At 53.4% G+C, this 57,671-nt stretch carries 49 protein-coding genes (1 of these 49 running past the window's edge); 21 read left to right on the top strand and 28 right to left on the bottom strand.

Features of this window, described 5'->3' with window-relative positions:
* Positions 1–1,502: the 5' portion of a prolyl oligopeptidase family serine peptidase gene (locus H7U12_RS06970; protein ID WP_186635065.1), read on the bottom strand. It extends 691 nt beyond the left edge of the window; only the first 1,502 of its 2,193 coding nucleotides appear in the window; its start codon is at positions 1,500–1,502; the stop codon falls past the left edge of the window.
* Between the two features lie 393 nt (positions 1,503–1,895).
* On the opposite strand from H7U12_RS06970, the gene H7U12_RS06965 reads away from it, so the two are divergent.
* The 3 genes from H7U12_RS06965 (at position 1,896) to H7U12_RS06955 (ending at position 6,691) form a co-directional block, all read left to right on the top strand.
* Positions 1,896–2,363 carry a YciI family protein gene (locus H7U12_RS06965; protein ID WP_317170752.1) on the top strand — a complete coding sequence of 156 codons (468 nt, stop codon included), beginning with the start codon at positions 1,896–1,898 and terminating at the stop codon, positions 2,361–2,363.
* Between the two features lie 616 nt (positions 2,364–2,979).
* A complete protein-coding gene (locus H7U12_RS06960) occupies positions 2,980–5,166 on the top strand; it encodes an IPT/TIG domain-containing protein (RefSeq protein WP_186635059.1) in 2,187 nt (728 codons plus the stop codon).
* A 157-nt stretch (positions 5,167–5,323) separates the two neighbouring features.
* Positions 5,324–6,691 carry a deoxyguanosinetriphosphate triphosphohydrolase gene (locus H7U12_RS06955; RefSeq protein ID WP_186635056.1) on the top strand — a complete coding sequence of 456 codons (1,368 nt, stop codon included), beginning with the start codon at positions 5,324–5,326 and terminating at the stop codon, positions 6,689–6,691.
* Between the two features lie 224 nt (positions 6,692–6,915).
* Here the strand turns inward: H7U12_RS06955 and H7U12_RS06950 are convergent, their stop codons facing one another.
* The 11 genes from H7U12_RS06950 to H7U12_RS06900 form a co-directional block, all read right to left on the bottom strand.
* Positions 6,916–7,188 (bottom strand): Txe/YoeB family addiction module toxin, encoded by a 273-nt coding sequence (locus H7U12_RS06950; protein WP_186635054.1) that lies wholly within the window; start codon positions 7,186–7,188, stop codon positions 6,916–6,918.
* A gap of 4 nt (positions 7,189–7,192) precedes the next feature.
* Positions 7,193–7,465 (bottom strand): type II toxin-antitoxin system Phd/YefM family antitoxin, encoded by a 273-nt coding sequence (locus H7U12_RS06945; protein WP_186635051.1) that lies wholly within the window; start codon positions 7,463–7,465, stop codon positions 7,193–7,195.
* A gap of 134 nt (positions 7,466–7,599) precedes the next feature.
* Entirely contained in the window at positions 7,600–8,430 is an 831-nt protein-coding gene (purU, locus tag H7U12_RS06940; RefSeq protein WP_186635048.1) for a formyltetrahydrofolate deformylase, read from the bottom strand.
* A gap of 95 nt (positions 8,431–8,525) precedes the next feature.
* Entirely contained in the window at positions 8,526–9,200 is a 675-nt protein-coding gene (locus tag H7U12_RS06935; protein WP_186635045.1) for a DUF2939 domain-containing protein, read from the bottom strand.
* 228 nt (positions 9,201–9,428) lie between these two features.
* On the bottom strand, positions 9,429–10,214 hold the full coding sequence (locus tag H7U12_RS06930; RefSeq protein WP_186635042.1) for a ZIP family metal transporter: 786 nt from the start codon (positions 10,212–10,214) through the stop codon (positions 9,429–9,431).
* Between the two features lie 5 nt (positions 10,215–10,219).
* The gene (locus tag H7U12_RS06925) at positions 10,220–10,954 is read right to left on the bottom strand and encodes an SAM-dependent methyltransferase (protein WP_186635039.1); all 735 of its coding nucleotides are present in this window, start codon (positions 10,952–10,954) and stop codon (positions 10,220–10,222) included.
* Positions 10,955–11,020: 66 nt separating this feature from the next.
* Positions 11,021–11,284 carry a heavy metal-binding domain-containing protein gene (locus tag H7U12_RS06920; RefSeq protein ID WP_186635036.1) on the bottom strand — a complete coding sequence of 88 codons (264 nt, stop codon included), beginning with the start codon at positions 11,282–11,284 and terminating at the stop codon, positions 11,021–11,023.
* 82 nt (positions 11,285–11,366) lie between these two features.
* A complete protein-coding gene (locus tag H7U12_RS06915; RefSeq protein WP_186635034.1) occupies positions 11,367–11,681 on the bottom strand; it encodes a YajG family lipoprotein in 315 nt (104 codons plus the stop codon).
* Positions 11,682–11,726: 45 nt separating this feature from the next.
* Positions 11,727–12,326: a hypothetical protein gene (locus H7U12_RS06910; RefSeq protein WP_186635031.1), complete on the bottom strand. Its 600-nt coding sequence runs from the start codon at positions 12,324–12,326 to the stop codon at positions 11,727–11,729.
* Between the two features lie 125 nt (positions 12,327–12,451).
* Positions 12,452–13,312: a carboxylating nicotinate-nucleotide diphosphorylase gene (gene nadC / locus H7U12_RS06905; RefSeq protein ID WP_186635028.1), complete on the bottom strand. Its 861-nt coding sequence runs from the start codon at positions 13,310–13,312 to the stop codon at positions 12,452–12,454.
* Positions 13,313–13,413: 101 nt separating this feature from the next.
* Positions 13,414–13,815, bottom strand: coding sequence for a DUF4783 domain-containing protein (locus H7U12_RS06900; protein WP_186635026.1), 402 nt, complete (start codon positions 13,813–13,815; stop codon positions 13,414–13,416).
* 141 nt (positions 13,816–13,956) lie between these two features.
* Between H7U12_RS06900 and gpmI the strand changes: the two genes are divergently transcribed.
* Together gpmI and H7U12_RS06890 are read left to right on the top strand one after the other, a co-directional pair.
* Positions 13,957–15,492: a 2,3-bisphosphoglycerate-independent phosphoglycerate mutase gene (gene gpmI, locus H7U12_RS06895; protein WP_186635023.1), complete on the top strand. Its 1,536-nt coding sequence runs from the start codon at positions 13,957–13,959 to the stop codon at positions 15,490–15,492.
* Between the two features lie 131 nt (positions 15,493–15,623).
* On the top strand, positions 15,624–16,232 hold the full coding sequence (locus H7U12_RS06890) for a hypothetical protein (protein ID WP_186635020.1): 609 nt from the start codon (positions 15,624–15,626) through the stop codon (positions 16,230–16,232).
* 35 nt (positions 16,233–16,267) lie between these two features.
* On the opposite strand, the gene H7U12_RS06885 is transcribed toward H7U12_RS06890, so the two are convergent.
* Positions 16,268–16,567 (bottom strand): antibiotic biosynthesis monooxygenase family protein, encoded by a 300-nt coding sequence (locus H7U12_RS06885; protein ID WP_186635017.1) that lies wholly within the window; start codon positions 16,565–16,567, stop codon positions 16,268–16,270.
* Positions 16,568–16,729: 162 nt separating this feature from the next.
* Here H7U12_RS06885 and H7U12_RS06880 point away from each other — a divergent pair, with 162 nt between their 5' ends.
* Positions 16,730–18,964, top strand: coding sequence for an ATP-binding protein (locus H7U12_RS06880; protein ID WP_186635014.1), 2,235 nt, complete (start codon positions 16,730–16,732; stop codon positions 18,962–18,964).
* Between the two features lie 167 nt (positions 18,965–19,131).
* On the opposite strand, the gene H7U12_RS06875 is transcribed toward H7U12_RS06880, so the two are convergent.
* The 4 genes from H7U12_RS06875 to H7U12_RS06860 form a co-directional block, all read right to left on the bottom strand.
* Positions 19,132–19,554 carry a secondary thiamine-phosphate synthase enzyme YjbQ gene (locus H7U12_RS06875; RefSeq protein ID WP_186635012.1) on the bottom strand — a complete coding sequence of 141 codons (423 nt, stop codon included), beginning with the start codon at positions 19,552–19,554 and terminating at the stop codon, positions 19,132–19,134.
* 14 nt (positions 19,555–19,568) lie between these two features.
* A complete protein-coding gene (locus H7U12_RS06870; protein ID WP_186635009.1) occupies positions 19,569–20,963 on the bottom strand; it encodes a hypothetical protein in 1,395 nt (464 codons plus the stop codon).
* A 158-nt stretch (positions 20,964–21,121) separates the two neighbouring features.
* On the bottom strand, positions 21,122–22,195 hold the full coding sequence (prfA, locus tag H7U12_RS06865) for a peptide chain release factor 1 (protein WP_186635006.1): 1,074 nt from the start codon (positions 22,193–22,195) through the stop codon (positions 21,122–21,124).
* 307 nt (positions 22,196–22,502) lie between these two features.
* Positions 22,503–23,498 (bottom strand): dipeptidase, encoded by a 996-nt coding sequence (locus tag H7U12_RS06860; RefSeq protein WP_186635003.1) that lies wholly within the window; start codon positions 23,496–23,498, stop codon positions 22,503–22,505.
* Between the two features lie 127 nt (positions 23,499–23,625).
* Between H7U12_RS06860 and H7U12_RS06855 the strand changes: the two genes are divergently transcribed.
* The gene (locus H7U12_RS06855) at positions 23,626–24,813 is read left to right on the top strand and encodes a class I SAM-dependent rRNA methyltransferase (protein ID WP_186634999.1); all 1,188 of its coding nucleotides are present in this window, start codon (positions 23,626–23,628) and stop codon (positions 24,811–24,813) included.
* A gap of 452 nt (positions 24,814–25,265) precedes the next feature.
* Here the strand turns inward: H7U12_RS06855 and H7U12_RS06850 are convergent, their stop codons facing one another.
* The 4 genes from H7U12_RS06850 to H7U12_RS06835 form a co-directional block, all read right to left on the bottom strand.
* Positions 25,266–25,922 (bottom strand): hypothetical protein, encoded by a 657-nt coding sequence (locus H7U12_RS06850; RefSeq protein ID WP_186634996.1) that lies wholly within the window; start codon positions 25,920–25,922, stop codon positions 25,266–25,268.
* 148 nt (positions 25,923–26,070) lie between these two features.
* Positions 26,071–27,492, bottom strand: a complete 1,422-nt coding sequence (locus tag H7U12_RS06845; RefSeq protein WP_186634993.1) for a methyltransferase RsmF C-terminal domain-like protein — start codon at positions 27,490–27,492, stop codon at positions 26,071–26,073.
* 91 nt (positions 27,493–27,583) lie between these two features.
* Positions 27,584–28,657: a hypothetical protein gene (locus H7U12_RS06840; RefSeq protein ID WP_186634990.1), complete on the bottom strand. Its 1,074-nt coding sequence runs from the start codon at positions 28,655–28,657 to the stop codon at positions 27,584–27,586.
* 161 nt (positions 28,658–28,818) lie between these two features.
* Complete coding sequence (locus tag H7U12_RS06835; RefSeq protein ID WP_186634987.1) at positions 28,819–29,274, bottom strand: hypothetical protein; 456 nt, start codon at positions 29,272–29,274, stop codon at positions 28,819–28,821.
* 208 nt (positions 29,275–29,482) lie between these two features.
* Here H7U12_RS06835 and radA point away from each other — a divergent pair, with 208 nt between their 5' ends.
* The 4 genes from radA (at position 29,483) to H7U12_RS06815 (ending at position 34,787) form a co-directional block, all read left to right on the top strand.
* Positions 29,483–30,862: a DNA repair protein RadA gene (gene radA, locus H7U12_RS06830; protein ID WP_186634984.1), complete on the top strand. Its 1,380-nt coding sequence runs from the start codon at positions 29,483–29,485 to the stop codon at positions 30,860–30,862.
* A gap of 88 nt (positions 30,863–30,950) precedes the next feature.
* A complete protein-coding gene (locus H7U12_RS06825; RefSeq protein WP_186634981.1) occupies positions 30,951–32,393 on the top strand; it encodes a peroxiredoxin family protein in 1,443 nt (480 codons plus the stop codon).
* A gap of 257 nt (positions 32,394–32,650) precedes the next feature.
* The gene (locus H7U12_RS06820) at positions 32,651–33,676 is read left to right on the top strand and encodes a radical SAM/SPASM domain-containing protein (RefSeq protein WP_186634978.1); all 1,026 of its coding nucleotides are present in this window, start codon (positions 32,651–32,653) and stop codon (positions 33,674–33,676) included.
* Positions 33,677–33,785: 109 nt separating this feature from the next.
* The gene (locus H7U12_RS06815; protein ID WP_186634974.1) at positions 33,786–34,787 is read left to right on the top strand and encodes a mechanosensitive ion channel family protein; all 1,002 of its coding nucleotides are present in this window, start codon (positions 33,786–33,788) and stop codon (positions 34,785–34,787) included.
* 32 nt (positions 34,788–34,819) lie between these two features.
* Here the strand turns inward: H7U12_RS06815 and H7U12_RS06810 are convergent, their stop codons facing one another.
* The 6 genes from H7U12_RS06810 to H7U12_RS06785 form a co-directional block, all read right to left on the bottom strand.
* The gene (locus H7U12_RS06810) at positions 34,820–35,158 is read right to left on the bottom strand and encodes a hypothetical protein (RefSeq protein WP_186634971.1); all 339 of its coding nucleotides are present in this window, start codon (positions 35,156–35,158) and stop codon (positions 34,820–34,822) included.
* A gap of 262 nt (positions 35,159–35,420) precedes the next feature.
* Positions 35,421–35,603: a FeoB-associated Cys-rich membrane protein gene (locus H7U12_RS06805; RefSeq protein WP_186634968.1), complete on the bottom strand. Its 183-nt coding sequence runs from the start codon at positions 35,601–35,603 to the stop codon at positions 35,421–35,423.
* Positions 35,604–35,740: 137 nt separating this feature from the next.
* Complete coding sequence (locus H7U12_RS06800; protein ID WP_186634965.1) at positions 35,741–36,541, bottom strand: inositol monophosphatase family protein; 801 nt, start codon at positions 36,539–36,541, stop codon at positions 35,741–35,743.
* 108 nt (positions 36,542–36,649) lie between these two features.
* The gene (gene lnt, locus H7U12_RS06795; protein WP_241749206.1) at positions 36,650–38,299 is read right to left on the bottom strand and encodes an apolipoprotein N-acyltransferase; all 1,650 of its coding nucleotides are present in this window, start codon (positions 38,297–38,299) and stop codon (positions 36,650–36,652) included.
* Positions 38,271–38,960 (bottom strand): 16S rRNA (cytidine(1402)-2'-O)-methyltransferase, encoded by a 690-nt coding sequence (rsmI, locus tag H7U12_RS06790; RefSeq protein ID WP_123128574.1) that lies wholly within the window; start codon positions 38,958–38,960, stop codon positions 38,271–38,273. Before rsmI ends, lnt begins: the two co-directional genes overlap by 29 nt.
* 105 nt (positions 38,961–39,065) lie before the next feature.
* Positions 39,066–39,311, bottom strand: coding sequence for a 4a-hydroxytetrahydrobiopterin dehydratase (locus H7U12_RS06785; protein WP_186634962.1), 246 nt, complete (start codon positions 39,309–39,311; stop codon positions 39,066–39,068).
* Between the two features lie 213 nt (positions 39,312–39,524).
* On the opposite strand from H7U12_RS06785, the gene H7U12_RS06780 reads away from it, so the two are divergent.
* The 9 genes from H7U12_RS06780 (at position 39,525) to rpiB (ending at position 51,736) form a co-directional block, all read left to right on the top strand.
* The gene (locus H7U12_RS06780; protein WP_186634959.1) at positions 39,525–40,382 is read left to right on the top strand and encodes an SDR family oxidoreductase; all 858 of its coding nucleotides are present in this window, start codon (positions 39,525–39,527) and stop codon (positions 40,380–40,382) included.
* A gap of 65 nt (positions 40,383–40,447) precedes the next feature.
* On the top strand, positions 40,448–40,735 hold the full coding sequence (locus H7U12_RS06775) for a hypothetical protein (protein WP_186634956.1): 288 nt from the start codon (positions 40,448–40,450) through the stop codon (positions 40,733–40,735).
* Between the two features lie 51 nt (positions 40,736–40,786).
* Positions 40,787–41,029, top strand: a complete 243-nt coding sequence (locus H7U12_RS06770; RefSeq protein ID WP_186634953.1) for a hypothetical protein — start codon at positions 40,787–40,789, stop codon at positions 41,027–41,029.
* A gap of 211 nt (positions 41,030–41,240) precedes the next feature.
* Positions 41,241–41,936 (top strand): metallophosphoesterase, encoded by a 696-nt coding sequence (locus H7U12_RS06765; protein ID WP_186634950.1) that lies wholly within the window; start codon positions 41,241–41,243, stop codon positions 41,934–41,936.
* 395 nt (positions 41,937–42,331) lie between these two features.
* A complete protein-coding gene (locus H7U12_RS06760; RefSeq protein ID WP_186634948.1) occupies positions 42,332–45,916 on the top strand; it encodes an IPT/TIG domain-containing protein in 3,585 nt (1,194 codons plus the stop codon).
* Between the two features lie 536 nt (positions 45,917–46,452).
* On the top strand, positions 46,453–48,852 hold the full coding sequence (locus H7U12_RS06755) for a hypothetical protein (protein WP_186634945.1): 2,400 nt from the start codon (positions 46,453–46,455) through the stop codon (positions 48,850–48,852).
* A gap of 180 nt (positions 48,853–49,032) precedes the next feature.
* On the top strand, positions 49,033–50,307 hold the full coding sequence (locus tag H7U12_RS06750) for a serine hydroxymethyltransferase (protein ID WP_186634942.1): 1,275 nt from the start codon (positions 49,033–49,035) through the stop codon (positions 50,305–50,307).
* A 131-nt stretch (positions 50,308–50,438) separates the two neighbouring features.
* Positions 50,439–51,293 (top strand): twin-arginine translocase subunit TatC, encoded by an 855-nt coding sequence (gene tatC, locus H7U12_RS06745; protein WP_241749204.1) that lies wholly within the window; start codon positions 50,439–50,441, stop codon positions 51,291–51,293.
* Between the two features lie 11 nt (positions 51,294–51,304).
* Complete coding sequence (gene rpiB / locus H7U12_RS06740; RefSeq protein WP_186634939.1) at positions 51,305–51,736, top strand: ribose 5-phosphate isomerase B; 432 nt, start codon at positions 51,305–51,307, stop codon at positions 51,734–51,736.
* Positions 51,737–52,133: 397 nt separating this feature from the next.
* On the opposite strand, the gene fbaA is transcribed toward rpiB, so the two are convergent.
* A complete protein-coding gene (gene fbaA / locus H7U12_RS06735) occupies positions 52,134–53,201 on the bottom strand; it encodes a class II fructose-bisphosphate aldolase (protein WP_186634936.1) in 1,068 nt (355 codons plus the stop codon).
* Between the two features lie 398 nt (positions 53,202–53,599).
* On the opposite strand from fbaA, the gene polA reads away from it, so the two are divergent.
* Complete coding sequence (gene polA, locus H7U12_RS06730) at positions 53,600–56,470, top strand: DNA polymerase I (RefSeq protein ID WP_186634932.1); 2,871 nt, start codon at positions 53,600–53,602, stop codon at positions 56,468–56,470.
* The last annotated feature ends 1,201 nt before the right edge of the window (positions 56,471–57,671 follow it).

The raw sequence follows: 57,671 nt of genomic DNA, 5'->3' as shown, positions 1-57,671 counted from the left end.
CCGTAGGCGTACAGGTACGTGGGGTTGTTGCCGTCCAGTTTCAGGCCTTTCTTGTGGGTGATGAACATGGGCACCTTGGTGCCGTCTTTGCTGGGGTAGAACACCTGTTTGGTCTCGTAGCCCTCCATGTTCACGTCTACCTCTGATTTCCGGAATAAGGTAGATGTATTGGAGGCGATGTCATACTGGTAAATGGTGGTGGGGTACGTGTAGGAGGTGAAGGTGTAGAAAACGGTCTTGTCTTCCTTCTTCCCCGAGAAGCCGTCGGCGGTGCCAATGGTGGGCAGGTTCACGTCATGCAGCCACTTGCCGCTGGTGTCATGCACCCGCACCAGGGTGGCGGCGTCTTTCATGTAGTTCAGGAGGAGGCGGCCGTTCACCAGCGAGGCATAGTTCAGCACATTGTCGGTCTCGGGCACCAGCGTTTTCCAGTTGGAGGCCTGTGGTTTCTTGAGATCGATCTCCACGAGCTTGTACTTGGGCGCATTCTGGTTCGTGAGCACAATGAGTTTGTCCCCGATGTTCTCCACCACGCCGTACTCTTTGTCAAAGGTCTCTACCAGCGGCACGAAGGGGCTGTTGAGTTTGGTGAGGTCTTTCACGTAGAGCGAGTTGTTGCTGGTGCCTTCGGAGGCCGTCAGGATAAGGTACTTCTCGTCCTGGGTGGTGCCCGCGAACAGAAGGCGCAAAGGGTGCGCTTTGTCTTCCCAGATGAGTTGGTCCTGGCTTTGCGGCGTGCCTACCTTGTGGTAGTAGACCTTGTGGTACTCATTCTTGTTGGCCATCTTGGAACCTTGCGTGGGCTCGGCGTAACGGCTGTAGAAAAACCCGTCTTTGTGCCAGCTGGTGCCGGAGAATTTGATCCAGTGCAGCTCATCGGACAGCTTTTTGCCGGTGGCCACGTCCAGCACATAGGCATCGCGCCAGTCAGAGCCGCCCGTAGAAGTGGTGTAGACCGCGTATTTGGCGTCTTTGCTGAAGTTGAGGCTGCCCAAGGAAGTGGTGCCGTCTTCTGAGAGCTTGTTGGGGTCCAGGAACAGTTCTGGGGTGCCGTTCAGGCCTTTCTGGCGGTAAAGCACGCTCTGGTTCTGCAACCCGTCGTTTTTATAGAAGTAGTAATAGTCTCCCTCGCGGAACGGAGATCCATATTTGGGGTAGTTCCAGAGCTGCGTGAGGCGTTGTTTGATCTGCTCCCGGAACGGAATCTTGGCCAGATAATCAAAAGTGACATCGTTCTGCGCTTTTACCCAGTCGGCTACGTTCTGGGCGGTATCGGCTTCAAGCCAGCGGTACGGATCTGGGACCTGGGTGCCGTGGTAAGTGTCGGTGTGGTTTATTTTCTCGGTTTTCGGGTACATAGAGGTGGAAGGTTTGGCGGACCCGGCGGGCGTTTGAGTGGCCGCACTGGTTGCCGCCGACGGTGAAGCGGTTGGTGTGCTGGTTGTACAGCCGGTTACCGCCGCCAGGGCAGCAACCCAGATAAACGTAAAGGGTCTATTCATGTTTACGGGCGTTAGTTTCACCAAGTATAGTTAAAAGTAATAGCTGCCCCCGCCCCGCATCTGCACGGAGGCGTAAGGGGTATTCCAACGTTACAAAACTAGGGCTTCCTTCTGGTGGTTTCCGCAAGCCAATCTCTCGGAAAGGCCCGTTTGGGGCTGAGTTGCAGCGTGGCTATCCATCGCCAGAAAAAGCATCCGCAGGAACGGAGGTTTACTCCTCTATATTAGAGAAAACATTGGTATATTCCCAATAGAGAACCGCCGCGCTGCGGGACGTTATCCCGCAGAGAGAATGATTGGGCGAGAGACCGGGAACGAGGTCCTTAGCGGATAAAGCTGCCCCTCGTAGGAACCGGTACGAATACAGACACAACAAGCCTTTCAATTATGCACGTGAAACACTTCTTATTGGTGGCCGCGCTCGGCTGGGGAGCCGCTACTGCCCATGCTCAGACAAAACCCGCCGCCAGGAAACCGGCCAAAACCGTGGAGAAAGCCCCGGGTAAGCCCGAGGCCCAGGAATCTCCTGCCCCTCAGGTGAAAGAACCCGCCGAAGGCGAGATGAAGCTCTACTACCTGGCGTTCCTGAAGAAAGGCCCCAACCGCAGCCATGACTCTTTGACCTCGGTGAAAATCCAGGAGGCCCACATGGCGCACATCAACAAAATGGCCGCCGATGGCAAGCTGACCCTGGCCGGGCCTTTCATGGACGACGGCGAATTCAGGGGGATTTTCATTTTCAACGTCGCGACGATGGAAGAGGCGAAAGCCCTCACCGAGGCCGATCCGGCGGTGAAAGCAGGCCGGTTGGTGGTGGAACTGCACCCGTGGTTCGCCCAGAAAGGCGCTAAATTGAAGTAGCCGCAGCTTTGGGGCCGTTTTCAGGAAAACACCCCTAAAACCCGAAAATAAATTTTTGCGAGAGCACAATAAACCTTGTATGTTTCCGTTTTGGAGGGGAAATAGTTGTTGTGTATTGTACAGAAGGATCTGGCTGCTCTAGCCGGATCTTTCTGTTTTTAGAGGGCTTGTTCTCCTTATGTGGGGTTCCCTTCCCCGTAAATCAAACCTCGGCACAAATAATCTACTAGCTGACCCGCGTTCGCGAACGAGGATAGCGCTGCTGTTTCCACTTGCTCCCTCCCTCTTCAATGCCGCGCCAGACCCGCCGTACGCCAACTTTCTTTTTGAGCCTGTTTTCCTGAAAAGAGCTTAAAATCACCGATATATCTTCATGTAGGCACAATATGTCCGGCGGCTTTCCCGTTTTCAACCCGAAGTAGTTTCTGTTTAGCTTTTTGAGGCATTTATCTTTCAGAGGTAAGTGCCTCAATTTTTTTAGCGCAAAGGAGAGTACAGCCAACCGTTGGGGCTATATAATTCGTAGTTGTGTTGCACCTGTGCCGCGGCACCAGTAACTTACAGACACTGGCGGAGTTCGTGCGTTTACCCACAGCACTTTCTATTCACTGTTTTTATGAAACAAAGCTTTACTCGTCCTTTTTCTTTCATCGCTAAGAACCTCTCTTCGCTGCTGTTGGTGGTGTTGGGTTTCTTGATGGCTCCTGGGGTACAGGCGCAGGATGTCTGCCAACTTATTCCGCTGTCTCTGGAAGAACGCGTGCAAGCCGCCCAGGTGGTGGTGGAAGGAAAAGTGATCAGCCAGCGCTCTTTCTGGGACGAGAAGCACGAGAATATTTACACCGCCAGCCAGGTAGAAGTGTACAAAGTCTTCAAGGGGGAGCCCACCGCTACTACCGTGGAGATCATCACCGAGGGCGGTAGGGTAGATATGGACCTGCACGTGTACTCCGCCACGCTTTCCCTGAAGAAGGAACAACAGGGCGTTTTCTTTCTACAGTCTCCTAAACCATCTCCCAAAGCCAAATTGGCCAAGACGGGGTACACCGTGTTCGGCAGTACGCAGGGCTTCATCAAATACCAGTTAACCGAGGGCACCGCCAAAGACCCATTCACCAGATACGCCTCCATTCCGCTGGAAGTGTACGGCTCCCTGGCCAGACTGTCGGGCCGGACACTGAAGGCAGTGAAGGCGAACACCGACCTGGACATCGCCCTGAAACCCAAACCCGCTACCCAGAACCAGCGGCGCTCCATCCCTACTATTGATAATTTCAGCCCGAAAAGCCTCCGGGCTGGCACCGGCGATGTGCTCACCATTACCGGCACCAACTTCGGGAGCACCCGGGGCAACGGATATGTAGAATTCCGGAACTCTGATGATGGCGGCAAGACCTTCGTGAAGCCTCTGGCTACCGATTATCTGGGTTGGTCAGATACTCAGATCCGGGTAAAAGTACCTTCCTACGGAATAGACGGCGGTACGGCCGGCACTGGAGATTTCAGGGTGGTGAACAATGACCCTAACACCGCCACCTCCGCCAGTCCTCTGAACATCATTTTTGCCCATTCCAATGTCAGTTATGAAAGCGAGGAGCGTAAAATAGAGGAGCAAAGCGTACAGACCCGGCTGATCTCACAAAACGGGCAGGGCGGTTATACGTTCCGGTTTGGGGCCAGCTTTGAGGCCAATACCGCCGCGCTGTATGCCTTCAAGCGCTCCATGAACGAGTGGTCCTGCACTACGTTCGTCAACTGGAATACCGTCTCCAACAACCCCGTGGCGAACACCGCCGATGATAACATCAATGCCGTGCGGTTTGCCACCGCCAGCGATGATTTGCCCGCCAACGTGCTGGGCCGCACCATTAGCCGGTACCGGGGCTGTATCTCGGGCACGGTGCTCAACTTCTGGGTAGACGAGATAGACATGGAATTTGCGCAACGCAGTGACTGGCAGTACGGCCCTGATGCCTCCACCAACCGGCAGTTCGATTTCCAGTCGGTGGTGGTGCATGAGTTAGGGCACGGGCATCAGCTTAGTCACCTCATTCTGCCCAAGGCCGTGATGCACTATGCCGTGGCCCGGGGTCAATCGTCCAGAACCCTGAATCCCGAGAATGATATTGCCGGTGGAAATTATGTGATGGAACGCAGCCGGACGGCCTCCCCCTGTGGTGAGAAACCCATGGAGCCCAAACCCGCCAATGCCTGCGCCATTCCGGTGGAGTTGATTGAACTGGAAGCGGAACTGACCGTCAACAACCAGGTATTGCTCCAGTGGACCACGCAGCAGGAAAACGGAATCACGGCCTTTGCGGTAGAAAGAAGCCCCGATGGGGAGACGTACACCACCATTGGCACCGTGCCCGCCAGCGGCACCTCTACCACGCCCACCTCGTATGAATTTCTGGATACCTCCCCGCTCACCGTACTCAATTATTACCGCCTGCGCCTGATCAGGGCCAATACGGTAGTAGAGGAGTACTCAGAAGTGGTGCAGGTGGCCGGTCCCAACTTTGTGCGGCAGATAGCCCCTAACCCCGGTGGCAACGAGACAACCCTGTTTTTCAATACCACCGAGAAAGAAGTGCTGCATCTGGCTATCTTCAATACGGCCGGCCAGCTCTACCGCGAATGGTCCTTAGAAGTGACGCCGGAATCTAACAAGTATGACATTACGCTGTTCCCGGCCCAGAAGGAAGGCAAAACAGACATGTATCCTACTAGACGGGGCTTGTTCCTGATCAAGTGGAGCACCAAGCAGGAAAACGGCGTCATCCGGTACCTGAAACTAGAATAGGGTCAGTGCAGCGGCAAAGCAGAAAGGCCCGGAAAGAATCCATCTTTTCCGGGCCTTTCTGTTTTTGTGCTCTTTTCCAGAAAACGGCCCTGAAACAGCGTTTCATTTTTTGCTTTGGACCTAGAGGAGGCGTAGTTTCGGGGCTTAGAGTTTTGCCATGCCACAGATGAATTGGGAGCGCCTGATCTCCAAGAAACGCTTTGATGCCCAGACCCTGGAACACGCCACCGATGAGTCGGTGCGCGGCGAGTTTCAGCGCGATTATGACCGGTTGGTGTTCTCCATGCCTTTCCGGAGGTTGCAGAACAAGACCCAGGTCATGCCCATGCCCGAGAGCGATTTCGTGCACAACCGGCTTACCCATAGTCTAGAGACGTCCTGCGTGGGCCGTTCTTTGGGCCGTATGGTGGGCAAGGCTTTGCTGGAGCGGCATCCGGCTATTCTGGAGGCGCACCCCGGCATGCTGGAGTCTGATTTCGGGGACATGGTGGCGGCCGCCTGCCTCACGCACGACATCGGGAACCCGCCCTTCGGGCACTCCGGCGAAGACGCCATTTCCTCTTTCTTCCGGAGCCTTGAGGCCGCCGCATACTTACAGGACCTGACTCCGGCCCAGATTTCTGATCTCCAGAATTTTGAAGGCAACGCCGCCGGTTTTAGGATCATCACGCACACGCATCCGGGGCAGAGCACCGGCACCTGCGGCATGCGCCTCACCTACAGCACGCTAGCCACCTTCACCAAATACCCGCGCCCCTCAGATGCCGTGGTGAAAGGCACCAAAAAAGCCAGCGAGAAAAAGTATGGCTTCTTTCAGGCCGAGCAGGCGCATTTCAGGAAGATTGCCGAGGCGCTGGGCATGCTGCCTGCCGGAGAGCACGCCTTTCACCGGCACCCCATGGCGTTTCTGGTGGAAGCCGCCGATGACATCTGCTACCGCATCATTGACTTTGAGGATGGTTGCCGCCTGGGGTTGATTCCGTTTGAACAGGCCCGCGACCTGCTGCACCCGCTGCTGAATGAGCGCCCCGGCAAAGTCCACAGCACCACCTTCCACGATTGGCGCGAACAGCTGGGCGTTTGGCGGGCCGTCATCATCAACAACCTGATGTATGAGTGTGCGGGCATTTTCCTGGACCATGAGGAAGCCATCCTGAGCGGCACGTTTGACCAATCGCTGATTAACCTGGTGCAGCAGAAAGCCGCCCTGGACGAGATCAAGAAAATCTCTATTGAGCGGATTTACCGCCACCGGCCGGTGCTGGAGATTGAGGCCGCAGGTTTCGAGGTGCTGGGCGGCTTGCTGGAAGCGTTTCTGAAAGCCGTTTTTGAGCCGTTTTCCGGAAAACACCGCAAATACCTGGACCTGGTGCCCGATCAGTTCCTGGGGCCGCAGCGCCAACTCTCCCCAGACAGCTACGAGAAGATCCTCAACATCACTGATTTCATCTCCGGCCTCACCGACAGCAGCGCCATCAGCCTCTTCCGGAAGATCAAAGGCATTGAATTGCCCCGCATGTATTAAAGGTTGCTGGTGGTGTATTGCTGATGGTCAGTAGCAGAAAGCTGTCTGTTTCTGAGCGGCTTTTACGAAAGCCATCTTCTCCTCGCCCTGTCATCTTGAAAAGATCTTGTGGGCAAACTAGAAAGGCTCTGAGGAACTGCTAATTTATAAGATACAAGAATCAATCTCCTGAAGTGAGGGAACTTGCAGTAAAGAAAAGGCAACAGAGTAGGGTTACTTGATCTTTAATAGTGTAACCGGCACTGGATGATGGTACATACCTGATCTATCCCTTTTGTGCCTGTTACCTTGTAAACTAAACGGTGCTCGTGGGTGATGCGCCGTGACCAATAGCTCTTTAAGTCATGCTTTAGGGGCTCCGGTTTCCCAAGCCCGTTAAAGGGATCTTTTCTTATGGCTTCAAGCAATTCATAAATGCGCTTTACAATAGCAAAGTCACCGGTCTTAACAAAATAGAAGAGATCTTCATGGCCGTTCTTGGTGAACCTGAATTCCATGCACCTATTTTTCTATTTCCTTCTGGAGATCTTCTAGGGAGAAAGCAATCGTTTGACCGCTTTCCGCCTGGGCAAGCGACTCTTCCAACCTGTGGCGGTTAGCGGGAGTGGAGAGCAGGTGAGCGGTTTCCATGATGGAGTTGTATTCCTGCAAAGGCATGATCACCACAGCCTCTTCATTCTCCCTGGGAATTACCAACGTCTCCAATGATTTGGTCACCAGATCAAGGTAGTTCTTGATGTTGTTTCTGAAGGCACTTACAGTTAATGATATCATGGCTGTTCTCTTTTACTCTATTCAAATGTACATAATTCTGTACAATGTTGTTCCATGAAATGAGCACAAAAGAAAGGGTACTCAGCTATGGTTCCTTATGAATTGCACCTTAGAAGCGCTAAGGCCAAGCACCTCTAAAAGATGATGGTTTTGTTGTTGCTCACAAACACCTTCTCCGCAAAGACCAGCTTCAGGGCCTGCGCCAAGACAATCTTCTCCACATCGCGGCCCGACTGCGCCATGTCGCGGGCATCCTGCGTGTGGTTCACTTGGATGACGTTCTGCGCGATGATAGGGCCTTCGTCCAGGTCACTGTTCACAAAGTGAGCGGTGGCACCGATGATCTTCACGCCCCGCTCATAGGCCTGCCGGTACGGGTTCGCGCCAATGAAGGCGGGCAGGAACGAGTGATGGATGTTGATGATGCGGTTGGGGAACTGCGCCACAAACGCCGGGCTGAGCACCCGCATGTACTTGGCCAGCACCACATACTCCGGCGAATAATCGGCCAGAATTCGGCTCATTTCCTGGTCGTGCTCCTCGCGGGTTTTGTGCTCATGGGACACGTGGTGAAACGGAATCCCGAAGCGCGACACCAGCGACTCCAGCTCCGCGTAGTTTCCCAGTACGGCCAGAATGTTGGCGTTCAGATCGCCGTACTCGTGGCGCAACAGCAGATCGCCCAGGCAATGGTGTTCCTTGGTGACCAGTAGCACGATGTTCTTCTTTCGCTCCGGCACCAGGCGGATGTTGGCTTCGGGCGGCAACTCGGCGCTCAGTTCCTGCACCAGGGCGGCAGGATGTACTTCGCCGGCCAACTCGGCCCGCATGAAGAACTGATTCTGCTGGCGGTCTACAAATTCATCGTTGCTGGTGATGTTGAGGTTGTTGCGGAAGACGATCTGGGTGATGGTGAAGATGAGGCCCTTGCGGTCTGGGCAGTCAATAAGCAGGAAATTAACCATGAGTCAGGAGGCAAGCAGCTTTAGCCCCGATTTACGCAAAAGTGCCCTAAAACGGAAGAAGGATGGATGGAAAGAAAAGCAAAACGTTTCTGAGTTTACATGCGCAGCTTCAGCTGGGGCAGGTTCTTCAGGTTTTTGAACGTCTCCAGCAAGCCCAACTGCTTCATGACCGGACCCGCGTTGGGTAAGCCCACCACTTGCCAATAGTTGCCCCGGTCACGCATCTGCACTTCCACAATCACCGGGTTCGGTTGCGAGGGTACGCGCAAATCCAGGCCCACCACGGCCAGTGAATCATTGCGGTTTACGTAGGAGATTCCTTCCAGGCGGCTGTTGGTCAAGGGGTTTTCCTGCAGGAGCTTTTGCAGGGGCAGCACGGCCTGCAGTTGCTCCCACTCCTCTTCGCTCACCGCGGCAGGCCGACCGTTCATGGATTTGCGGTGGGCTACGTAGTCTTCAATGCCTCCCCTAATGGACTGCAGCACTTCCTGCTTCTTGGAAGCCATGGCCATGCCCAACGCCATGGCCGCCAACGCCTGCTCTTTCTGGGGCAGCTCGGCCATGCCGGCCTGCATGGCCTGGTCCAGGAAACTGGCCGTGGTGCGGTCCACATCCACGTACTTCTCCAGCGCCACCAGATCGCGGTTGTCTACGGCCTGTTTTATTTGGTATAAAGAGAACTCGGGGCCTTGCGCGTACCGCTTGTAGAGCCAATATCCCACGGCTCCCACTAGTACCAGCACCGAGAGCAGCACCATGATTCTTTTCATAGGAATGTCATCTTGCAGAGTAGAAAATCATTGTACGGAAAACCGGCCCGCGCGCTCACGCCTTGGCGGGACTCCCGTTAAACTTTCTTTTCCGGGCGTGCGCCTTGTGAAAATTGGGCTTCCGCCGAGAGCCTTAAACAGAACCGCCGGTCCGTTTTAAGCCTGCTTTTGGGAAAACAAGCTCAAAACGGACCGGCGGTCTGGATACTTGATGTGTCTGCCCAGTTTCTACAGCATGCCTGCGCCAATGGCGATCAACGCCCCGGCGATGGTGGCCAGCAATTTGCCTCGGTTAAACCGATGCTCGGGGCTGGTCTCAAACAAGATGGTGGTGGAGATGTGTAGGAAGTTCCCGACCACTAAGCCCGACAGCACCGTATAAGCCTCCCCGGAAAGCAGTTTCTCCAGCGCCACGTAATTGCTGAACAGCAGACCCAGCGGCGAAGCCACCGCAAACAGCAACAAATACCCGAAGGCCTTCTTAAAGCTATGCAGCTGCGTCACCAGCACCGACATCAGCGCGATGGCCGCCGGAATATGGTGCAGCGCGATGCCCGCCAGAATGTGGTAGAAATTGTCGCCTACGTGGGCGTGGTGGTGCAGGTGTTCATGCGCCTGTTGGGCGGCCATGCGGCTCTGGACCATGACGCTGCCCTCCAGAAACGAATGGATGATCAGCGAGGTCAGCAGCAGCACCGGCACCGTTCCGTGGTTATGATGGTGCCCCTCGCCTTGCGGATGCGCGTGGATGTGCCCGTGCTCTACCCCGTGCGAGAAGCCCTCCAGCACCAGTTGCAGGAAGAAGCCCGCCAGAATGTAGAAGCCCACCCGGTGCGGGTCCTGGGTGCTGAGCAAGACATCGGGCAAGATGTGCAGGATGGTGAGCGCAAACAAATAGGCCCCACTGAAAGCCAGCAGCAGCTTCAGCCAGCGTTGGTTGTCCTGGGGGAGAAAGCGCACAAGCCAGCCCGCGCCCAAGACGGTAAAGAATAGAACGGAGACCGCTACTATCATGGAAGTTATTTCTTCAGGATGAAAATCATACGTTCGCTCTTCTCCGGATCATACGGCCCCAGGTGATAATCCCCGAACACGTGAGCCAACCGAAGCTGGGCCATCTGGAAGTACTCCAGAAACTCCTGGTACTGGAGCGCCCGTACTCTTTCTAAAAACTCATACGGCTGCCCCTGGTCCTCAAAAGTGATGGTCTTGAGAATGAAGCCCGCCTCTACTTTGCGCGTGATGTGAAAGGTGATGCCGCCCACCTCCTTCGTTTCCCGGGATACCAGCCGGTTGATGACCCGCGGCGTGTTCATGAAGTCAATGATGAACTTGCCGCCCGGTTTAAGGGAGGCGGTGCTGGCCCGCAACGCGATCACGTTCTCGTAATCAGCACTGAAATACCCAAAGCTGGTGAACAGGTTGAAGACAAAGTCAAAGGCTTCTGGCTGGAACACCTCGCGCATGTCATGCACAAAGAACCGGAGCCTTTCGTTCTCAAATTGCCGCGCGTAGGCAATGCTCCGCTCAGACAGATCCAGGCCGGTGACATCATAGCCTTTCTGGTTCAGGTACACCGAGTGCCTTCCTTTTCCGCAGGCCAGGTCCATGAGGCGGCAGGTGGGTTTCGGCCGGAGATGATTCAGGAGGTTGTCCAAGAACCGCTGGGCCTCCTGGGCATCGCGGTTCCGGTACAGGAGGTGGTAATACGGTGAATCAAACCAGGTATGAAACCAATCTTCCGGGTGTATCATGCGGGTACGGAAATAGGTAAGCAGGCAACACGTCTATCCCGGTGCTTAACACCGCGGGTACAGGGCTTACTGAACGGCAGCAGAGTCTGTAACTGCCGCATAGGCAGGGTTCTTCTCTAAGTCCATTTTGCATACCGGGCATGTGCCTGGCTCCATGCTGGCGCTGCCTTCACATTCCATGGGGCAGATGTAGGCCATCTGCTCTTTGGAGGCGGCAGTGTCTGCGGTGGCGGAAGTGCCCGGCTGCTCAGTGGTAGAGGAGTTGTTGCAGGAAGAAACGGTGCCCAGGGTGCTCAACAGGATGGCCCCGGCAAGGAAAGTCTTTCTCATAGAAATTGAAAGGTACGCCGAAGCCCGTTTTTGGTCTGTTTTAAAGAAAACAAGCCAAAAACGGGCTTCAGATAAGGTGTGATTATTCGTGGTTCTCTGCCCCTTCGTGGTTTTCTACCGCGTTTTTGTCTACGCTTTTCTGGCTAGGGAGCGTGCCTTTCTCAGCACCTGGCTTGGTCCGGTTCTCGTGCTCGTCATGGTTCACGTTCACGTCTGGGCGGGTTACTTCCGCCTCATTGTTTCCATTGTCAATGTTGGAGGTGTTGTTGCGCATTCCCGGAGGCACAGAGTCATCAGAAACTTTAACCTCAGGACGCAGGTCAGAAGGCTGGCTGCTGCAGGAGGCCAGTAAAAGCGCACCGGCCACGGCGAAAACGGAAAGGGTGTTTTTTATCATCTTTGGGAAAATTAAGTCGAAAACAGGTTCTGTTGTTTTAGACGCTTACGCGGGAATAAGGTTTTTACGGCGCAACAGTGATTCCATGAGTTTGAGGTCATTGGGGCTGTTAAAAATCTTGAACGGCAGGTGCAGGAACACGGGCACGTTGAACGTCTTGGCCACCCAGCCTTTCCAGCCTTTGGGCAGTTGGTCAGCGGCGGGGCCTTTCAGGTACATCTGGTAGGCGTCTTTGGTGGTGGCCACGCGGTCAATCATTTCCCACTGCAGGGCCATTCCCTCGCGGTCGTTGCGCTTCATAAGGATCTGGCGCTGGTCAATCTCAAACATCACGCGCTCAAACAGCACGTTGCTCTGCTCCATCTGGGTTACGCCCATCACCTGCGCCGAGCGCACCAGCACGTACAGCACGGTCACGATCACGGCCCCGGCTACCCACCACCACGAGAAGGCGAAAGCGGCCGGCAAAGAGAACAAGACCAGCGGAATAAGCGCCCGCCACCATTCTTTCTTCCAGACCTGCACCAGCGCCATCTTGGCGTAATCGTTCTTGTCTAACTGGTTCTTCTTCGTGCGGATGGCCAGGGGGTTGAAAGGCTGCTGTTGCTGTACCCGTTGCCCGCCGCGTTGATTTGGTTGTTGCATAACTCTGTGGTATCACGTAGCAAGTATCATGTATCATGATGTTCCACCTGCCAACTTTCTGCTTTCTACGCTTCTACCTTTATTGGTTTTAATTTATTCTCTTTTACTCTTTTATAATCGTGCTACTACTTGAACGCTTTCAAACTCAGGTCCAGGCTGCGGTTGGAGTGCGTCAAGGCGCCTACGGAGATGTAGTTCACCCCGGTCTCGGCCACGGCCCTGATGGTTTCCTCGGTGATACCGCCGGAGGCCTCAGTTTCAAAACGGCCGCCAATCAGTTCCACCGCTTCGCGCAGCAAAGGTACTGCAAAGTTGTCTAGCATGATGCGGTCAATGCCGCCGGTCTCCAGCGCCTGCCGCACCTCGTCCAGGTTGCGGGTTTCCACTTCAATCTTGAGCGGCTTGCCCAGTTTCTCCAGGTAGCGGTGGGTGGCCTCAATGGCTTGCCTGATGCCCCCAGCGTAGTCTACGTGGTTGTCTTTGAGCATGATCATGTCATACAGCCCGAACCGGTGGTTGGTGCCGCCGCCAATCAAAACCGCCCATTTCTCCATCATCCGGAAGTTAGGGGTGGTCTTGCGGGTGTCCAGCAGTTTAGCGCCGGTGCCCTCAATGAGCTTCATGAGGCTCTGCGTGTAGGTGGCAATGCCGCTCATGCGCTGCATGCAGTTCAACACCAGCCGCTCAGCGGTCAAAATGGACTGGGCTTTGCCGTGCACGGTGAAGGCAATATCGCCGTGGTTGATTTGGGCCCCGTCTTGTAAAAACACCTCTAACCGAAGCGTGGGGTCTACCTCATGGAAGATTTTCCAGGCCAGTTCCACCCCGGCCAGCACGCCGCGGTCTTTCACCAGGAGCTTGGCCTGGTTCTGGGCACTCTCAGGGATAGAAGCCAGAGACGAGTGGTCGCCGTCGGCTACGTCTTCCTGCAGGGCCTGCCGGATAAATGCCCTAATGCCTTCTTGGGTAAGGTAGGATGCTTTCACGATGCAAAAATAAAAAAAGGCACCGAACTATCGGTGCCTTTTCTAACTATCGGCGCGAAGCGGCCAATTATATTTCCTTTCAAGCAAAAGTCTTAGGGCTTTTACTTAAACTCAATGGTGTCAATCTTATAGGAATCGCCGTATTTCTTCACCTTCACCACCACGTTGTAGCGGCCGCCTTTGTGGTTGTATTTGCCAATGGCGTAGCGCTGTCCGTCTTCAGAACCGCCCTGGTGATCGAAACTGAACCCTGCCGGGGCGTTCTTGCTGAAGAAGTTCCGTACCACCATCTCGGCCTGGCTTTGGCTGTAGCTTCCGGTCTCTCCGTCAATGTTCACGTCTACCTTTGAATTGAAGTAGCGGGCCAGGTCACGGGAAGAACCCGCTTTGATCGCTGACTGGATACCGCCCATCACGTCAGATTGAGCAGCTACCTGTCCAGCGCCTACCAGCATCCCCAACAGCACCAAGGTCATCGCCATCAATCTCTTTAAGTTTTTCATGTCTGTTTTACGCAAGTTTTCCTTATCCAATGCCAAAACTATGCCAAAGGCAGATAAGTTCACACCCCTAAAGATACAGGAAATCTCTATATTCAAAGCCGGAGCGCTACTTTTTCCGGCCGGGCTTGTATCTTTACGCGCATGAGCAAGAAGGTACTTTTGATGATTCTAGACGGATGGGGCCTGGGAACAGACCCTTCCGTGTCGGCGATTGAGCACGCCAATACTCCTTTTATGGATTCTTTATTCCACCGGTTTCCGCATGCCCGGCTAGAAGCCTCCGGTGAGGCCGTGGGGCTGCCCGAGGGCCAGATGGGTAACTCTGAGGTGGGCCACATGAACTTGGGTGCCGGGCGCGTGGTGTACCAGGACCTGGTGAAAGTGAACGTGGCCATCCGGGAGAAAACCCTGGGCCAGAACCCTGTTTTGCAGGATGCTTTCCAATTTGCCCGCGAAAACGGCAAACCCGTGCACTTCATCGGGCTGGTGTCAGACGGCGGGGTGCACTCGCACATTGAACACCTGAAAGCGCTTTGCTCGCTGGCGCAGGAGCAGGGCGCGCTCAACGTGTTTGTCCACGCCTTCACCGATGGCCGTGACACCGATCCCAAAGGCGGACTGGCCTACTTAACCGATCTGCAGAACCACCTGGACACCACTGGCGGAAAGATCGCCTCCATCATTGGCCGCTATTACGCCATGGACCGCGACAACCGCTGGGAGCGCGTGAAACTGGCCTATGATCTGCTGGTGAACGGGCAAGGCAGAGCCTCTGTGAACTGGCGCGAAGCCATTCAGGAGTCTTATGACAACGGCGTCACCGATGAGTTCATCCAGCCCATTGTGTGTCTTGGGGAGAACGGCGAGCCGATGGCGCATATCCAGGAAGGCGACGTAGTGATCTGCTTCAACTTCCGAACCGACCGTGGCCGCGAGATTACTCAGGCCTTGACGCAGCGCGAGTTCCCTGAGCAGGACATGCGCCCGCTGAGCCTCCGCTACTACACCCTCACCAACTACGACGACACGTTTGTGGGCGTGCAACCTATTTTCGATAAGGACAACCTGGCTAACACCCTGGGCGAAGTGCTGGAGCAAGCCGGCAAAACCCAGATCAGGATTGCCGAGACCGAGAAATACCCGCACGTGACGTTCTTCTTCTCCGGTGGCCGCGAGCAACCGTTTGACGGCGAGAAGCGCCTGTTGTGCCCGTCGCCCAAGGTGGCTACCTATGACATGCAGCCTGAGATGAGCGCATTTGACATCAGAGACGCCATTGTGCCCGAGATCGAAGCCGAGACCGCTGATTTCATCTGCCTCAACTTCGCCAACCCAGACATGGTAGGCCACACCGGTGTGTTTGAAGCCGCCGTGAAAGCTGTGGAAACCGTGGACCAGTGTACCCAGGCCGTCGTGACTGCTGCTTTGGCCCACGGGTACGCCTCCATCATCATCGCTGATCACGGCAACGCCGACATGATGCGCAACCCAGACGGTACGCCTAACACCGCGCACACCACCAACCTGGTGCCTATCATCTTAGCGGATGAGCAGTACAAAGGCGAACTGATGGACGGGAAACTGGGCGACATCGCGCCTACGGTGCTGGCCCTCTTAGGAGTGCAGGCCCCCGCCGACATGACCGGTACTTCGCTGCTGATCCCTACTATAGAATAGTACATCCGTACACTAGAAACGGAGATGGAGAAGCCCTTTCGCTTTCTCTATCTCCGTTTTTTATCTGTTATCCGTAAAACAGGCCAAAAGCCGCTTTGCTTCTTTCTTCTTTGTTACTCATGCCTCAGCTTATGCCTTTCCGTTTTTGGGTTAAGAAATCAACCTTTGTTCTTGTTTCAGCGCTGCTGCTGGGAACCGGTGCCTGCCAGGACGACGGGAAAGCGGCCCCTGAAGTGCCGCGCACGCAGCAGGCCTATGACGTAGTCAGCTTTCTGGATCAAGAGGCAAACGCGTTAACGGCGAAAAAAGCGGCCGTGCGCAAAACGGTGTCTAAGGAGGGCAAGGTCAACGAGGAGAAAATCTTTACTTCCCTGAACTGGACCGAGGAACTGGCCCCGTTCGCCGATGCGGACATCAACAAGCCTGCCCTGAAAGGGCTCTTTGACGAGCAAACCTTCACCAACGCGCAGGGGCAGCAGGTACGCACCTACAAAGCGAAGGAAGACGCCTCCACCAACGTACAGGAAGTCACCTATGTCCTGGATGCCCAGGGCCAGTTAATGCAGCTGGACGCCGTCATTGTGCAGGAGAACATGATGTTCAACACCAAAAAGCTGCTGCACCTGGAAGCCCAGGCGGGCCCATCGCCCCGCCTGCTCCGGTATCGCCTGGATGAGACGCAGAAGCTGCTCCTGGTAGGCGCAGAACGGTACACGGTCACCGGTGAGGTGACTCCATAACCCATTACCAATAAGGAAGATTTTCCGCTGGCGGGCTATTCGCCTACTTTGGAGAAATACCGGATCTTGACGCTGCCGGGCACCAGTTTGGTGTCTTTGGGAATGCCGTGGTGGGAATCATGGTACTGGTGGCTTTTGTACCAGGTCTTGAAACTCTCCTCATCGTCCCAGTAGGTCATAAGCCAGATTTCATTGGGGTTGTCCTGCGGAGACAGCACTTCCAGCCTCTGGAAACCGGGCGCATCGTCTACCAGGTGAGGTCTATTTCTAAATGCCTCTTTCACGCTGGCTTCGGTGTCATTGGCAATGGTAAAGGAACTGAGGGAAACAAACATACAGTAAGAATAAAGCCTGGGAAGGGTCTTTTGTAGGCGTTTTCCCAGAAAAATGTGAAATTGGAGGTAAGTTAGGAAAATATGTAACGTAAATTGTCTTACCGCGTTAACCTCAACTCCTTTCCTACCCCTTGGAACCTCAGCAGAGGAAGTAGTATTAGCATGCAAAATTATCATAATCACCACGTTGACCTTTCTAATTGTGACAGTGAACCCATTCACCTGATCGGTCGCATCCAGCCCCATGGTTTCTTGTTGGTGCTGGACCAGGACACGTTACAAATAGAGCAGGCCAGCAAAAACGTGGGCCAGTTTCTGCCTTTCTCGGTGGAGGAAATCATTGGCAAGCCCCTGGGGAGCCTGTTCTCCGCGGAGGATGCCGCCTTTGACCCGCATCTGCCGGGTACCCATTTCCTGACGTTGGGCGGGAAGCCGTTTATCGGGTATTTTCACAAAACGGAGGGTAAAATCATGCTGGAGGGGGAGCCCAGTGCTCCTTACCCCGATGCGGAGAAGATGCACCACAACACCATTCTCTGCCAGCTCCATAACCGGCTCAATCATTTGTACACCTTGGAGGGAGTGGCCCAGGCCGTGGCCGATACCCTGCGCGAGATTCTGGCCTATGACCGGGTAGACGTCACCCAGTTTGATTCTGAGTGGAACACCGATGTGATTGCCGAGAGCTGCGCGCCCCACCTGCAGTCCTTCATTGGGCACCACTTCCCGGCCACTGATATTCCGGCTCCGGCCCGGGAACTGCTCCTGCACAAGCACGTGCGCCAGATCCCCGATGTCAACGCTCCGGCCGTAGGAATTTACCCGTACCTCAACCCCGGCACCGGGGCACCCACCAATATCTTAAAGTCAGAGCTGCGCAATCCTTCTGAGATTCACCTGGAGTACATCCGGAATACGGGCGTGGCTGCGACCATTTCGTTCTCTATCCTCGTGAAGAACAAGCTGTGGGGCGTGATTGCCTGCCACAACGTGGAACCCACGTACATTGACATCTGGCGGCGGCAACTTTGTGATCTGGTGGCCAAAACCTTCGGGAACGTGATTGCCTCCATTCAGGAGAAACGGGACCAGGAGCAATTCAACCGTTACAAACAGGTAGAACGCGCGCTGGTGCAGCACCTGAACAGCGGCCTGTCGTTTGCCGATGGTCTTTTCGGGCAGACGCCCACTTTATTAGATATCACCGAAAGCAAGGGCGCGGCGCTGCTGCTGGATGGTACGCTCACCACCTTCGGGGCGACGCCCGCCCAAGAGGAGATCAGGAAACTGGTCCACTGGCTTTCAGAGCACGTGTCAGAGGGGGTCTTCTGTACCCGCCAGTTATCTGCGGAGTATCCGCATGCCGAGGCCATCCGGGAAGGCGCCAGTGGGCTGCTGGCCTTGGAGATCTCGCGCTACAACCAGGAGTACCTGCTGTTCTTCAAACCCGAGATCAAGGAGACGCGGATATGGGCCGGCAACCCCGAGAAACCCATGGCTACCGATGGCCTGCGCATTCATCCGCGTAAATCCTTTGAGAAATGGGTGGAGGTGATCAAGGGCAAATCGCAGCCCTGGAGCATCAACGAGGTGGAGATTACGCAGATTCTGCTCAAAGACCTGATCGCGATCCGGCTGCGCAACCAGACAAACGAACTGGAGAACCTGAACCAGGAACTGCTGCTCAACACCGAGCAACTGCGCACCAGAAACGCCCAGCTGGAGGATTTCGCGTACATCATCTCGCACAACCTGCGCTCGCCGCTGGCCACCATCAAAAGTCTGCACAATTTCTACACCGCTGAGCCCGACCAGGAAAGCGCCGCCTACGCCATGGAAAGCGTTAAGAAGGTGAGCGATAACATGTCGGAGACCATTGATGACCTGAACATCATCCTGAAGACGCATCTGGTGAACCAGCTTCCGCATGAGGAAGTCGTTTTGGCCGAACTTATCGAAAAGGAGACCCAAAACCTGGCCGCCACCATTACCGAAACCGACGCGCAGATCATCACCCAGCTGGAGGTTGCCACCATCTCCATCCCCAAGCTGTACCTGGAGAGTATCCTGCACAACTTCATCTCCAATGCCCTGAAGTACCGCGCCCCGGAGCGTCAGCCGCAGATTACCATCAAAAGCTGGCGAACTGCAGACACGATCCACCTCTCCATCGCAGACAACGGCATCGGCATGGACCTGGACCACGTGGGCGATAAGCTGTTTGGCTTGTACAAGGTGTTCCATCAGGTGGAACAATCCAAGGGGCTGGGGCTCTACCTTACCCGCATGCAGGTGAAGGCGCTGGGCGGCACCATTGACGTGGAAAGTGCCCTCGGCCAAGGCACCACCTTCACCGTGAACTTCTCCCAGATAGATTATTCCCCGGAAGCACGCTAACTCTGTTTCGGGCCTGTTTTCTGAAAAGCAGGCCCGAAACAGAGTTAGCGTTGTAGGGGCAATCCCTGGTGGTTGCCCTTTCACGTTTGTGAACGAAACAAGGGCAACCACCAGGGATTGCCCCTACGGAATATTCTCCTCTACTCGAAGTTACTACCTGAAATCTCCTACTTCCCCTGCAGCGTGATGACGATGGTGCGTTTGCCGCCGTGGTCGCGGTGCTCGCAGAGGTAGATTCCTTGCCAGGTGCCTACGTTCAGGCGGCCGTTGGTGATGGGTACCGTGACCGATGCTCCCAGCAAAGCGGCTTTGATATGCGCGGGCATGTCATCGGGACCTTCCAAGGTGTGGCGGTAGTAGGGCGCGTTCTCGGGCACCATGCGGTTGAAGTGCTGCTCAAAGTCGTGGCGCACGGTAGGGTCGGCGTTCTCGTTGATGGAAAGGCTGGCCGAGGTATGCTGGATGAAGATGTGCGCCAGGCCTACCTCTATTTCCTCCAACTCGGGCAACTGGGCTTCCAGCAGATCGGTGATGAGGTGAAAGCCACGTTTCACGGCGGGCAGGCGGAGCGTTTTCTGGAACCACTTCATAGGGTAAGCGTCGGTTAATAGTCTACTTCAAAAGCCCCAGCATCGGGCTTCTGGGCATCACGGGGTTTGTTCTCGTAATCTACGGCAATGCCGGAGAGCGGGGTGCCTGCCGCGTTGGCCGGAGACAGTTTGATGAGCTGGAAATCGAACTTGGGCGCGTCACGGAACAGCGGGTCCACGTTGAGTTGGTTCTGAAGGGTTGGCTCGCTGAACTGCCCGGCAAACTTCTTCGTCTTCACAAATGAATTCCTGATCTGGATGGTAGAATTCGCGGTTAACGGCTGCAAGTCCAGTTCTTCTTCCTGCCGGCTCCAGATGATGCTGTTGATGATCTGAACCTGGTACGGTGTGCTTCCTTCCTGAAAAGAAACGGACGGCGTGGCCCTGATAAAATCCGGACTGAAATTGGCTAGCGTACTGAAGTAGATGGTGTAGGTGCCGCCTTGCCCGGAGAAGGTGTACTGCCCGCAGTTGGTGATGATGCTGTTGATGAGGTCTACCTGGCCGCCGTGGCTCAACACACCCGTTTGTAGCATGTTTTTCAGAAAAGCGTGCTTAACTGTTACACGGGGAACCTGATCGCCCTGGGCCAAAAGGTAAATTCCAGTGACGGCATTCTTGATCTCCACGTACCGCAGCTCACTAGGCTGGCTGCCCGGCAAGAACTCCAGTCCCTGCCACTGCCCGGGCGCGTTGCGGTACTGCTCCTCCAGGCGCACCTGCTGGAACACCACCCGTTTCTCGTGCTCGCCCTCCACGTTGAGCGTACCCAGCACCTTTATCTTGGCGTTTTTGTGCAGATGGATCTGGCTGCCTTTCTGAATGGTGAGCGTCTGGCCCGCCGGTACCGTCACGGAATCATAGATGACGTGCGCTTTGGCCGAGGTCCAAACTTCACCGGGCGCGGTACTATAGTTGTTGCGGTAATAGGTGGCGTTCTGCCCGTAGGCTACCAGTTTTACCTGCTGCTGGTTTCCGTTGGTCAGGAACAGGATGGAGTCATTGACCAGGAACGGTTGCTCCTGCGCGGTAGGGTTGATGGTGGCTTTGACCAGAATGAGCAGACTGTCTTTGCCCCTGAGCTCCACGTTCTGCAGCTGCGGCCCGGCGGCCCCGTTCACAAACACCTGAAACGCCGAGGCACCCATGCCGCCTACTTTGATCTCAGAGATCCGGACGGCGTTCTGGTTGGGGTTGTAGACCTTCAGGCGCTTGGTCACGCTGCCCACCTCGGTGAAGACCGTGTCAAAAAGCACCGTATCGGCTTCCAGCCGGAGTGTGGCACTCGCATCGGGAGTGATTTCCTCATCACGGGGCGTGCACGCGCTCATCCACCAGCCTACCGTGCACACCAGCGCCAGGCTTTGCAGCAACGTTTTGATGGAAGAAGAACGCGTAAACCGATGCATGAACGTGTAAGGTGCTGATGAAACAATGTGCTACTGCGTAGCTAACTTGATGTTATTTATCTGCCCTGTTTTGGGAATGTTTTCCGGAAACCGGGCCTAAAACAAAGAAATAAAAAAAGCGCAGCTCTGGTGAACTGCGCTTTCTGTACTCAAGGCGCTTAGGCCTGAACGCCTTCTTTCAAGCGCTCGGCGTTCTCCGCGATACGGAGCTGCTCCACAAACTCGTCAATGTTACCGTCTACCACGTTGGGCAGGTTGTACACCGTTAACCCGATGCGGTGATCGGTCACGCGGCCCTGCGGGTAGTTGTAGGTTCTGATCTTATCTGAACGGTCGCCGCCGCCCACCATGCTCTTGCGCTGGGCACCTTCCACCTCGTTTTTCTTGGCGAGTTCCTGCTCGTAGATCCGGGAACGCAACACGGCCAGGGCTTTGTCAAAGTTCTTCAGCTGCGATTTCTGATCCTGGCACTGCGCCACCAAGCCGGTAGGAATGTGCGTGAGGCGAACGGCGGAATACGTGGTGTTCACAGACTGACCACCCGGGCCCGAAGAACAGAAAAGATCCTTCCGGATGTCGTTCATGTTCAGGTCGATGTCCAGTTCTTCCACTTCCGGCAGTACCACTACTGATGCCACCGAGGTGTGAATACGTCCGGCCGTCTCCGTGGCGGGAACGCGCTGTACGCGGTGCACGCCCGACTCAAACTTGAGCTTGCCGTACACGTCCTCGCCCTTGATGCCCACGATTACCTCTTTGTAACCGCCGGCGGTGCCTTCCATCACGTCAATGACTTCCATCTTCCAGCCCTGCTTCTCCGCGAAACGGCTGTACATGCGGTATAAATCACCAGCGAAGAGAGAGGCCTCGTCGCCCCCGGCTCCCGCCCTGATCTCCATGATGATGTCTTTGCTGTCATCCGGGTCCGTGGGGATCAGCATCTCTTTGATGCGTTCCTCCATCTCGTTGCGCTGCGGCAGCAATTCGTCCAGTTCTTCTTTGGCCATCTCCCGGAAATCCTCGTCTTTCTCGGTGGAGATCACCTCTTTGGTATGCTCAATGTTGCTGAGTAGCAGCTTGTAACGCTCGTACTCGGCCACGATCTTCTCCAGGTCCTTGAACTCTTTGTTCAACGACTTATATCTCTTGAGGTCACTGGCAACATCTGGCTGGATGAGTTGCTCATTTACCTCTTCAAACCGCTGTTTTATAGCTTCCAGTTTATCTAACATCTTCTGCTTTACTTAATTCAGGCCGCAAAGATACGAAATTTCCGGCGCATTTGTTCCTGTGCGTTTAAGGCTTGTTTTAGGGAAAAGAGTTTCAAAACGCGGCTATTTATTTCACGGGAAACTCGGCCACGGTTCTCCCATGGCGCGTTCAGGGCCCAAGTTTCTCTGGCTGTGTAACGCGAAATCTTAGAGATAAGTGCCGCAAATCTCCCGGTGGGCATGATTGAGTTGGGTGTGGGCAGAAACGTTCGGCAAGCCGCGGCTGCAGCCACCGTTAAATTCTTTTCATCAGGAAAATGAAATTCCCTTAAAGCCAAAGCCGCTGCAGAAACTTAAGGGCGTTCTGATGACTCAATGCGGCCAATTCAGCGGCGGAAAACTGTTGAGCTAACTCCTGTAAAATAACCGGATACTGTGCCGCGTTGCGGTGCTGTGGGTGGAAGTACGATTCACCGCCTGCCATCATGCCGGATTCCTGAAAGAAATCGGCCCCGAAACATAGCGCGTTGGACGCGTGCTCCAGGCCGTACCGGATGTGCTCCAGCAGCGTCTCAGGCTGGTCCGGGTCTACAAACTTCTTCAGGAAATTGATCCCAATGAGCCCTTCGCGCCGCACCACTTCCTGCACTAACTCTCGCGGCAGGTTGCGGGCCTGGCCATACACCGCCCGGAAGTTGGAATGACTCGCAATGACAGGAATATCCAGCCCGTATTGGTCTATGAAATGCAGCATGTCATAGGCGGCGGCGTCTGAGGTGTGGGCCAGATCCAGAGCGATGCGCTTGCCGCTGAGATAACGCAGTAGTTCCTCGCCATCGGGTTTCAGACCGATGCCCAGCGTGAAGTTGCCGCCGCTGAACCGGTTTTCATCGGCGTGGGTAAACCCAATGTACAGCAGCGGCCCCGCCAATTGCGTAATTTCCTCCAGCCGCGCGAAAGCCAGATCCAGCGGCTCATCTTCCTCGCACAAGCCCGAGGCATTCTCAATGGCCGCCACAATGGTTATCTTCTCGCCGTGCAGCACCTGGTTTTGGAGGTCTTTTAAAGAAACAGGGGCAAAAACGTCATCGTTGCGCAGTAGATTTTCCTGAAATAAACGGGCCTGCTGTAAGGTGAAAGCGGCGCTTCCGGGCTCGGTGGGCGTGAAAAAGGCCATGGTCTGCAAGGTGACACGGCCCGCCTGCAAATGTGGAATGGCGCACCCGATGATGTCTGCGTCCAGGGCGGTGGCCCCCGGAATATAGGCGAGGTAGCCGGTAAGGTCACAGTGCAGGTCAATGATGGGCAAGCGGGAATCAGGCATACGGGAGATCGGTCTGACCGCGAGTTTACGAAGAACCAACTAGTAGGGCACCGCAAAGCCGGATTTTTTACCGATTTTTGCAAAAACAACTCTAAAACGGACGCCTTTGTGCGGTGTCCCTTTTCTTATGGCAAATCTTCCTTCTATCCTCCTGCACGCCGGCAAAGAACATTCCCTGCGACGTTTTCACCCCTGGGTTTTCTCGGGAGCCATCAAAAAGGTGGAAGGCGATGTGCAGGAAGGCGATATTGTGGCCGTGTACACCAACCGCCGCGAGTTTCTGGGCATCGGGCACTATCAACCGGGTTCCATTGCCGTGCGCATCTTCTCGTTTGAGGAAGTGGAACCCGATTACGCCTTCTGGAAAAGCCGCGTTCAGCGGGCCGTAGACTACCGCCGCGAGCAGGGCTTCCTGGACACCCCGGACACCGATGTGTACCGCCTGGTCTTCGCCGAGGGCGATAACCTGCCCGGCCTCATCATAGACGTGTACGGCAATACCGCCGTGCTGCAGGCCCACAACGTAGGCATGTTCCACGTGCGACAACACATCGCGCAGGCGCTCATGGAAGTCTATGACGGAAAACTCACTGCCGTTTACGATAAAAGCGCCGAGACTTTACCGGGCAAAGGCCCCGAGCAAGGCCAGAACGGTTATCTTATTGGGGAAACATCCACGCCGCACGTGGTCACCGAGAACGGCAACAAGTTCCTAGTAGATTGGGTAACCGGCCAGAAGACCGGCTTTTTCATTGACCAGCGCGAGAACCGCCAACTGCTGGCCCATTATTCCAAAGGAAAGTCGGTGCTCAACACCTTCTGCTATACCGGCGGATTTTCCATCTACGCCCTCAACGCCGGCGCTACCGCCGTGCACTCCGTGGATGTCTCCAAAAAAGCCATCGACCTGACGGACCAGAACGCGGCCCTCAACAACGGCAAGGACCGCCACGAAGCTTACGCCGCCGATACGTTTGACTTCATGAAAGGCCGCGAAAACCAGTACGACCTCATTGTGCTGGACCCGCCCGCCTTCGCAAAAAGCCAGAAAGTGCGCCACAACGCGCTCATGGGCTACAAACGCCTGAACGCCGAGGCCATCCAGAAAATTAAGCCCGGCGGCATCCTGTTCACCTTCTCCTGTTCCGGCGTGGTAGACAAATACCTGTTCCAGAGCACCGTCATGGCCGCCGCCATTGAAGCCGGGCGTAACGTGAAAGTCATGCACCACCTCTCGCAACCCGCCGACCACCCCGTCAGCATCTTCCACCCTGAAGGCGAGTACCTGAAAGGCCTGGTGCTGTACGTGGAATAGGTTTTTTTGGTATCAAGTAGCATGTATCAAGTAGCATGATGTTAGAACTTAGACTTTAAACGCTAGAGTCCAGCTTCTGAATTTAAATGATGATTTGAGGCTACTTTCAAGAAAACGGCCCTAAAACAGGAAGGTCTCTGCCAGTAATTAACAGCAGAGACCTTCCTGTTTTTTTGTGACCGCTAGTTTCCGGAGAAGGACTGGCGCGAGACTCCAGTCTCGTGCCAAAGGATGAAGCGAGTCTCCAGACTCGCCGGGAACCACCTGTTATTTCTTGAACGTGTATGAATTGGTATAACTCAGAGGGCACGGAAGTAAATTTGAGCCAAAAAGGATCGGAAATGAACCTTTCGCTGCCGGGCAGCGAGGGTAGTCTGGAGACTACCCATTATCCGTAGGCACGAGTCTGGAGACTCGCGCCAGAATGGGAGCGCCTTTGCTGAACATATCCGTCAATCAAGGATGGGCAGTCTTTGTTCGAAAGCCTTTGTTTGTTCGTTCCAGATGTATATTTCCGGATGACAATAGGCACAATCAGCGAAGAAACCATTGTCCTCAGGCGGATTTACAAGTAGCATACGGCTGTCTTTTTCGAAGCTATAGCCTTGAGCAGCACCAGGTCCTTCATATACTTTCCCTGTTCTCACGTCTACAATGGCGCTTGACTGACAGGCGGAACCACAGCCCCACTTGACAAAGGTATAGTGACCTCCAAAATTTACGCCTTCTTTGTTGTAGGTCTCGGTGATTATGGTCTTGAATTCCTTTGCGATAGGGTTGCTCTTGTAGTCAAGTGGTACATGTTTCCCTTCATAAACGGCATCTACTTTGAAGTCAGAAAAGCCTATGAAAGGCTCAAACTTCACATAAGCATAGTCAATCTTATGTTTGGCAGAAGTAGTATCTCCGAGGATTTTGACTGTCTCGCTTGAATAGATGGTATCTGAAGTACCTTGCCTATTCTGTTGGGTGGAGTCCGTAGAAATAGGTTTCAGAACAGTAGATTTTTCTATAGCAACATCTTTCTGCTTCCTTGGTTCACACGAAATGCATAGTGCAACTAGAGACAGGATTGCAGTCAAAGTTACTTTCTGAAAATAGTTGTTCATAGAGGGTGCGCTGTAATATTTAACCAAAGCACTTTCCATTGTAAACCGCGGAAGTTACTTGTGCGCCATAGCAAGTTTGCAAATGGCTGAGACTTCTATTTAGGCCTGTTTTCATCAGAACAGGCCCAAAACGGAATGGGAAATCTTGCTACTTGGCACTCTTCCCCAGCGTAAACAAACCTGCCACATTCTCCGGTTTTAACGCTTCGTCCAGGCTCATCCGGATGCGCCATTCTTTGGGATAGTGGTTGTTGACGCGGTTCTGGAGTTTCTTGCCCCAGCCCAGCGGTACGCCGTTGAACTGCACCAGTACCCAGCCGTTGGCCGAGTTCTCCAAATCAATGTCCTCGCGGTGGAGGAACTTGAGGGCAGTGGGAAAATCGACCTCGGCGCGGGGGAAAGCATCGGCGGAAAGGTGTTGGGAAAGGGCCAGGGCAGGCAGGGGTTTGGCGTTGTTCTTCATGACCTCGGCCAGTTCAATGCCGCCGTAGACCACGCGCAGGTTCTCGTAGAGTTGCTCCAGTTCCAGCATCCAGGCTTTGGGAAGGGCGCGTAATACTTCCTTGTGCTTCACCAGTTCCCAGTTTTGGGGCTCGTTTAGCCAATCCTGCACTAAACTCTTTTCCTGCTTGGAGGCCAGCACCAGAAACGGGCGCTTGCTTTTCTTGAACGTGCGCGCCTCTTCCCCGTCGGTTTTGCGGACGGCAGCCAGAAAGAAGCCTTCGCCCTGCGTTTGGTGCGGATAGAAGCGGTAGCCGTGCATGCCTTCCAGTTCGGTTGGGGTCACGCCCCAGTCGGGAGAAAGTTCTAAGCCGATGGTCTCGGCGTCCTGCTGCTGTGCCAGCCAGGCCAAGTTTTCCTCGTTTTCCTCCAGGTTGTAGGTGCAGGTGCTGTAGATGAGCACGCCGCCGGGCTTGAGCGCGTCCCAGACATCCATGAGAATGCGGCGCTGGCGCTCAGAGCAGAGCTTCACGTTGGCCTCCGACCACTCGTTCATGGCATCGGGGTCTTTCCGGAACATGCCCTCGCCGGAGCAAGGCGCGTCTACCACTAGCACATCGAAAAAGCCGGTCAGCTGCCCGATGTGGCTGGGGTCGTTGTTCGTCACCACTACGTTGCCGGAGCCCCACTTCTGGATGTTCTCGGCCAGGATGTTGGCCCGGGGTTTGATGACCTCGTTGGCTACCAGCAGGCTTTCCGGGGAAAGCAGCGAGGCGATGTGCGTCGATTTTCCGCCGGGCGCGCCGCACAGATCCAGCACGGCCAGCGGTTCGCTCAGATCCACGCTTTGCCGCAGGGCCTGCTCCAGAAACATGGAACTGGCCTCCTGCACGTAATACCCGCCGCCGTGAAACATGGGGTCCAGGGTAAAACTCGGCCTAGCCGATAGGTAAAATCCAGTTTCGGTCCAGGGCACTTTGGGCAGATGGGTGGGCAGGGCCATCTTCGCGCGGTTTACCCGGATGCTGGTGGGCGAAGGCTGCGCCAGGGCATCGGCAAAGGCCGGATAGGCAGCGCCCAACTGCGTCTGCATGCGGGTCTGGAAAGGGGCGGGAAGTGCGAGGCTCATAAACGAAGGTGCCCGGGTTTAGGCCGAAGCTCCCGCAAAGATACGACTTCTGGTTTTGGCCTGTTTCTGAAAATACAGGCTTAAAACGGAATTACTCGGCGGCCAGCAGGGGCTCGCGGCGAGTGGTGATTTTGGCGGGTTTTCGCACGGTACGGGTCTGGTACACAGGATTGTCCACGAAGGCCACCACTTTCAGGGTAAGGTCCAGGCCGGTGATGGTGCTGGGGTTCTCGAAGCCCAGGTACAGAAAGCCGTCATCGGTTTTGGGAGTCTGGCTCGCCAGCACTTTGCCGTAATCAGACAGAACATCTTTGCCGCGGGCCACGCCGTAAGGTTTCCAGCCGTCTTCGTCTTCCCGGAATAGGTACGCTTGGTTTTTATTGAACAGGTAATAGCTGATGTAACCGCTGGATTTTACCTGCGGCAATTGCGGCAGCAAACCCAACCCAAACGCCACCAGCGGATTACTACCCGTCAGCAGCGCCGTGGCGCCTTTGGCCAGCGTCTTGCCCGTTTCCTGCAGCGCCTGCACCGATTCCTGCCCCACGCCTACCCAATACACCCAATGCTTGGTGCCGGCCGGCAGTTTGAAGCGTTCGGTGCTGCGGTTGTTGCTGGTGAGGTTGGTGAGCGAGGCCAGCCGAAAGGTTTTGTCCACCACTGTCTCGGGTTTCAGGTCGTTCTTCACCAGCACTTTCTCGGTGGCGGTGGTCCAGGTGGTGTCTTGCACGGTGCGCCAGGCCACCAGCGTGCTGAAATTCTGCGTGGCCTCGCTTTTAGGGATGCGGGTGAGCGTGAAATGGCTTCGGGTGCTGGTCTCCGATAAACTCTGGAACGTGAGAATGTACACCGATTTCTGCGGGACCGTCAGGCGCAGGTTGTTCAGTTTCTTGGTTTCCTGGGTGCTGTAGAGCGGCGATTTAGAGAAATACTCCTGAACGGTAACGGTGTAGCTGGTCTTGGTTTTGTTGTCCAGGTCCAGAACCAGTACATCGCCGGCCTGAAACGCATACTCAAATTGCGTGGCCGGTTGCCCCTTACCCGCTACCTGCACCTCCAGATCAGCGATTTTGATGGGTTTCCCCGCCTGCGCGGTAGCCGCCACCTGAAACATGAAGAGCAGCCCGCCAAGAGCCAGAGCCGAACGAAGAAAAAAGCGCGACATAGAAGAAGCCAAAGCCAAACCTGATTTGGCGGCAATTTACAAAAAAAGGCTCATAATCAGGGCATAACTGCGCGTGCACCTATGGTTTATGCACAAAGATGCCGCGGTAAATGCCAGGTCATCCTTCAGAAGTAATTCCCGAAGTCAGGCTGCCGCCGATGTTAGTAGCCGCCCAGCGGTTCAATCCACATCTTGCGGGCCACGGCTTGCGCCGAAAAACCGGAGACCGACTCGCGGTAGCGGCCCCGGAACATAATAGCCACCTGCTGCCCGTTCTGCAACTCGCTTAAACTGATGGTTCTTCCGTTCAGGCCCACAATCTGGGTGATAGGCGTCACCAGCACCACCGCCCGGCTGAACCGGGTGTTCTGGTCCGTGATTCCCTCCACCAGAATCAGCATCTGGCCCTGGTTGTACTCCCGTTGGGTGATGGTGCCCCGCACATCCACCCGCTGGGGCGAATACCGCACGAGGGTATCCATGACGGCGTTTTCATCGGTGACAGTAGCATTCGCTGATGCGTCTGGACCCACGGGAGCAGTGGTCTGGCAACTGGTCATGTAAAAAGCGGCGAGGGCAAAGAGTACACTGGCTAGGCGGTTTTTTATCTTCTTCATGGTCTTGTACTTAACTGGAAATCTATGAACGGAAACCGCGCCTAAATGGCTGACGTAGAGAAAAGCCCGGCGTCTGTTTTTGACCTTTTTTTAGAAAATCAGGGTTAAAACGGGAGTATTTATACCGTAGATTTGTTCTCTCTGTATCCGCTGAATCTGCCGCCGAATCCTTACCTTCACTTTTTTCGTGGCGCGGAAAATCATTCTTATGGCTAAAATCAAAACAGCATATTTCTGCCAGAGCTGCGGGGCGCAGTCGGCTAAATGGATAGGCCGGTGCCCGGCCTGCGGCGAGTGGAACACCTACGTAGAGGAAGTGGTGGCCCGCGAGGACGTGACACCTACCACCGCCTGGAAAGTGGGCACCAGCAGCCAGCAGGTCGCCAGCAAACCCAAGCCCATCGGGGAGATCACGTATTCTGAGCAAGCTCGCATTGAAACCGAGGACGCCGAGCTGAATCGCGTGCTGGGCGGCGGCATCGTGCCTGGCTCCATGGTGTTGATCGGGGGCGAACCCGGCATTGGCAAATCCACGCTAATGCTGCAGATCGCGTTGAGCCTGCGCAGCCAGCGCGTGCTCTACATCTCCGGCGAGGAAAGCGAGCAGCAGATCAAGATGCGGGCCGAGCGGCTGGGCGCCAAGCACCCCAACTGTTTCATCCTCACCGAGACCGGCACCCAGAACATCTTCAAGCAGATTGAGCAACTCCAGCCCGATGTCCTCATCATTGACTCCATCCAGACGCTGCATTCCTCCTTTATTGAGAGCGGCGCGGGCAGCGTGGCCCAGGTGCGCGAGTGTACCGCCGAGCTGCTCAAATTTGCGAAGGAGAGCGGCACGCCGGTGTTCTTGATCGGGCACATCACCAAAGAAGGCAATCTGGCCGGGCCCAAGATCCTGGAGCACATGGTAGATACTGTGCTGCAGTTTGAGGGCGACCGCCACATGACCTACCGCATCCTGCGCACCACCAAAAACCGCTTCGGGAGCACGTCTGAGTTGGGGATTTACGAGATGCTGGGCACGGGCCTGCGCGAGGTGAGCAACCCGTCTGAGATCCTGATTTCGCAGCGCGATGAGGCATTCAGCGGCATTACTATTGGCGGCACCATGGAAGGCAACCGTCCTCTTTTGATTGAGGTGCAGAGCCTGGTCACGCCCGCCACGTACGGCACGCCGCAGCGCAGCACCACCGGCTATGATGCCAAACGCCTGAACATGCTGCTGGCGGTGCTGGAGAAGCGCGGTGGCTTTAAGCTGGGCATGCAGGACGTGTTCCTGAACATCGCCGGCGGCTTGAAAGTAGAAGACCCGGCGCTGGACCTGGCCATCTGTGCTGCGCTGTTGTCCTCGTTTGAAGATGTGGCTATTCCGCATACCACCTGTTTTGCCGCCGAGGTAGGCTTGGGAGGCGAGGTACGCGCGGTGCACCGCATTGAGCAGCGCATCTCTGAGGCAGAGAAATTGGGTTTTCAGGATATCTTTATCTCGAAATATAATAAAAAGGGGGTAGATTTGAGCCGGTTCAATATAAGGATTCATGCAGCCAGCAGATTGGAGGAAGTGTTCAGTGGTTTGTTTGGATAAGCGGGTACTTTGAACTATTTTTATAGCAGCTGTCGTTAGAAAGCCATTACTGAACCCTAGATCTTATACTTTTCTATTGTTATTCAAGATGTCTTTCCCCGTCAAAAGATTTGCAACTTCTTTAGTTTTAAGTCTGGCGCTGTGCGTTAGTACTTTTTCTGCTTCCTGGGCGCAGGCAACGGTCACCATCAGCGGCAAGATCAACAACCCGGTGAGTGACAGTATTCTGCTGGAACTCTATACCGTGCCGGCTTCTTACTCCGGTGAATCGCACACGGTGGCGTTGTCTAAGACCGGCGAATTCACCCTCAAAGCGCCCGTCAACGAGCCCATGCTGGGCGAATTGGTGCACGGCCCCGAGTCCATCATGCTGTTTCTGCAGCCCGGTGACAACCTGGAGGTACGCGCCGAGGCCGATGATTTCATCTCCAGCGTGAAAATGAAGGGCCAGGGAGTCAATGAGAACAACTACCTCTTGCAGTTTGAGCGCGAGTTTGAAGAGGAAGAAGATTACCAGGTGCTGCCCGACAATATCCACAAACGGGAAAAGGAATTCCTGCTGTTCCTGGAGGAACGGAAGGAAGACCAGCTTGCTTTTCTAGAGAAATTCCTGAAAAAGACCAAAGTGTCTGACGCGTTCAAGGCCTATGCCCAGGCGCAGATTGAGTTTGGCTACGCCAACGATCGGTTGACCTACGTAGATGTCCGGAAACGAGTGGGTGACTTGCCGCCCCAGCTCTCCGCAAACTACTATGATTTCCTGAAGCAGGTTAACCTCAACATGCCGGGTGCACTCCGGAACCAGGCCTACCTTGATTTTCTGAACAACTATTTCCAGTTCCGGGCGCTGCAGCAGCAACCCAGCAACATGGAGCGCGACTACTACCCTACCCTGTATGGCTTAGCCAAAAAAGAGCTGCAGGGCACCGCCCGCGACATGATGCTGGCCCGTATCCTTTCCCAGTCGTTCCGGTTTGGGTACGTACCCGATGCCGATGCCATGTACCAGGATTTTAAAAAGGAAGCCAAAGACGCCAATTTCATCTCGTTCGTCAACGACCAGTACAAGCAATTCAGAAGAGTAGGTTTGGGCTCCACCGCGCCCGCGTTCACGTTGTTGTCAGCAAAAGGAGACAGTGTGTCTCTGAGTGATTTCAAAAACAAGATTGTGTACTTGGGCTTCTGGCGCACGCACTGCGGTATCTGCACCGTTGACCAGCAGGCTTATAAATATTTCGCCGAGCAGTTGGCGGCCAAAGACATCGTACTGTTGCAGGTAACCGTAGGCGAGGACCTGAACACCTGGAAACAGAACATCGCGCAGAAGAAACTGCCGGGCATCCATCTCTACGCGCCAGACCTCTCGGCGCAGATCCTGAAGGACTACGACGTGAAATCTTTCCCGGCGTATTTCATGATCTCGCCAGATGGTATCCTTATTAATACCAACGCCCGTAGGCCTGGACACGCAGAAGGGGCCCGTGAGACCGCCGCAGCCATTGATCAATACCGGAACTCGTCCCGGAAGTAGCGTTTTTTGCGTACTTTTGCCTTAAGAGCATGTTTGAAATTTGTCTTTGGTGCTGCAAATGGCCATAGCAAGAACCTGAGTTCGCCCTTTTATCGCCTTCGTAGCGCTGCTACGAGGCTCTAAAATCGCTTTCTCAGAACCTTACTCTCGCCATTTTCGCTTACCAATCCCAAATTTAAACAAGCTCGAAACAGGTTTAAAACAGAAACAGGTGCCAGCCGTACAGGAGGGCACCTGTTTTTATACGATAGAAAGCATTGAACCGAGGCACCTTTCAGGATGGATTGAATTTTGCGTCTAAACTGACGCCGCGCCGCGCCTGGAACGTGCTGCAGGTGGTGAGCAGTTACGCTTTGGCCCGCCTTACCAAGAAGCCCCGCCACTGGGGAAGCCCCGTGAGCATCTCCTTTGAGCCCACCACCTCCTGCAACCTGCGCTGCCCCGAGTGCCCCAGCGGCCTCCGATCCTTCACCCGGCCCACGGGTATGCTGTCAGATGATTTGTTCAAGCAGACCATTGACCAGTTGCAGGGCCGGTTGCTGTATCTGCTCTTTTACTTTCAGGGAGAACCGTACCTGCACCGCTCGTTCCTGGATTTGGTGAAATACGCCTCCGGCAAAGGCCTTTACACCGCCACTTCCACCAACGCCCATTATCTCACCGAGGAAAACGCCCGCAAAACGGTAGAGTCTGGCCTGGACCGCTTGATCATTTCCCTGGATGGCACCACGCAGGACGTGTACCAGCAGTACCGCGTGGGCGGCCAGCTAAACAAAGTACTGGAAGGCACCAAGCGGCTGGTGAAGTACAAACGCGAGCTGAAGTCCAAGACCCCGTACCTTATTTTCCAGTTTCTGGTGGTGCGGCCCAACGAGCACCAGATAGACGAAGCCAGGCAACTGGCCAAAGAACTTGGCGTGGATGATGTCTGGTTCAAGACGGCCCAGATCTATGACTATGCGCAAGGCTCGCCCCTCATCCCCACCATTGACTATTATTCCAGGTACCAGGCGCAGCCCAACGGCACGTACTCGCTTAAAAACAAACTGATAGACGGCTGCTGGAAGATGTGGCATTCCTGCGTGATCACCTGGGACGGCAAGGTGGTGCCCTGCTGTTTTGACAAAGACGCCCATTACCGGCTGGGAGACCTGCAGCAGCAAAGCTTCCAGCAGCTCTGGAAAAGCGATGCTTACCGCAAGTTCAGGGGTTCTCTGCTGCAGGGGCGCAGCCAGATAGAGATGTGCCGCAACTGCTCAGAAGGCACCAAAGTGTGGGGGTAGTCAGGTTCGGTTACTTTCTGTAGCTAGATTGCCTCCGTTTGCGTATGATGGAAATTAGCGCCCGAGGCCCTGTACACCAAAGGCGCAGTGTCATTTTATCCCCTTACCCGTGACCGAAATCAACGAAGCGTTTCAACTCCTCTGGCGCAAGCTGGAGATTTGGCTGAAGCAGATTGTGCTCATGCTCCCCAATTTGTTTCTAGCCCTATTGGTGCTGGTGCTCACCTTCTTCGCCGCCCGCATTCTCCGGCGAACCTCAGACAAACTGCTCATCCGGTTCACGCACAGCAGCGCCCTCAACAACCTGGTAGGCACCACGGTGTACGTGACCATCATGACGCTGGGCATTTTCTTCACCCTCAGCATCCTGAAACTGGATAAGACGGTGACCACGTTGCTGGCGGGTGCCGGTATCATCGGGTTGGCGTTGGGTTTCGCGTTTCAGGACATTGCCGCCAACTTCATCTCCGGGGTGATCATCGCGTTCCGGAAGCCGTTTGTGGTGGGCGACGTGATTGAAACCAACGAGCATTTCGGGACCATTGAGCGCATCAACCTGCGCACCGTGGACATAAGAAGGCAGACCGGCGAGCTGGTGAAAGTGCCTAACCGCAAAGTGTTTGAATCGGCGTTGACCAACTTCTCGCATTACGGTATCCGGCGCATTGACCTGAAAGTGGGGGTTTCCTACGCCGAGGACCTGGAGCGGGTGCAGCAGGTGGTGAAAGACGCCATGGTGGACATCCCCAACATGATCTCAGGCAAAGAAGTGGAGGTGGTCTACGAGGAGTTCGGGGATAGCAGCATCAATTTCCTGGTGCGCTACTGGATCAGCTACAAGCGGCAGACCGATTTTGTCTACGCCAAGAGCAACGCCATTATCAAGATCAAGAAAGCCTTTGACCAGCATAAAATAGAGATTCCGTTCCCTATTACCACGCTCAACTTCGGGGTGAAAGGCGGCAAGGATCTTTCCATCGAACTCAAAGAAGCTTTACCGAAACTTACGGCTTCCATTGGGGGCCAGGAGGCGGAACAGGAGGAAGAAAAGCTGCCGCTCCCGCAGAATGCCACGAACGGAGAAGACAAAGAAAAAGCGGCCGAAGAGTAATTCGGCCGCTTTTTCTTTGTGGGGAAAGGTGCTTATTTATCTGATTTGTCCAGGTTCTTGCCTTTGTCTTCCACCTCTTTGAGAAAGGCATCTATGTTCTGGTCGGCGTACGGTCCGTACGAGTTGGAGATGGTGCCTCTCGTTCCGTCAGTGCATTCAATGGCGTAGAGAATAGACATGTCGTCTGGGTTGGTTTCTCCTTCAAACCGGAAGAAGTCCACAATCTGCACCTCCTCTACACTGTAGGTTTTGTCTCCTGTCAAAGTCTGAAGACGGTTGTCTTCGCTTACTCTGAAATCTTGGGTGTATCCTTCTTTTTTAAGGCGAGCTTCTACGTTAATTAAGCTTCTTTCTTCTTCCTTGTCTTGCATAGCACAGAGGTATATTAGGTGTTGTCAATAGCGTTGTTGTATGTGGGCTATACGTAAAAACCCGGCAGGGTTGCCAGCTATATTCAAAGAAAATGATATTTAGATTTCCGATGTAGGGACATGGAAACAAACGCCTTTCTGGCCAGAGAGCCGTTTAACGCCTGATTTTCAGAAAACACCCTGAAAGCAGGCAGCCCGTGAAAACAGCAGAAGCCGTCTCCCTTAAGAGGCGGCTTCTGCTGTTTTCACGGGCTGAAAGAAATTATTTAAGCGCCTGCCGGGCTTCTATCTCGCGCTGAATCTTGGCCAGGTCAATGGTGGAACAACCGCCGCCGCAGCCTTTGGCGCAGCCTGCTTCTTTAGAGAAAAAGCTTTTGTACCCTAGCCGCAGCAGATAACCAGCCGCCAGCAGAAAAACGAAAATGATGATGATTTCCTGTACCATAACACTAGCCTAACGCTGGCAAAGGTAGAAATAGTTTAACCGATGCGCCGCAATCTGGTAGTTTCCCCGTTGAAACTACCAGATTGCGTTTAGAGGCGCTTTTACGGAAAACAGCCTCTAAACGCCTCCAGCAATGCTTATGCTTTCCAGAACGGTTCAATGAGTTTCAGCATTTCCTGCTGCACCGCCGGGCTGTTGCTCACGCAGATCTCGCGCCCGAACACAAAGTTCTTGCCGCCCCTGAAATCGGTGACCTGACCACCGGCTTCCTGCACCAGCAGCGCACCGCCGGCCACGTCATACGAGTTGATGTTGAACTCAAAGTAGCCTTCAAACTTGCCGCAGGCCACGTAAGCCAGATCTAGCGCAGCTGAACCCAATCGGCGCACGCCGTGGCAGCTTTGCATGAACGAGCCCATCACCTGCAGGTATTTCTGCATCAAGTCAAAGCTGTAGTACGGGAAACCGGTGGCAATTAATGAATCGCCTAAGGTAGGAGCCCCGGAAACCGAGATCTTCTTGTCGTTGCAGTACGCGCCACCGCCTTTTACGGCGTGGTAGCACTCGTCACGGGTAATGTCATAGACCACGCCTATCACCAGCTCGTCGTGCTGCATCAAGGCAATACTCACCGAGTACACCGGCAAGCCGTGGATGAAGTTGGTGGTGCCGTCCAGCGGATCGATGATCCAGTTGAACTCCTCACCTTGCTCTGATTTTGTTTCCTCCTCGGTGATGAAGCCCGCCTCCGGCAGGAATTTCTCTAAACCGGCCACTAAACGCTGCTCGGCTTCTTTGTCTACGTACGAGACTAGGTTGTTCAGGCCCTTGTGCTCCAGCTTGGAGACATCGAAATTAGCGGCCTCGTTGAAGATGAACTTGCCTACCTCCTTGGTGAGCTGTACTACCTGATCGCGGAGCGCGGAAAAATCTGTCATGTCTATTTTTTTAGTTATCTGAACCTCTTGCCAAAAAGCAAGCAAGGCGCACTATACTCATGTACACGTTTTAAGGTCGATTTCTTAAAAAGAACCTCAAAACGGAAACTATACAACGGCGGCTCCCGGCTTTGCGCCGCGCCGCGTAAACCCGAGCACTACGGCCAGCACCGCCAGCCCCAGGGCCAACCACTGCGTGCCGTGCCCAATGAACTCGCCGTAACGGGTGTAAAACGTCTGCTCCTGGTTGAACCTGATCTGGCTGCGCAGGGCCGCCGGCACCCACCACCCCGATTTCTGCAATAGCTCGCCTTTCTGGTTGATGAACCCCGAGATGCCCGTATTAGCTGAACGCGCCACGTCCCGTCTGGTTTCAATGGCTCGCAGGGAAGCGTAGGCTAAATGCTGCTTGTAGCCCGGGCTGTCGCTCCACCAGGCATCGTTGGTGATGATGAAAATGGCACTGGCCCCGTTGCGCACGTATTCGCTCACGTACTCGCCGTAGATGGATTCATAGCAGACCACGGGTGCTCCTACCAGTTTCGGGTTTTGACTGTGCGTGAAGATGGACCGAGTTTCCTGCGTGCCCATGTTGCCCGCAATGCCGCCCAGATCAATGGAGAACATTTTCAACGCCTTGAACACGCCCGGATACGGCGTCTTCTCTACGCCCGGCACCAGTTTGGACTTGTGGTAGAACTCGTGCTGCCCGGATGGTTTGAAGTGCAAGGCCGCGTTAAAGACATCGTAATAGCCCACCTGCTCATGGAAACGGGCGGTGCCGCTCTTCTGGGTAGAATCTGGGTACAGCCGCGCCGAGGTAATGCCGGACACCAACTCCAGGCCGGGATGGCGGTTCAGGAAATCGCGCAAGGCATAGCTCACCGGGCTCCGCGCAAAGTCTTCTTCCCAATTGAGGCCGTTGCTGATGGACGTCTCGGGCCAGAGCACGAAGCGGGTGTTGGGTGTGATCTGCTCCTCAGAAAGCTTGAGCATGCGGGCGAACTGCTGCTCAAACGGGACATAGCCTTCGCCCCCTTCAAATTTCTCTTTATAGGGGTCAAAGTTAGGCTGCACCACCACCACCTCGGCCAGCTCGCCTTTCTCCTGGTATTGACTCCCGATGACGAAGGAAATCACCAATGGCAAGGCAAACGTGAGTACCGGGGCCAGCCATTTGCCTGCCCCTTTTTTGGCGGAAGTCAGGGCGAAGAAGACCAGCAAATTCACAGCCCATACCCAGAGCGATCCGCCCAGAAAGCCGGTGTACTCATACCACTGCACCCAGCTGGGCAGCGAAGCAAAGCCGTTGCCCAGCGTAAGCCAGGGCCAGCTTAAATCCCAGTTCAGGTGAAACTGCTCAAACGCGATCCAGTAAATCGGCAAACTCAAATACCCGATGGTGCGGCCTGCGGCGCGTTTGGTCCAGAAGAAAGCCATCATGGGCATCATCATGAACAGCGCGTTGAACACTACGGCCGCAATGCCGCCGCCCAGCGTGGAGTAACTCACCCAATACGTGGTGAAGATGTTCCAGAGTAGCAGCAGCAGGTACGCGTGCTTGAAGAACGTGCGCCCGCGTTTGGGGGCCGTTTTTTCAGAAATGGCCTTTTCCAGCAACAGGAACGGTACCCACCCGATAAACAAGAAAATAGCCAGTGGTTTCACCGGCCAACCCAACCACAGCAGAAAGGCGCTTAGGAACGCCAGCCCCGGGAGGTAAAAACGATTATTTGTTTCCTTGGACAACAATGACAAATTCTCCTTTGATTGCTTTGGTGGTAAACGTCTGCACCATCTCTTCCAGGGTGCCGTTGAGGGTTTCCTCGAACATTTTACTTATTTCACGGCTCACCGAGACCATGCGCTCCGCCCCGAACACTTCCTTGAACTGCTCCAGCGTCTTTAAAACCCGGTGCGGCGACTCGTAGAAAATCATGGTGCGCTCTTCCTGGGCCAGGCTCTGCAACCGCGTCTGCCGCCCTTTCTTGATGGGCAGAAAGCCTTCAAACGTGAACCTATCTGTACTGAAGCCGGATTTCACCAGGGCGGGCACAAACGCGGTAGGGCCGGGCAGACACTCAATCTTGATGCCTTCCTGCACGCAGGCGCGCACCAGCAGAAAACCGGGGTCCGAGATACCGGGTGTGCCGGCATCCGAGACCATGGCCATCTTTTCGCCTTTCTTCAGACGTTCCACCAGGTGCGCCACGGCTTTGTGCTCGTTGTGCAGGTGGTGGCTGTGCATGCGCTTGTCAATGCCCAGGTGGTTCAACAGTTTGCCGCTGGTGCGGGTGTCCTCGGCGAGCACCACATCCACTTCTTTGAGAATCCGGATGGCCCGAAGGGTGATGTCCTCCAGGTTCCCGATGGGCGTGGGCACTAAATACAGACTGGTCTCTTCTACGGGTTCGGCCATAGCTCAAAGATAGGGAATATTTCAGTCCTGAGTTCTGAGTCTCGAGTTCAGAGTTAGGTGGTCTGTTTTGGGGCTGTTTTTAGGAAAAGGCGCTCAAAACAAGCACTACACGCCGTAGCGCTCGGCCAGGGCATCAATGCGCTGCGCCAGCACGTGGTCGCGCTGGGTGACGGTATGGCCCGCGTCATGGGTGGTGAGCCTGATTTTTACTTTGTTGTAGCTGTTGCTCCACCACGGGTGATGGTCTATTTCCTCGGCCACGGCCGCCACGTCGGTCATGAAGGCGAAGGCTTCCTTGAAATCCTTGAACGTGAAGCTGCGGGTGAGGTGGTTGTCTTGTTCTGTCCACATAAAGAAGGTTCTGCAGGATGGAAATTACGTTGCTTTTCAGAGGCTTCCTGCTCTACGGCGCCTCCGTGTTTGTACTCTCTTTTCGGGAAAACGATGCGAAAACGTGGCTCTTCCTTTCGGCTTCTCCGTAATTCATACTCTGCCCTCCGGCGCGCAAGAGCTACTTGGCCTCAGAGGGCAGACCTGAACGTAAAACCGAAAACCGATAAACCAATGGCAACCGAGAAACCGAAAGAAGTTCCAGACCAGCATCAGGAGAGCCAACCCGGCTTAGAGCATGAAATGACCCCGGAGCCTATCGTCATCCGGAAGAATTACAAAGGCAGCGACAAGCTGAAGGGCAAAAAAGCCTTGATTACCGGCGGCGACAGCGGGATTGGCCGGGCGGTGGCCGTGCATTTCGCCCGCGAGGGGGCCGATGTGGCCATCGTGTACCTGAACGAGGACCAGGACGCCAAAGACACCCAGCAGATGGTGGAGAAGGAAGGTCGCAAGTGCGTGCTCATTCCCGGCGATCTGCGCGACGAGAAGTTCTGCAAGCAAAGTGTGGAGCAGGCGGTGAAAGAACTAGGCGGGCTCAACATTCTGGTGAACAACGCCGCCGAGCAGCACGAGAAGGAAGACCTGCGCGAGATCACTTCGGAACAGCTGGAGAAAACCTTCAAAACCAACATCTTTGCGTATTTCTATGTGGCGCAGGCGGCCTTGAACCATCTCCAGAAGGACGATGCCATCATCAATACCACGTCCATCACCTCGTACCGCGGCTCAGATCACCTCATGGACTACTCCGCTACCAAAGGCGCGATCACGTCTTTCACCCGTTCCCTGGCTTCTAACCTGGCCGAAAAAGGCATCAGGGTGAACGCGGTGGCTCCAGGGCCAATCTGGACTCCGCTGATTCCGGCCACACTGGAGAAAGTGGGCGAATTCGGGAAAGATCAGCCGCTGGGGCGTCTGGGGCAGCCTTCTGAGGTCGCGCCCGCCTATGTGTTCCTGGCCTCCGAGGACGCTTCCTACATCACCGGACAAACCATTCACGTGAACGGCGGCGAGCAGATAGGCGGGTAATGCTCAACCTTTCCACGTGGAAAGCAGTAAAAAGGGAGACTTATCACCTCTAACAACAAACGCCTATGGCAACTGACAATAACGACCACCCTAACGGACACGACCGTCCGGTGCGGGTAATAGATGATACCGCCACCAACATGGAAGACATGATGGCAGGACATATAATACCGGGTGCTGATCCGCCCAAGAACGAGGCGCAGCGAGGTGGTTTCGGGAACCGCGACGGCAAGGAAGGCTACGGCTCAGACAGCTCTGACGGACCAACCGGCGTGAGCGTGAACGAGGAGGCCGACAGCAACGAGCATCCCAAAGACAACATGCGCACCGATGGCGAAGGCCGCGGCACCTGATGCTATTTTTAACCTGATTGATTGTTTAACCAAATAGAAAAGGAGGAACTCATGCCATATAAAAGCAAGAACACCAGCCACGATTCTAAGTCCCAGAAAGGTGACCCTACCAACCATGGCACCAGCAAAGCTGGAATGAAGACCACCGGCGGGCCGGATGCCATTGACCGCAGTGAGGAAATTGTGGCCAAGCACCTGGATGAAAACGAGCAGCCGGTTCCGGAGGCTATCACCCACCCTAACCGCAATCTGCATAAGCCAGACATCAACAAGCCCAGCTACGGCGGCTCTTGATCTGGTTCTTCACTGGAAGAGAAAAAGCACCTCCTGTCCCGGAGGTGCTTTTTTGTGCCGTTTTAGGGGCAGTTTCGCCAAAACGGCCCTAAAATAGATAGCCTGAGAGCTGCTGCCTCTGAACCGTTCCTAGTTAAGATGCTTTGTAAATCAGCGCATCAGACTGAGCGCCTTCCTCCCCAACCGCTTTTTTAATTTAACCTTTGCTTCTATGGCCCGCTACGCGATCTCTGATATTCATGGTTGTCTGGTTACCTTCCGGACGATGGTGAAAGACGTCATCAAGCTAAAGCCCCACGACCATCTCTATCTTCTGGGAGATTACATCAACAAAGGCCCTGATAGCAAAGGAGTAATGGACTACATCTTCTCACTGCAACGCCAAGGCTACCGCCTGACTTGCCTCCGGGGCAACCATGATCAACTGTTGTTAGACGCCATAGACAAAGGCGAGCACACCGTCTGGCTCCCCGAGGCCGAGAAGCAGAAAACCCTTCGTAATTTTGAGGTCACCTGCTTCAAAGACATCGCGTCAGAGTATATCTCCTTTATAAGGTCGTTGCCCCTCCTGGTCTTGCTGGATGATTACCTCCTGGTGCATGCCGGCTTAGACTTCACCCTTTCCAATCCCCTTCTTTCCAGTAATCATCTTCTCCTGAATACCAAACACATGCAACCTTCCCTGGCCAAACTCGGCGGGCGGAGGCTCCTCCACGGACATCTTCCCGTCCCTCTATCTACCATTGAAAACGCCATCAGCCGGAAAAGACCCGCTATCAATTTAGATGCCGGCTGTGTCTATTACCGGAACGCACAATTCGGACACCTGTGCGCCTTTGATTTAGATAAAATAGAATTATTCTTCTTGAAAAATCAAGAGCAGCCTTATGAAATCAAGGTCAAGTAAATTATAATATTTTATATATAATATTTTAGTTGTTTTATATATAATTAGAATAGTTATAATAATTATTGTTATAATAAATAGATTATGCGTTTCCTTCTTCTCTAAATAGGCCTTTTAAAGCTCCCAGCGCAATTTAGCTGAATTGGAATGAATGAATGCAATAAATCCAATGGCAAAAAAATTATACTAAATATTTAGACAATCTTAAACATTCTAGTAATTTTACCCGTATAAGGCCGTCTTTAAATATAACCTTTTCTTAATATTTGCTAATTTATAGATTAGAAATATTTGAATAGGCAATCAAGGAATTGACTGTTTATGGGATGGGCCTTGAGTGAGAAAAACAGAGAATTACAATAAAAAATAGGTTTATCAATTTTAAAGTAGCGTTTATGGAGAAAAATTTACTCAGAAGAAGTGCTTCCGGGGAAAACAATGCAAGCAGGGTCTGGCTATTTTTTGTCTTGATCCTGTTAGGGTTCATGCCTATGCTAGAGGTGCAGGGGCAGATACTTGGAACTGCAACAACTAGTTTACCTACCTCTTATAGTGGTAAATGGAAAGGTCCTTTAACTTCCCCGTCAACAGTAGTAGGTTGGTCCCATTTAGGTTTAGGAAGTGACCCGTCATTTACTAACTTAACCAACACTGCTCTTCCAGACTCAGACCCAGCGCAAAATACAGCATCTTCCTCTGTTGCTAATTTCAATGTAGTTGAGTCTATTGTTCAAGTAAACTTTTCAGATAGGCCGGAAAAGCTAACTTTTTTGGCAAACCCAAACTCAAGTAGCAAAGGTTTCACTGGGCAGTTTGTAGTAGAAGAGGCATCTACCATAAATGGAGTTTATAACCCAATACCGGAAGCTTCTTTTACTAGCTTAGCGGCTAAAGGCTTTAACGCTTCCACTATAATGACCGCCTCCCTTAAGCCCGACACTAAAAGCATCCGATTTCGTTTAGTCTCAGTAAATTCTAATGGAGGTGGTGCAACAGGAGTTTACATTGACCAGGTAAGCATTACCAAAAGAACAACAGTTCCAGAGATAGACGTAACCGTATCTGGTAAAACTCTTGTAAGTGGTGGAGCAGCTTATTCCTTTGGCTCACAAAATGTTAAGACCACAAGCAGCCCAACCACATTTACTATTAAAAATATTGGTTTGGAGCCTTTGCTGCTTACAGCCCCAGAAGCAGAGCCTGCTTTGTCTATCACAAGCGAAGATCCATCAGGCCAGTTCGAAATAGTTGAATACCCTTCTGTAAGAACGCTGCAGCCGAATGAAGAAACCACTTTTAAAGTGGCTTTCAAACCAAGCGCTTTATATGATAAGAAGGCTTCGTTGACAATCAGAAACAATGACTCAGACGAAGCTAATTATGTGGTAAACTTAACAGGTGCGGGAACAATTTTACCAGCTGTTATTTCTTCTTTCACTCCAAGCTCAGGCGGATTTGGTACAACAGTAGACATCTACGGCTCTAACCTGATTAACACGACAGAGGTTTTATTTTCTTCTAACAAACCAAGCAGTAATTTAACTGTAGTAAACGATGGCAGAATAACTGTTAGCGTGCCAACTGGATCTGTTACTGGCCCTATAACTGTGAAGAATGCTTTACACTCAACTACTTCTAGCAACTCTTTTACAATTATTCCAGCGCCAGCTATTACCTCCATCACTCCCACGTCTGGCCCAATTGGCACATTGATTACAGTTAACGGAAGAAACTTTGAAAAGGATAATTTTCAAAGTATCACCATCAATGGTCAAGCTGCAACTGACTACACGCTTGTAAGCGCAACACAATTAACAGTAAGGGTGCCTGCTGGGGCAGCGGTAGGCCAAGGAAATTTGGTGATTACCACCCTTGGAGGATCTGCTCAAACTAATTTCACAGTAATCATACCAGCTCCTTCTATCACAAGCATTAGCCCATCTTCTGGACCAATAGGTACAGAAGTTACTATAAACGGTTCAAATCTGGATGGGGTCAGAAGTATTACCTTCAATGGTGTAACTGCTTCTGAGTTCATGTCTGTTAACAGTAATCAATTAATTGTCATTGTTCCAGATGAAGCAGCTACAGGCGATCTGGTTGTAACGACTGCAGGAGGTTCTGCAAAATCTTTCTTTACTGTTATTGGAATCATCGTCACCTCATTCAGCCCAGAGCGCGGGCCAATCGGCACGCTGGTGACCGTGAACGGCACCAACTTCCCTGAGGTGGCCGGCATCGGCTTCTACAACGCGGCGGGCCAGGTCCTCTTCGCCGAGGAGATGGACAGACCGTCCGAGACTTCCATCTCCGGCCGGGTGCCTGAAGGCGCGGTGACGGGCAGAATAGTGGTCGTGAACGAAGAAGGCGAGACAATCGCCGAAAGCGGCACCGACTTCACCGTGACCCCTCCGGCTCCTACCATCACCTCACTGTCCTCATCCTCCAAGCCGGTGGGCGAGCCCCTGCTCATCTACGGTACCAACCTGGTGGGCGTGCGGAGCATCACCTTCAACGGGATCGCTGCCACCCAGTACGGAACTCTGGGTGAGGACGGAACGCAGTTATTGGTAACGATTCCCGCAGGCGCGACCTCGGGTCCGTTGGTGGTGACCACTGACGGTGGTGAGGCTCAGTTTAATTTTATTATTGAAACTGCTGTCACCTCATTCAGCCCAGAGCGCGGGCCAATCGGCACGCTGGTGACCGTGAACGGCACCAACTTCCCTGAGGTGGCCGGCATCGGCTTCTACAACGCGGCGGGCCAGGTCCTCTTCGCCGAGGAGATGGACAGACCGTCCGAGACTTCCATCTCCGGCCGGGTGCCTGAAGGCGCGGTGACGGGCAGAATAGTGGTCGTGAACGAAGAAGGCGAGACAATCGCCGAAAGCGGCACCGACTTCACCGTGACCCCTCCGGCTCCTACCATCACCTCACTGTCCTCATCCTCCAAGCCGGTGGGCGAGCCCCTGCTCATCTACGGTACCAACCTGGTGGGCGTGCGGAGCATCACCTTCAACGGGATCGCTGCCACCCAGTACGGAACTCTGGGTGAGGACGGAACGCAGCTTCAAGTGACTGTGCCAGTGGGTGCGACCTCGGGTCCGCTGGTGGTGACCACCGACGGCGGGGAGGCGCAAACAATGTTCTATGTAGGGCCTAGTATTACTTCGTTATCGCCAAACTCTGGTTTGGTAGGAGCTGTCATTACTGTAAAAGGCCAGAACCTAAACAACATTACTTCCATTGACTTCAATGGGACTGCCGCGCCTGATTACATTAGTGAGGACATCAACACGATCACAGTGACTGTTCCAGTAGGTGCTACTTCAGGACCAATGACTGTAACAACAGCTGGTGGTACCGCTCAGGCAAACTTCTTAGTGCTTGAGCCAACAACGCTTCCAGTTGAATTAGTGGAGTTTGCCGGAAAGAACACAGCAAACGGAGTTGCTTTAACCTGGACTACGGCTTCAGAAAGAAACAACGCCTACTTTGAAGTGCAAGCCAGTGCAAACCCAGCTGATAAAGAATTCAAGACAATTCAGCGGGTGAACAGCAAGGTGGTGAACAGTGCTTCGGCCACATCTTATGCAACTGAAGATCGCACGTCAACCAACAACGCAGTGACATACTACCGCTTGAAGCAAGTTGATTTAGATGGCAGTGTGGAGTACAGCAAAACCATTGTGGTAGAAAACACAGCAACTGTTGCCACAGCTTCAGTGAGAGCGTATCCAAATCCATTTGATGATGCAAATGTCCTTAACCTGGAAGTGGATGCTGAGAAAGCTGGCAAGATGACTGTTGTTCTGTACTACGTGACGGGCAAGAAAGCTTTTGAGAAAGTATTTGCAGTTGAAAGCGGAATCTCTACCATTGAGCTTCCTCTGGACAATGCAGCGCTTGGAGCTGGCTTATACATCCTTTCAACAGAATTAAACGGCCAGGTGTCTACCTTGAGAGTGATCAAGAAATAGTTGTAGATACTTTGATTTTTAAAAAAGGGGAGGCATTTGCCTCCCCTTTTTTATGCTCTTTAGTGGTGCTCTGTGGTAAGTGGGATGCCCTGAAGGTTATGATCAAGGTCTGCGGTAGAATAGCATCTTCCTTTCTGCTATTGGCAATGGAAACAGTTGTTGATGGAAGAATTAAGTGCTTTTACCAGGTGGAGCGAAAAGGCAGGCCGTTCGTGATGCAAGGTTTGTGTCACTTGCTAAACATAATATAGAATATTATTTATATTAGAGTAAATACTATATAGGTTCTATTGACTATATATTATTATAGTATATATTAGTATATATATTTGGCTGATTTAAGCTTGTGTCGCTCTCTCAATGGTCATAGAAGGGAATTAGTTATCACTATATGAATAGAGGACCTATATCTGAAAAGCCAACTATAAACATTTAGTATAATGCTTTGAGTGAGTTGTAGAGCATGTAAGCAGTAGAACTATTCTTAAAACATCATCAGTTTCTTAACCCAATTCCTAACCCTTTATTAAAAACGTATGATAAGAACATTTACTCGCTTAAAGGAGGTGGTGTGCCTCGCCCTCAGTCTGGTATTGGTCAGCGGGGGCATGTCTTCTAGTTATGGGACTAGTCTCTTCATCAAAGGAGAACACCTTAAGACAACCCAATCCATTCTATCCATCTCTAACCTGACCTGGATGGCCAAAGGGCTGGGAGTAACAAGTGTAGAAGATTCAACCGCTGCTGGCAAAACCTATTACTGGGTGCCATTTGGAACGAATAACCGCGGGAGCGGAGCCTGGAGCGAAATAGGGCACTGGGCAACTACCAGCGGTGGAAAAGAGAAGCATCAAACATTGCCAACCGCAGTAGACAACGTGGTGTTTGACATCAACTCTTTCTTATTCACAGGCCAGAAAGTTACCCTAGACAAAGAAGCAAACGTGAACAACATCTCCTGGAATGGCATCCGGGCTACTAACTTTGACGGGAATGGCCAAACCTTGAATGTGCACGGAGCGGTACAGGCAAACTTGGATCTTACTTTTACCGGCACGAAAGGTTTTTTCCTGAATTTGAAATCAGAGGCTGAAAACACCCCGGTTAACTTTGAAGGAAGGCTCTTTGCCCCGGGAACTGTCTTGACGTTTGATGGTTCCGGTAGCTGGGATTTGAAAAGCCAGATTCGGGTGAGCGCCAATGGAACCATTAACCTGAATCAGGGAACTCTCAAGACCAATGGCTATCCGTTGTCCATCAACGCATTCAATTCTGTTGGTGACAACGCCAGATCTCTGGACCTGGGCAGTTCTGCCCTTGACAACCTGAGCAGTTGGAACGTGTCCCCTTCCCTGAACCTGAAGGCAGATTCGGCGGCTTTTACGTTAAACGGCCCCGAAACCCATATCTTCAACGGAGGCGGAAAGTCGTACAGGTTAGTGACACTTTACGGGCCTCAGTCGTATGTGAACCAAAGCAATACCTTCAAGAGCATTACCCTGCCCAAAGCGGAGGTCGCTACAGAAAGCAACACCCTTGTTCTGGAGGCGGGCCAAAGCCAGACCATTGAGAGCCTTTTCACCTTTGGAGAAGGTACCATTACCAATATCCAGTCTTCGGTGCTCGGCCAAACGGCCAACCTCAACTTCTCCTCGTATGGCTTTTGTACCGATTACCTCACCATCTCTGACGTAACGGCCACCGGAAGAGGAGCCTATTATGCGGGCCTATCGAGCCGATCAATCGGGAACACCAACGGTTGGAATTTCCTGGGTTGCGGATCAACCATCTATTCGCCTAAAAGCACCACCGATTTTGATGCGTGCAAATCATCTGCGGCGGTAGTATCTACCGGGTCAGGTATCTGGCAGGAGGTGAAGTTGGAGGGCGAGGTAGTGGCTTCAATCAATGATGGCGGTAACAGCCTAGGCGAAGTTGCCATTGATTTTGTCGTGAGCGCCAATAACGCCCGTCCGCTGATCAATGCGGAAACTGCGCAGGTACAGGCCTTAGCGAGAAACTGGAGAATCAGATCTGCAGTAGCGCCTAGCGCAGATAAGCCGGTTAAAATCAGATTCTACGGATTACAGTCAGAAGTGGAAGCGTACAAAACGTCCGTTACTGCCGTTTCATCGTTGAACGATCTGTCTTTTACCACTTACAGCAGCGCCGGAACTTCTGAGAACTGTGACTACACAGACAACGTGGAGGCAGGTTCTTCTACCAACCATGTGACAACCGCCACTTTCTCTTCCACCGGAAACTACTTTACCGCTGAACTGACGGGCATCACTGATTTTACGGAATACTACCTGCACAACGGTTCCTCCGCCATTGACTTTGTGGCCTCTAAGCCGGTAGTGGAAATCCCCGAGCCAGATGAGGAGATTGAACCGGTAGAGGACTCCGTGAACTGTGACATGATCAAGCTGAAGTGGTTCTCCAAGCCAAGAAGCAAATTCATCTCTTACGAGGTAGAAGTGGCTACTGACCTGCTGAAAAATGACTTTAAGATCATCGGCAAATTCCAGAGAAAAGTTGCTCTTGACCAGTCCCAGGCCTTTGAGCTGCAAGACAGCAAGAAGGGCCAGGAAACCGTAAGATACTACCGCCTGAAGATGTATGACGCAAAAGGCAGAAAATACTACAGCAGAATCATCCTGGTGAGATTTAACTGTGGCGTGCAGGTAGTACAGGCTTCTCCTAACCCCTTTAATGACCACCTCAAACTTACGGTAAACACGCCCAAGGCCGGAGACTTAAACATCAAGCTTCTGTCTAGCAACGGCAAAGAAAGCCTGTTTGAAAGAGTGATGGTACCGAAAGGGAAATCAGAGACGGAGATCAGAATTGATCCAAGAATGAAACCGGGCATGTACTATCTCTTCACAGAGCTCAACGGCAAGATCACTTCTCTGCGGCTTCTCAAGAAATAAACATCGGCCACCATTACGGTGCAACGAAACCCTCAGGCAATGCCTGGGGGTTTTTTGCTTGTTTTCGGGAAAACGGCCTTCAAACGCCGGGCTATGTTTTCTCTTCGGTTCCTTGCTTTCTAAACCATTGGTTATTTGCCGCAATGGCCGTACTTTTGGGCACCCACTAATAGAATACCAATGCAACGCGATTCCCAAATCTTTGATCTTATCCAGAAAGAGCATCAGCGCCAGCTGCATGGCATAGAACTCATCGCCTCTGAGAACTTTGTCTCAGACCAGGTGATGGAAGCCATGGGCAGTGTGCTCACCAACAAATACGCCGAAGGACTGCCTGCCAAGCGCTATTACGGCGGCTGCGAGATTGTAGACCAGTCTGAGCAGTTGGCCATTGACCGCGCCAAGCAGTTATTTGGGGCTGAATGGGTGAACGTGCAGCCGCACTCCGGTGCGCAGGCCAATGCGGCCGTGATGCTGGCCATCCTGAACCCCGGCGATAAGATTCTGGGATTCGATTTATCGCACGGCGGTCACCTGACCCACGGTTCTTTGGTGAACTTCTCGGGCAAACTGTACCAGCCATCGTTCTACGGCGTGGAGCCCGAGACCGGCGAGATTGACTGGACCAAAGTAAGAGAGGTAGCGGAGCGCGAAAAGCCAAAGCTGATCATCTGCGGGGCCTCGGCGTATTCCCGTGACTGGAACTACAAAGCCTTGCGCGAAGCCGCTGATGCCGTGGGCGCCCTGTTATTAGCCGATATCTCCCACCCCGCCGGTTTAATTGCCACCGGCCTGTTGAACGATCCGTTTGAGTTCTGCCACATTGTGACCACCACCACCCACAAAACCCTGCGCGGACCACGGGGCGGCATGATCATGATGCGGAAAGATTTCGAGAACCCGTTTGGCCTGAAAACCCCGAAGGGCGAGCTGCGCATGATGTCTTCCCTTTTAGACAGCGGCGTTTTCCCGGGCACGCAGGGCGGACCGTTGGAGCACGTGATCGCCGCCAAAGCGGTCGCTTTCCACGAGGCACTTTCGCCGTCTTACAAAGAATACACCCTGCAGGTACAGAAAAACGCGCAGGTGCTGGCGAAGTCGTTTGTAGACCGCAGATACAAAATCATTTCCTCGGGTACCGATAACCACCTGATGCTGATCGATCTTCGTTCTAAGGACCTTACCGGAAAACTAGCCGAAAACACCTTGATCAAGGCTGATATCACCATCAACAAGAACATGGTGCCGTTTGACGATAAGTCGCCATTTGTGACCTCCGGAATCCGAATCGGCTCGGCTGCCGTAACTACCCGGGGACTGAAGGAGCAGGACATGGACCGCATTGTGGGCTACATTGACCGCGTGCTCATGAACCATGACAATGACACCATTCTGTCCGAGACCAGAAAAGAAATCAACAACTGGATGCAACAGTTCCCGTTGTTCAATTACTAAGTAATAAGACACAGGTAGCAAGACCGTAGACACAAGATGCTGCGTTGGTTCTTCTGGCCATTTGACCAAGAGAGCCAGCGCAGAATCCAGCTTGTGACAGTCCGGCTTATTTGTTAAACCCTAAGCAACTAATGGCACAACGTTCCGGAGAGGTGGCAGCGCACGGCGGAGAAGAGCATGAAATGACCTTTTTGGACCACCTGGAGATTCTCAGGTGGCACTTGATCCGTGCGGCCGTGGCCATTGTGGTGTTTACGGGCATTGCCATGGCCAACAAAGAGATTGTCTTCCATGACATTATCCTGGGGCCTTCCCGCACCGATTTTTTTACCTATCGGAAACTCTGTGAGGTAGGCGCGGCCATCAACTCGCCGGGTCTGTGCATCAACAAGCTGGACTTTACGCTGCAGAGCCGCGAGCTTTCCTCGCAGTTCACCATGCACCTGACCAGTTCGTTTGTGATTGGCTTGTTGTTGGGCTTTCCGTACCTGTTCTGGGAGATCTGGCGCTTTATCAAACCCGGCCTGTACCCCAATGAGCGGGAAAATTCGCGCGGAGCGGTTTTCTTTGTGTCGTTCCTGTTTCTGCTGGGCTCGCTGTTCGGGTACTTCATTGTCTCGCCGCTCTCCATCAACTTTCTGGCCTCTTACCAGGTAGACCCTAGTATTGCCAACGAGTTTGACTTATCGTCCTACATCTCTACGCTGGTGACGCTGGTGTTGTCCTGCGGGATCATGTTTGAGCTGCCCATGATTGTGTACTTCCTGTCGCGGGCGGGTATTCTGTCGCCGGAGCTCATGCGCATCTACCGCAAGCACGCCATTGTGGTGATTGCGTTTGTGGCCGCCATTCTTTCTCCGCCAGACGTATTAAGTATGACGTTGATGGGCATTCCGCTGCTGCTGCTCTACGAGGTGAGTATCAACATCTCCTGGTGGGTGCGCCGGCGAGATTTGGCCAAACTAAATGAACAAGCTACTTCTTAAAAGAAACTAAGATGAAAATAGCATTAGGCGGCGACCACGCCGGATACCAATACAAAGGCCTGGTGAAGCAACAGCTGGAGGAACTGGGCCATGAAGTGAAGGACTTCGGGCCGTTCTCAGAGGCATCCGTGGATTACCCGGATTACGTGCACCCGCTGTCTACGGCGGTGGAGAATAAGGAGTATGAATTGGGCATCCTGCTCTGCGGCAGCGGAAACGGCGTAGCCATCACGGCCAACAAGCACGCCGGCATCAGAGCCGCGCTGTGCTGGCAAAAAGAACTGGCCGAGCTTGCCCGTTCCCACAACAACGCCAACGTATTATGTGTGCCCGCCAGATTCGTGAGCGAAGAAGTAGCCCGCGAGATGGTGGAAGCATTCCTAACCACTCCGTTTGAAGGGGGCCGTCACCAGACCCGGGTAGACAAGATCGCCTGCGCGTAGCCGCGCGAGTTCTGAGTCTTGAGTTCTGAGTCCTGAGTTCAGGAAGAAATAATTGGTAGGGGCACCTCTTAAGGGTGCCCTTGCTTTTTTGGGGCTGCTCTTTAGAAAAGGGGCTCAAATCAGGAATGCTGAACATCAGAGATCTTTCGTTAATGGGATCAAAACATCTTACAATGGGTTTGCACTTCAAATCAAAAAGGGCAACCACAAGGGATTGCCACTACATTTTTTTGTCAGAGCCATTTCCAAGGCCTTTAAGCAAATTTATGTTGCGCTAAATGGGATTTCCCCTTTGGGAGAATCTTATCTAAAACAGAAAAGCCGATCCTCAAGGATCGGCTTTTCTGTTGGCGTGCGAGATGATAGCACATCAGCACATTAAAAAATCAGCACATTATTATGCGTTGCGGTTGATGCAGTTCAGGTCTTCGAAGGCTTCTTTCAGGCGGGTCACAAAGGTCTCTTCGCCGGCGCGTAACCATACGCGGGGATCGTAGTACTTTTTGTTCGGGCTGTCTTCGCCGGATGGGTTTCCGATCTGGGCTTGCAGATAGTCTCTCTTGCCTTCGTAGTAGTTCTTGATGCCGTCCCAGAACGCCCACTGCATGTCAGTGTCAATGTTCATCTTGATGGCGCCGTACTCAATGGCTTCCTTGATTTTCTCCTTCTCAGAACCAGAACCACCGTGGAATACGAAATACACTGGATTTTCCTTCGTGCCGAATTTCTCCTGAATGTACACCTGTGAATTCTTCAGGATTTCAGGACGAAGCTCTACGTTACCGGGTTTGTACACCCCATGCACGTTTCCGAAAGCGGCCGCTACGGTGAACCTGTGGCTCACTTTGCCCAGTTCTTCGTAGGCGTAGGCCACGTGCTCTGGCTGGGTGTATAAGTGTGCGCTGTCAATATCAGAGTTGTCAACGCCGTCTTCCTCGCCGCCGGTCACGCCTAGTTCAATCTCCACGGTCATGCCCATTTTGGCCATGCGCTCCAGGTATTTGGCGGAGATTTCGATGTTCTCTTCCAGGGGCTCCTCAGAAAGGTCCAGCATGTGGGAGCTGAACAGGGGCTTGCCGTTTTGGGCGTAGAATTTCTCACCGGCATCTAACAGACCGTCAATCCAAGGCAACAGTTTCTTGGCAGCGTGGTCAGTGTGGAGCACCACGGTCACGCCGTAGGCTTCGGCTAATTGGTGCACGTGGTGCGCGCCAGAGATAGCACCGGCGATAGAGGCGGCTTGGCCTTCGTTGCTCAGGCTTTTGCCCGCGTAGAACTGCGCGCCACCTTGGGAAAACTGAATGATTACGGGAGAATTTACCGCCTTAGCCGTCTCCAGCACCGCGTTGATGGAGTTGGTACCAATTACGTTGACAGCCGGAAGGGCGAAGTTATTATCGTTGGCGTACTTAAATAAGTCCTGCACTTCATCTCCGTACAGAACCCCAGATCTAAATTTAGGCATGGATTCGCTAGTTTTGGTCTACTAGCAAAACTAACCAAATAATTGGTTAGTTCTAAAGATTCTTGCCGCCCGGGCATTTACAGGCAGCGTGCTTCTCTGCTTTAGAGCCATGTTTTAGGGGTGTTTTAGCGAAAAAAGGCCTGAAACGGAGTTGCCGTAGACGCCCGTAGGTCGTGCGCCGCTACGAGGTCTTTTGAGCAGGCGCAATGGCGGGGCTAAGCGGAGGGGCCGCATCGGTTTTGAAAACCTGGGAGGTATGGCTGTCTTCAACTAACTCCGTTTTGGGCCTGTTTTCGTCAAAACAGGCTTAAATCAAACCCCGCCAACTTTCTTCGGCCGCCGTAGTTATATAAAGACACCATTGCATAGCCGCGGCTTTGCCCGTACCTTCGTTTCCTATGAGTACACCAGATAAACGCCTGTTTCTGCTAGACGCCATGGCGCTCATTTACCGCGCCCACTTCGCGTTCAGCAAGAACCCCAGAATCAACTCCAAAGGCATGAACACCGGGGCTGCCCTGGGTTTCACCAACACCTTGGTAGACCTGCTTAACCGCGAGAAGCCCACCCACATTGGCGTGTGCTATGATGCGCCTTCCAAGACGTTTCGGCATGATTCCTTCGTGGAGTATAAGGCTAACCGCCAGGCCATGCCCGAGGACATCTCCATCGCCATTCCGTACGTGAAGAAGATTGTGGAGGCGTTTGGAATCCCCGGCATGATGCTGGACGGCTTTGAGGCCGATGACATCATCGGGACGCTTTCCTGCAAAGCCGAAAAAGCCGGGTACGATGTCTTCATGATGACGCCTGATAAAGACTACTACCAACTGGTCACCGACCACGTCTTCGTCTACAAACCGGCCTTTCTGGGTAACGCCATTGAGGTGATTGACAAACCCAAAGTGCTGGAGCGCTGGGAAATCAGCGACGTGAAGCAGGTCATCGACATTCTGGGTCTGCAGGGCGATGCCGTGGATAACATCCCCGGAATACCCGGCATTGGTGAAAAGACCGCGAAAACGCTTATCCAGAAATACGGCTCGGTGGAGAACCTGATCGCCAACGCACACGAGCTCAAAGGCAAGCAGAAAGAGAACGTGGTGAACTTCGCGGAGCAGGGTCTCATGTCCAAAGAACTGGCGACCATTCACCTGGACGTGCCCATTGACTTCGACGAAGAAGGACTGCGCTACGATGGGCCGGACATGGACAAGCTGGCCGCCCTGTTTGACGAGTTGGAGTTCCGGCAACTGGCCACGCGCGTGCTGGGCACCGCTTCGCCCGCCGTTCCCAAACCCGTGAGCAACAAACCCACTGTGGGCAAAGGCTTCAAATCTGACAAGCCCATGGGGCAGACGTCTTTGTTTGACATGCCCGCCGCCGAAACCAATGCGCCCGAAGAAGGCGCTGACCTTAATGCAACCGGCGAGGATTACGCGCCGCGCATCCGCAAAACCATTGACACCACCCTGCACGAATACCACCTGCTCACCACGCCCGAGCAGCGGCAACAACTGCTGAAATACCTGAAGCTGCAGAAAGAAGTTTCCTTTGACACCGAGACCACCAGCATTGACGCCATTACCGCGCGTTTGGTGGGTATCTCGTTCTGCTACCTGCCCGGTGAGGCCTACTACATTCCGGTTCCGCCCAAAGACGAGGACGCCGCCCGCGAGATTGTGCAGGAGTTCAAGGAAGTGCTGGAAAGCCCCGCCATCACCAAAATTGGCCAGAACATCAAGTATGACCTGGTGGTGTTGCAGCGCTACGGCATTGACGTGCAAGGACCGCTCTATGACACCATGCTGGCCCACTACCTTTTGGAACCCGACATGCGCCACAACATGGACCTGCTGGCCGAAACGTACCTGCACTACACGCCCATCGCTATTGAGACGCTGCTGGGCAAAGGCAAGAACCAGCTCACCATGGACAAACTGCCGGCGCTCCAGATTTACGAGTACGCCTGCGAGGATGCTGATATTACCCTGCAGCTCAAAAACTACTTTGACCCACTTTTGGAAAAACAAGGCCTGAAACGCCTCTTCAATGAGGTGGAGAACCCCTTGCTGCGCGTGTTGGGGCACATGGAGCGCGAAGGCGTGAGCATTGACGCCGAAGCATTGGCTGAATCTTCCCTTGTGCTGCAAACCAGCATCCAGGAAATTGAGCAGAAGATTTTCAACCTGGCGGGTATGGAATTCAACATCGGGTCCCCCAAGCAGTTGGGCGAGGTGCTGTTTGACCGCATGGGTCTGGGCGGAAGCAAAATCAAGAAAACCAAAACCGGCCAATATGCTACCGGCGAGGAGATTCTCTCCAAACTAGCCTTTGAGCACGAAATTGTGCAGCTGATTTTGGACCATCGGCAGTTGACCAAGTTGAAGAGCACCTACGTAGATGCGCTTCCGGCGTTGGTCTGCAACGAGGATAACCGTCTGCACACGTCCTACAACCAGGCTGTAGCCGCTACGGGGCGTTTGAGCTCTACTAATCCTAACTTGCAGAACATTCCCATCCGGACGGAGAAAGGCCGCGAGATCAGGAAAGCATTTGTGCCGAGGGACGAGAACCACGTGCTGCTTTCCGCGGATTATTCGCAGATTGAGCTGAGAATCATGGCGCATTTCAGCAATGACGCCACCATGAAAGAAGCGTTCCAGAACGGTCTGGATATTCACGCTTCTACGGCGGCCAAGGTGTTCCACGTACCCGTAGATCAGGTAGATTCAGACATGCGCCGCAAGGCCAAGACCATTAACTTCGGCATCATCTATGGTATCTCAGCCTTTGGTTTGGCGGAGCGTTTGGCCATCCCGCGCCGTGAAGCCGCCGAGATCATTGAAGCCTATTTCCAAGAGTTCCCGGCCGTGAAAGAGTACATGGACAGTGCCATCAACCAGGCCCGCGACCAGGAGTTTGTGGAGACCTTGCTGGGCCGCCGCCGTTACCTGCGGGACATCAACTCCCGTAACCAGAACATACGTGGCTACGCCGAACGCAACGCCATCAACGCGCCTATTCAGGGCACCGCCGCCGATATCATCAAGATTGCCATGATCAACATTGACCAGTGGCTGCGCGACGAGAAACTGGCTAGCCGCATGATTTTGCAGGTGCATGATGAATTGGTGTTTGATGTACTCAAGGAAGAATTACCAGTAGTACAGCCCAAAATTGAGGAACTCATGAAAAACGCCTTCCCGCTGAGTGTGCCTATGGAAGTAGGCTTAGGCACTGGCGAGAACTGGTTGCAGGCGCACTAAGCGTTTTGAGGCTGTTCTGTCAAAAATGGTCTCAAAACAAACACCACAAAGCAGAAGAGGGAGCTTATGGGCTCCCTCTTCTGCTTTTGCTAACCAAGAATCTTCCTTGGCTTTGAAGGTGATGGTTTCTTCAAAGTCGTCGCTAGTTCCATCTGTCACCCTGATCTAATAGCCTTCCTTGAACTCCTCAGCATTATTTTATAAAGAGTAAAGTAAATTCACCATTTATATCCAGTCTGCAGTTAACAGATATCTAGGCAAACATGTTCTCGGCCAATCTCAAGCAAGTCCTGTATGAATTGTGCCTTAAGTCGAACTCCAAGCCTCAGGATTTCTGCGATAGTTATTTCCTGCATCCTCCATTGTCTGGCCTTTCCCTCTCCTTCTATATTATAGAGACTATATTATAAAGAGAGCACCAGCTTAAAAGCAGCTTAGAATCAAGAGGTGGAGAGAAAAGATAGTGGTCCTATATATACAAGAATAAAGTAGCAGGGCAGCAGAAGTGCATGCGTGTAGAGAAAGGCTTTAGAGTAAACTGCCTTACTACTATAGTATATGACCGATTACAGATAGTAAAGTGTACAAACTTAAAAATATTCCTCTTAGGGAACTCCCTAATCCTGAACATAGTTACTCCCTAGGCCACGGCAAGGAGGCGGTGAAACCGGCCATACCAGCAGGCGCCGCTTGTTTCCCGGGGAAAGATCCTTACCTTTGCAGCCCGCTCGGCAGGAGAGGGAGAAGGAACTTAGTGTAGACGGAAAGTTAAAGAAAAAGTTTCCCCTGCCCCTTGCGGTTCCGGGAGTTCTTCTTACCTTTGCACTCCCTTCCAGAGAGGGTCTGACGCGCCGACCGGGTGCCACGGAGACGAAAAAAAGTTTTGCCGATTGCTTGCGGAGAGAGAAGTTCTTCTTACCTTTGCAGCCCGCTTCAGGGACAAGGCCTCAGGGCCGAAGATGGAAGCGCTTCTTGGTCGAAAGGATTGAGGAAAGAAAAAAAAGTTTTTCGAAAGCGTTGCAGAAAGGAAAAAAGTTCTTACCTTTGCACCCGCTTCCAGAGAGAGGCTAAGGAAAGCAAGCTCAGCCGATCGGGTTGGGAAGAGAAAAAAAGAAAAAAAGCTGCTCAGGCTTGCGGAATCGAAGAAAGTCCCTACCTTTGCAGCCCCTACCGGAAGGAAGGGAAACGGAGACCGAGAGGG

The sequence above is a fragment of the Rufibacter sediminis genome, from assembly GCF_014269285.1.
Lineage (GTDB): Bacteria > Bacteroidota > Bacteroidia > Cytophagales > Hymenobacteraceae > Nibribacter > Nibribacter sediminis.
The sequence above is the reverse complement of the archived record's forward strand: the minus strand, read 5'-3'. Positions and strand labels throughout refer to the sequence as shown.

What these genes read in the sequence shown, in the direction of transcription:
- H7U12_RS06800 (WP_186634965.1), bottom strand. Translation starts at nt 36,541, where the DNA reads ATGACAGATTTTTCCGCGCTCCGCGATCAGGTAGTACAGCTCACCAAG.
- H7U12_RS06780 (WP_186634959.1), top strand. Translation starts at nt 39,525, where the DNA reads ATGGCAACCGAGAAACCGAAAGAAGTTCCAGACCAGCATCAGGAGAGC.
- H7U12_RS06835 (WP_186634987.1), bottom strand. Translation starts at nt 29,274, where the DNA reads ATGAAGAAGATAAAAAACCGCCTAGCCAGTGTACTCTTTGCCCTCGCC.
- H7U12_RS06770 (WP_186634953.1), top strand. Translation starts at nt 40,787, where the DNA reads ATGCCATATAAAAGCAAGAACACCAGCCACGATTCTAAGTCCCAGAAA.
- H7U12_RS06925 (WP_186635039.1), bottom strand. Translation starts at nt 10,954, where the DNA reads ATGATACACCCGGAAGATTGGTTTCATACCTGGTTTGATTCACCGTAT.
- H7U12_RS06860 (WP_186635003.1), bottom strand. Translation starts at nt 23,498, where the DNA reads ATGCCTGATTCCCGCTTGCCCATCATTGACCTGCACTGTGACCTTACC.
- H7U12_RS06870 (WP_186635009.1), bottom strand. Translation starts at nt 20,963, where the DNA reads ATGCATCGGTTTACGCGTTCTTCTTCCATCAAAACGTTGCTGCAAAGC.
- tatC (WP_241749204.1), top strand. Translation starts at nt 50,439, where the DNA reads ATGGCACAACGTTCCGGAGAGGTGGCAGCGCACGGCGGAGAAGAGCAT.
- H7U12_RS06915 (WP_186635034.1), bottom strand. Translation starts at nt 11,681, where the DNA reads ATGATAAAAAACACCCTTTCCGTTTTCGCCGTGGCCGGTGCGCTTTTA.
- H7U12_RS06785 (WP_186634962.1), bottom strand. Translation starts at nt 39,311, where the DNA reads ATGTGGACAGAACAAGACAACCACCTCACCCGCAGCTTCACGTTCAAG.
- prfA (WP_186635006.1), bottom strand. Translation starts at nt 22,195, where the DNA reads ATGTTAGATAAACTGGAAGCTATAAAACAGCGGTTTGAAGAGGTAAAT.
- H7U12_RS06920 (WP_186635036.1), bottom strand. Translation starts at nt 11,284, where the DNA reads ATGAGAAAGACTTTCCTTGCCGGGGCCATCCTGTTGAGCACCCTGGGC.
- H7U12_RS06840 (WP_186634990.1), bottom strand. Translation starts at nt 28,657, where the DNA reads ATGTCGCGCTTTTTTCTTCGTTCGGCTCTGGCTCTTGGCGGGCTGCTC.
- H7U12_RS06935 (WP_186635045.1), bottom strand. Translation starts at nt 9,200, where the DNA reads ATGAAAAGAATCATGGTGCTGCTCTCGGTGCTGGTACTAGTGGGAGCC.
- H7U12_RS06850 (WP_186634996.1), bottom strand. Translation starts at nt 25,922, where the DNA reads ATGAACAACTATTTTCAGAAAGTAACTTTGACTGCAATCCTGTCTCTA.
- H7U12_RS06750 (WP_186634942.1), top strand. Translation starts at nt 49,033, where the DNA reads ATGCAACGCGATTCCCAAATCTTTGATCTTATCCAGAAAGAGCATCAG.
- H7U12_RS06950 (WP_186635054.1), bottom strand. Translation starts at nt 7,188, where the DNA reads ATGGAATTCAGGTTCACCAAGAACGGCCATGAAGATCTCTTCTATTTT.
- H7U12_RS06945 (WP_186635051.1), bottom strand. Translation starts at nt 7,465, where the DNA reads ATGATATCATTAACTGTAAGTGCCTTCAGAAACAACATCAAGAACTAC.
- radA (WP_186634984.1), top strand. Translation starts at nt 29,483, where the DNA reads ATGGCTAAAATCAAAACAGCATATTTCTGCCAGAGCTGCGGGGCGCAG.
- H7U12_RS06810 (WP_186634971.1), bottom strand. Translation starts at nt 35,158, where the DNA reads ATGCAAGACAAGGAAGAAGAAAGAAGCTTAATTAACGTAGAAGCTCGC.
- H7U12_RS06885 (WP_186635017.1), bottom strand. Translation starts at nt 16,567, where the DNA reads ATGTTTGTTTCCCTCAGTTCCTTTACCATTGCCAATGACACCGAAGCC.
- rsmI (WP_123128574.1), bottom strand. Translation starts at nt 38,960, where the DNA reads ATGGCCGAACCCGTAGAAGAGACCAGTCTGTATTTAGTGCCCACGCCC.
- H7U12_RS06755 (WP_186634945.1), top strand. Translation starts at nt 46,453, where the DNA reads ATGATAAGAACATTTACTCGCTTAAAGGAGGTGGTGTGCCTCGCCCTC.
- H7U12_RS06880 (WP_186635014.1), top strand. Translation starts at nt 16,730, where the DNA reads ATGCAAAATTATCATAATCACCACGTTGACCTTTCTAATTGTGACAGT.
- fbaA (WP_186634936.1), bottom strand. Translation starts at nt 53,201, where the DNA reads ATGCCTAAATTTAGATCTGGGGTTCTGTACGGAGATGAAGTGCAGGAC.
- H7U12_RS06960 (WP_186635059.1), top strand. Translation starts at nt 2,980, where the DNA reads ATGAAACAAAGCTTTACTCGTCCTTTTTCTTTCATCGCTAAGAACCTC.
- H7U12_RS06845 (WP_186634993.1), bottom strand. Translation starts at nt 27,492, where the DNA reads ATGAGCCTCGCACTTCCCGCCCCTTTCCAGACCCGCATGCAGACGCAG.
- polA (WP_186634932.1), top strand. Translation starts at nt 53,600, where the DNA reads ATGAGTACACCAGATAAACGCCTGTTTCTGCTAGACGCCATGGCGCTC.
- gpmI (WP_186635023.1), top strand. Translation starts at nt 13,957, where the DNA reads ATGAGCAAGAAGGTACTTTTGATGATTCTAGACGGATGGGGCCTGGGA.
- H7U12_RS06910 (WP_186635031.1), bottom strand. Translation starts at nt 12,326, where the DNA reads ATGCAACAACCAAATCAACGCGGCGGGCAACGGGTACAGCAACAGCAG.
- H7U12_RS06900 (WP_186635026.1), bottom strand. Translation starts at nt 13,815, where the DNA reads ATGAAAAACTTAAAGAGATTGATGGCGATGACCTTGGTGCTGTTGGGG.
- H7U12_RS06805 (WP_186634968.1), bottom strand. Translation starts at nt 35,603, where the DNA reads ATGGTACAGGAAATCATCATCATTTTCGTTTTTCTGCTGGCGGCTGGT.
- H7U12_RS06930 (WP_186635042.1), bottom strand. Translation starts at nt 10,214, where the DNA reads ATGATAGTAGCGGTCTCCGTTCTATTCTTTACCGTCTTGGGCGCGGGC.
- H7U12_RS06775 (WP_186634956.1), top strand. Translation starts at nt 40,448, where the DNA reads ATGGCAACTGACAATAACGACCACCCTAACGGACACGACCGTCCGGTG.
- H7U12_RS06890 (WP_186635020.1), top strand. Translation starts at nt 15,624, where the DNA reads ATGCCTTTCCGTTTTTGGGTTAAGAAATCAACCTTTGTTCTTGTTTCA.
- H7U12_RS06765 (WP_186634950.1), top strand. Translation starts at nt 41,241, where the DNA reads ATGGCCCGCTACGCGATCTCTGATATTCATGGTTGTCTGGTTACCTTC.
- H7U12_RS06760 (WP_186634948.1), top strand. Translation starts at nt 42,332, where the DNA reads ATGGAGAAAAATTTACTCAGAAGAAGTGCTTCCGGGGAAAACAATGCA.
- rpiB (WP_186634939.1), top strand. Translation starts at nt 51,305, where the DNA reads ATGAAAATAGCATTAGGCGGCGACCACGCCGGATACCAATACAAAGGC.
- H7U12_RS06955 (WP_186635056.1), top strand. Translation starts at nt 5,324, where the DNA reads ATGCCACAGATGAATTGGGAGCGCCTGATCTCCAAGAAACGCTTTGAT.
- H7U12_RS06875 (WP_186635012.1), bottom strand. Translation starts at nt 19,554, where the DNA reads ATGAAGTGGTTCCAGAAAACGCTCCGCCTGCCCGCCGTGAAACGTGGC.
- H7U12_RS06855 (WP_186634999.1), top strand. Translation starts at nt 23,626, where the DNA reads ATGGCAAATCTTCCTTCTATCCTCCTGCACGCCGGCAAAGAACATTCC.
- H7U12_RS06825 (WP_186634981.1), top strand. Translation starts at nt 30,951, where the DNA reads ATGTCTTTCCCCGTCAAAAGATTTGCAACTTCTTTAGTTTTAAGTCTG.
- purU (WP_186635048.1), bottom strand. Translation starts at nt 8,430, where the DNA reads ATGGTTAATTTCCTGCTTATTGACTGCCCAGACCGCAAGGGCCTCATC.